At 73.1% G+C, this 57671-nt stretch carries 46 protein-coding genes (1 of these 46 running past the window's edge); 21 read left to right on the plus strand and 25 right to left on the minus strand.

The genetic code is table 11. From position 1 onward, the window contains the following. Window positions 1–92 precede the first annotated feature (92 nt). Entirely contained in the window at window positions 93–1538 is a 1446-nt protein-coding gene (locus ACO03V_RS00005; RefSeq protein WP_367733074.1) for a cation:dicarboxylate symporter family transporter, read from the minus strand. 137 nt (window positions 1539–1675) lie between these two features. On the opposite strand from ACO03V_RS00005, the gene ACO03V_RS00010 reads away from it, so the two are divergent. Both ACO03V_RS00010 and ACO03V_RS00015 read left to right on the plus strand, forming a co-directional pair. After that, entirely contained in the window at window positions 1676–3295 is a 1620-nt protein-coding gene (locus ACO03V_RS00010; protein ID WP_367733072.1) for a sensor histidine kinase, read from the plus strand. Next, window positions 3292–3969, plus strand: a complete 678-nt coding sequence (locus ACO03V_RS00015; RefSeq protein WP_367733070.1) for a response regulator — start codon at window positions 3292–3294, stop codon at window positions 3967–3969. The genes ACO03V_RS00010 and ACO03V_RS00015 overlap by 4 nt, the downstream gene beginning before the upstream one ends. Window positions 3970–4160: 191 nt before the next feature. Here the strand turns inward: ACO03V_RS00015 and ald are convergent, their stop codons facing one another. Then, a complete protein-coding gene (ald, locus tag ACO03V_RS00020) occupies window positions 4161–5246 on the minus strand; it encodes an alanine dehydrogenase (protein ID WP_423136129.1) in 1086 nt (361 codons plus the stop codon). Window positions 5247–5398: 152 nt separating this feature from the next. On the opposite strand from ald, the gene ACO03V_RS00025 reads away from it, so the two are divergent. Beyond that, window positions 5399–5872, plus strand: a complete 474-nt coding sequence (locus ACO03V_RS00025) for an Lrp/AsnC family transcriptional regulator (RefSeq protein WP_367733068.1) — start codon at window positions 5399–5401, stop codon at window positions 5870–5872. 11 nt (window positions 5873–5883) lie between these two features. Here the strand turns inward: ACO03V_RS00025 and mmuM are convergent, their stop codons facing one another. From mmuM to ACO03V_RS00040, 3 genes are all read right to left on the minus strand, one after another. Beyond that, the gene (mmuM, locus tag ACO03V_RS00030) at window positions 5884–6747 is read right to left on the minus strand and encodes a homocysteine S-methyltransferase (protein ID WP_423136130.1); all 864 of its coding nucleotides are present in this window, start codon (window positions 6745–6747) and stop codon (window positions 5884–5886) included. Continuing rightward, a complete protein-coding gene (locus tag ACO03V_RS00035) occupies window positions 6744–7250 on the minus strand; it encodes a MarR family winged helix-turn-helix transcriptional regulator (protein ID WP_367733064.1) in 507 nt (168 codons plus the stop codon). The genes mmuM and ACO03V_RS00035 overlap by 4 nt, the downstream gene beginning before the upstream one ends. Window positions 7251–7542: 292 nt before the next feature. Then, the gene (locus tag ACO03V_RS00040) at window positions 7543–8541 is read right to left on the minus strand and encodes a LacI family DNA-binding transcriptional regulator (RefSeq protein ID WP_423136131.1); all 999 of its coding nucleotides are present in this window, start codon (window positions 8539–8541) and stop codon (window positions 7543–7545) included. 178 nt (window positions 8542–8719) lie between these two features. On the opposite strand from ACO03V_RS00040, the gene ACO03V_RS00045 reads away from it, so the two are divergent. From ACO03V_RS00045 to ACO03V_RS00070, 6 genes are all read left to right on the plus strand, one after another. Next, window positions 8720–10000 carry an extracellular solute-binding protein gene (locus ACO03V_RS00045; protein WP_367733060.1) on the plus strand — a complete coding sequence of 427 codons (1281 nt, stop codon included), beginning with the start codon at window positions 8720–8722 and terminating at the stop codon, window positions 9998–10000. Between the two features lie 67 nt (window positions 10001–10067). Beyond that, entirely contained in the window at window positions 10068–10985 is a 918-nt protein-coding gene (locus ACO03V_RS00050) for a carbohydrate ABC transporter permease (RefSeq protein WP_423136132.1), read from the plus strand. After that, complete coding sequence (locus ACO03V_RS00055) at window positions 10982–11866, plus strand: carbohydrate ABC transporter permease (protein ID WP_367733056.1); 885 nt, start codon at window positions 10982–10984, stop codon at window positions 11864–11866. The genes ACO03V_RS00050 and ACO03V_RS00055 overlap by 4 nt, the downstream gene beginning before the upstream one ends. A 6-nt stretch (window positions 11867–11872) precedes the next feature. Then, window positions 11873–14194: a glycoside hydrolase family 3 N-terminal domain-containing protein gene (locus tag ACO03V_RS00060; RefSeq protein WP_367733054.1), complete on the plus strand. Its 2322-nt coding sequence runs from the start codon at window positions 11873–11875 to the stop codon at window positions 14192–14194. Window positions 14195–14840: 646 nt separating this feature from the next. Next, window positions 14841–16376, plus strand: a complete 1536-nt coding sequence (locus ACO03V_RS00065) for a deoxyguanosinetriphosphate triphosphohydrolase family protein (protein WP_367733052.1) — start codon at window positions 14841–14843, stop codon at window positions 16374–16376. An 827-nt stretch (window positions 16377–17203) separates the two neighbouring features. Further along, window positions 17204–20089, plus strand: coding sequence for an immunoglobulin-like domain-containing protein (locus ACO03V_RS00070; RefSeq protein ID WP_423136133.1), 2886 nt, complete (start codon window positions 17204–17206; stop codon window positions 20087–20089). 371 nt (window positions 20090–20460) lie between these two features. Here ACO03V_RS00070 and araA read toward each other — a convergent pair whose 3' ends face one another. The 11 genes from araA to ACO03V_RS00125 all read right to left on the minus strand — a co-directional run bounded on the left by araA (window position 20461) and on the right by ACO03V_RS00125 (window position 32889). Further along, window positions 20461–21972, minus strand: a complete 1512-nt coding sequence (gene araA, locus ACO03V_RS00075; protein WP_367733048.1) for an L-arabinose isomerase — start codon at window positions 21970–21972, stop codon at window positions 20461–20463. Window positions 21973–22014: 42 nt separating this feature from the next. Next, a complete protein-coding gene (locus ACO03V_RS00080) occupies window positions 22015–23622 on the minus strand; it encodes a xylulokinase (protein WP_423136134.1) in 1608 nt (535 codons plus the stop codon). Beyond that, a complete protein-coding gene (locus tag ACO03V_RS00085; protein WP_423136135.1) occupies window positions 23619–24380 on the minus strand; it encodes an L-ribulose-5-phosphate 4-epimerase in 762 nt (253 codons plus the stop codon). The genes ACO03V_RS00080 and ACO03V_RS00085 overlap by 4 nt, the downstream gene beginning before the upstream one ends. Further along, complete coding sequence (locus ACO03V_RS00090) at window positions 24377–25429, minus strand: ABC transporter permease (protein WP_423136136.1); 1053 nt, start codon at window positions 25427–25429, stop codon at window positions 24377–24379. Before ACO03V_RS00090 ends, ACO03V_RS00085 begins: the two co-directional genes overlap by 4 nt. Continuing rightward, window positions 25426–26463: an ABC transporter permease gene (locus ACO03V_RS00095; protein WP_367733036.1), complete on the minus strand. Its 1038-nt coding sequence runs from the start codon at window positions 26461–26463 to the stop codon at window positions 25426–25428. Before ACO03V_RS00095 ends, ACO03V_RS00090 begins: the two co-directional genes overlap by 4 nt. Further along, window positions 26463–28034, minus strand: a complete 1572-nt coding sequence (locus ACO03V_RS00100) for a sugar ABC transporter ATP-binding protein (RefSeq protein WP_367733033.1) — start codon at window positions 28032–28034, stop codon at window positions 26463–26465. Before ACO03V_RS00100 ends, ACO03V_RS00095 begins: the two co-directional genes overlap by 1 nt. 110 nt (window positions 28035–28144) lie before the next feature. Further along, complete coding sequence (locus ACO03V_RS00105; protein ID WP_367733031.1) at window positions 28145–29149, minus strand: substrate-binding domain-containing protein; 1005 nt, start codon at window positions 29147–29149, stop codon at window positions 28145–28147. A gap of 203 nt (window positions 29150–29352) precedes the next feature. Then, entirely contained in the window at window positions 29353–30375 is a 1023-nt protein-coding gene (locus tag ACO03V_RS00110; RefSeq protein ID WP_423136137.1) for a LacI family DNA-binding transcriptional regulator, read from the minus strand. A 262-nt stretch (window positions 30376–30637) separates the two neighbouring features. Beyond that, on the minus strand, window positions 30638–30961 hold the full coding sequence (locus tag ACO03V_RS00115) for a hypothetical protein (protein WP_367733027.1): 324 nt from the start codon (window positions 30959–30961) through the stop codon (window positions 30638–30640). Then, window positions 30961–32103: a WxL protein peptidoglycan domain-containing protein gene (locus ACO03V_RS00120; protein WP_367733025.1), complete on the minus strand. Its 1143-nt coding sequence runs from the start codon at window positions 32101–32103 to the stop codon at window positions 30961–30963. The genes ACO03V_RS00115 and ACO03V_RS00120 overlap by 1 nt, the downstream gene beginning before the upstream one ends. 126 nt (window positions 32104–32229) lie before the next feature. Continuing rightward, entirely contained in the window at window positions 32230–32889 is a 660-nt protein-coding gene (locus ACO03V_RS00125) for a hypothetical protein (RefSeq protein ID WP_423136138.1), read from the minus strand. Between the two features lie 411 nt (window positions 32890–33300). Here ACO03V_RS00125 and ACO03V_RS00130 point away from each other — a divergent pair, with 411 nt between their 5' ends. Continuing rightward, window positions 33301–34089, plus strand: coding sequence for a hypothetical protein (locus ACO03V_RS00130; RefSeq protein WP_423136139.1), 789 nt, complete (start codon window positions 33301–33303; stop codon window positions 34087–34089). Window positions 34090–34105: 16 nt separating this feature from the next. Here the strand turns inward: ACO03V_RS00130 and ACO03V_RS00135 are convergent, their stop codons facing one another. The 4 genes from ACO03V_RS00135 to ACO03V_RS00150 form a co-directional block, all read right to left on the minus strand. After that, window positions 34106–34255 carry a hypothetical protein gene (locus ACO03V_RS00135; RefSeq protein WP_367733019.1) on the minus strand — a complete coding sequence of 50 codons (150 nt, stop codon included), beginning with the start codon at window positions 34253–34255 and terminating at the stop codon, window positions 34106–34108. Between the two features lie 56 nt (window positions 34256–34311). Then, on the minus strand, window positions 34312–35703 hold the full coding sequence (xylB, locus tag ACO03V_RS00140; protein ID WP_423136140.1) for a xylulokinase: 1392 nt from the start codon (window positions 35701–35703) through the stop codon (window positions 34312–34314). A gap of 118 nt (window positions 35704–35821) precedes the next feature. Continuing rightward, entirely contained in the window at window positions 35822–37009 is a 1188-nt protein-coding gene (gene xylA / locus ACO03V_RS00145; RefSeq protein ID WP_387052739.1) for a xylose isomerase, read from the minus strand. A gap of 196 nt (window positions 37010–37205) precedes the next feature. Then, on the minus strand, window positions 37206–37691 hold the full coding sequence (locus ACO03V_RS00150) for a glutathione peroxidase (protein ID WP_423136141.1): 486 nt from the start codon (window positions 37689–37691) through the stop codon (window positions 37206–37208). 85 nt (window positions 37692–37776) lie between these two features. Between ACO03V_RS00150 and ACO03V_RS00155 the strand changes: the two genes are divergently transcribed. Next, window positions 37777–38937 (plus strand): ROK family transcriptional regulator, encoded by a 1161-nt coding sequence (locus tag ACO03V_RS00155; protein WP_423136142.1) that lies wholly within the window; start codon window positions 37777–37779, stop codon window positions 38935–38937. Between the two features lie 324 nt (window positions 38938–39261). Next, window positions 39262–40509: a D-arabinono-1,4-lactone oxidase gene (locus ACO03V_RS00160; RefSeq protein WP_423136143.1), complete on the plus strand. Its 1248-nt coding sequence runs from the start codon at window positions 39262–39264 to the stop codon at window positions 40507–40509. A 39-nt stretch (window positions 40510–40548) separates the two neighbouring features. Here ACO03V_RS00160 and ACO03V_RS00165 read toward each other — a convergent pair whose 3' ends face one another. Next, a complete protein-coding gene (locus tag ACO03V_RS00165; RefSeq protein WP_423136144.1) occupies window positions 40549–42207 on the minus strand; it encodes an alpha-amylase family protein in 1659 nt (552 codons plus the stop codon). A 277-nt stretch (window positions 42208–42484) separates the two neighbouring features. On the opposite strand from ACO03V_RS00165, the gene ACO03V_RS00170 reads away from it, so the two are divergent. From ACO03V_RS00170 to ACO03V_RS00185, 4 genes are all read left to right on the plus strand, one after another. After that, window positions 42485–43387 (plus strand): SDR family oxidoreductase, encoded by a 903-nt coding sequence (locus ACO03V_RS00170; protein WP_423136145.1) that lies wholly within the window; start codon window positions 42485–42487, stop codon window positions 43385–43387. 635 nt (window positions 43388–44022) lie between these two features. Next, complete coding sequence (locus ACO03V_RS00175) at window positions 44023–45438, plus strand: alpha/beta fold hydrolase (protein ID WP_423136146.1); 1416 nt, start codon at window positions 44023–44025, stop codon at window positions 45436–45438. Further along, complete coding sequence (locus ACO03V_RS00180) at window positions 45435–46982, plus strand: GMC family oxidoreductase (RefSeq protein ID WP_423136147.1); 1548 nt, start codon at window positions 45435–45437, stop codon at window positions 46980–46982. The genes ACO03V_RS00175 and ACO03V_RS00180 overlap by 4 nt, the downstream gene beginning before the upstream one ends. 110 nt (window positions 46983–47092) lie before the next feature. Then, window positions 47093–47437, plus strand: a complete 345-nt coding sequence (locus ACO03V_RS00185) for a LysR family transcriptional regulator (protein WP_367732998.1) — start codon at window positions 47093–47095, stop codon at window positions 47435–47437. A gap of 76 nt (window positions 47438–47513) precedes the next feature. On the opposite strand, the gene ACO03V_RS00190 is transcribed toward ACO03V_RS00185, so the two are convergent. The 4 genes from ACO03V_RS00190 to ACO03V_RS00205 form a co-directional block, all read right to left on the minus strand. Next, window positions 47514–49154 carry an ABC-F family ATP-binding cassette domain-containing protein gene (locus ACO03V_RS00190; protein WP_423136148.1) on the minus strand — a complete coding sequence of 547 codons (1641 nt, stop codon included), beginning with the start codon at window positions 49152–49154 and terminating at the stop codon, window positions 47514–47516. A gap of 164 nt (window positions 49155–49318) precedes the next feature. After that, window positions 49319–50680, minus strand: coding sequence for a glycosyltransferase family 2 protein (locus ACO03V_RS00195; RefSeq protein WP_423136149.1), 1362 nt, complete (start codon window positions 50678–50680; stop codon window positions 49319–49321). Further along, window positions 50677–51690, minus strand: a complete 1014-nt coding sequence (locus ACO03V_RS00200; protein ID WP_423136150.1) for a glycosyltransferase — start codon at window positions 51688–51690, stop codon at window positions 50677–50679. The genes ACO03V_RS00195 and ACO03V_RS00200 overlap by 4 nt, the downstream gene beginning before the upstream one ends. After that, window positions 51687–52748 (minus strand): WcbI family polysaccharide biosynthesis putative acetyltransferase, encoded by a 1062-nt coding sequence (locus ACO03V_RS00205; RefSeq protein ID WP_423136151.1) that lies wholly within the window; start codon window positions 52746–52748, stop codon window positions 51687–51689. The genes ACO03V_RS00200 and ACO03V_RS00205 overlap by 4 nt, the downstream gene beginning before the upstream one ends. 59 nt (window positions 52749–52807) lie before the next feature. Between ACO03V_RS00205 and ACO03V_RS00210 the strand changes: the two genes are divergently transcribed. The 5 genes from ACO03V_RS00210 to ACO03V_RS00230 all read left to right on the plus strand — a co-directional run. Next, window positions 52808–53827 (plus strand): glycosyltransferase, encoded by a 1020-nt coding sequence (locus ACO03V_RS00210; RefSeq protein WP_423136152.1) that lies wholly within the window; start codon window positions 52808–52810, stop codon window positions 53825–53827. Continuing rightward, complete coding sequence (locus tag ACO03V_RS00215) at window positions 53824–54963, plus strand: glycosyltransferase (protein ID WP_423136153.1); 1140 nt, start codon at window positions 53824–53826, stop codon at window positions 54961–54963. The genes ACO03V_RS00210 and ACO03V_RS00215 overlap by 4 nt, the downstream gene beginning before the upstream one ends. After that, complete coding sequence (locus tag ACO03V_RS00220) at window positions 54960–55964, plus strand: glycosyltransferase (RefSeq protein WP_367732978.1); 1005 nt, start codon at window positions 54960–54962, stop codon at window positions 55962–55964. The genes ACO03V_RS00215 and ACO03V_RS00220 overlap by 4 nt, the downstream gene beginning before the upstream one ends. Continuing rightward, window positions 55961–56791, plus strand: a complete 831-nt coding sequence (locus ACO03V_RS00225) for a glycosyltransferase family 2 protein (protein ID WP_423136154.1) — start codon at window positions 55961–55963, stop codon at window positions 56789–56791. Before ACO03V_RS00220 ends, ACO03V_RS00225 begins: the two co-directional genes overlap by 4 nt. A 217-nt stretch (window positions 56792–57008) precedes the next feature. Continuing rightward, window positions 57009–57671, plus strand: the 5' portion of a protein-coding gene (locus ACO03V_RS00230; protein WP_423136155.1) for an alpha-amylase family protein. Its footprint extends 639 nt past the window's final position; only the first 663 of its 1302 coding nucleotides appear in the window; the start codon lies at window positions 57009–57011; the stop codon falls past the right edge of the window.

Genomic DNA, 57671 nt, shown 5'->3' on the forward strand with positions numbered 1-57671 from the left:
TCGCACGCAGGGCGGGCGCTCCTGCCCGGACCCGGCACCGGGGCGTCGTACGCACGCCTCGCGCTCCGCCCCCGCCGGGGTGTGGAGCAGACTCACGAACGGCTCCGCGTGATGGCCTCCGCCTCGGCCTGGGCGCGGAAGGTGTTCAGCGCACGGGTGTCGACGGGACCGGCGCCGACCTCGGCGGACGCCTCCTCCTTGGCATCCGCGGCCGTGTTGACCGAGCCGTGGTCGTCGCCGCCCAGGGTGCTCTCGTCGAACGGCACGGTGCCGGCGAGCACCTGGCGGACGCGCTCGGCGTCGTACTCCTTGGTCCAGACGCCGATCAGCATGGTCGCCACCGCGTTGCCGGTGAAGTTGGTGACGGCGCGGGCCTCGGACATGAAGCGGTCGATGCCGACGATGACGCCGACGCCGTCCAGCAGGTCGGGGCGGTAGGCCGACAGGCCGCCCGCGAGGGTCGCCAGGCCCGCACCGGTGACACCGGCAGCGCCCTTCGAGGCGATGATCATGAAGATCATGAGGCCGATCTGCTCGCCGATCGACATGGGCGAGCCCATGGCGGTGGCGATGAAGAGGGAGGCCATCGTGAGGTAGATCGCGGTGCCGTCGAGGTTGAAGGAGTAGCCGGTCGGGACGGTGATGCCGACGACGGGCTTCGAGACGCCGAGGTGCTCCATCTTCGCGATCAGGCGGGGCAGCGCGGCCTCGGACGACGAGGTGCCGACGATGAGGAGGTACTCGCGGCCGAGGTACTTCATGAGGGTGAAGATGTTGACGCGCGTCACGGCGAACAGCAGCACGCCCAGCACCACGGCGATGAAGAGGAAGCACGTGATGTAGAACGCGCCCATCAGGATGCCGAGGCTGATGACGGCCTGGAAGCCGGTCTTGCCGACGACGGCGGCGATGGCGCCGAACGCACCGATCGGCGCGAGCCACAGGATCATGCCGAGGATGCGGAAGACCAGCACCTGGAAGTTGCGGATGCCCTCGACCATGCGCGCACCGCGCTCGCCCATACGCTGCAGCGCGAAGCCGACGAGCAGGGCGATGAACAGCACCTGGAGGATGCTGCCGCCGGTGAAGGCGGAGAAGAACGTGGTGGGGATGATGCCGAGGATGAAGTCCTGGGTGGTGGTCGGCTCGGCGGGCGCCTCGTAGGTGGCCCCCGCGATGTTCAGGCCCTCACCCGGGTGGATGATGTTGCCGACGACGAGGCCGATGATCAGGGCGAACGACGACATGACGAGGAAGTACGCCATCGCCAGGCCGCCGATCTTGCCGACCGTGGATGCCTTGGCGATCGAGCCGATGCCGACGACGATCGTGCAGAAGATGACCGGGGCGATCATCATCTTGATGAGGTTGACGAAGCCCTTGCCGATCGGCTCGAGGGCGGTGGCGAAGGCCGGGGCCACGAGGCCGACGACGATGCCGGCGACGACGGCCACGATGACCAGGATGTAGAGCCAGTGATTGCGGTCGATCTTCTTGCGGGGCCGACCGTCGCGAGTGGTGCGGAGTGAGAGAGCCATCAGCGCCTTTCCCCTCTTCCTAACGTCTTCGTTGAGTCCGGCGGGGCCGCCGGGCGATGTGACGACTGTGGCCGAGGGCGAGCCCCCCGGCGATTTGTGGTCGTATTGTTCACGGCAGGCGCAGAGAGGCGGGTGACGTGCGACTGAGTGTGGGTGGGCGACTGGCTCTGGTGTCGCTGGGCGTCGTCGTGCTGGTCGCCGGCGTGCTCGCGGCGCTCCTGTCGCTGCAGCTGAGCGACTCCGGTCAGCGCCAGGCCGAGACCGTGACCCGGTCCGTCGCCGAGACCCTCGCGCACGAGCCCGACGTGGCCCTGCTCGTCGAGGCGGGCGACTCCGACGCCCTGCAGCCGATGGTCGAGTACATCCTCGCCGACGCGGGGCTGTCGTTCGTGACGATCATGACGCCCGACGGCATCCGGCTCACCCACCGCAACCGCTCCGAGATCGGCGAGCAGTACCTCGGCTCCCGGGAGGAGGCGCTGGCGGGCGAGACGTTCACCGAGACCTATCGCGGCACGCTCGGCCTCTCCGTACGCACGATCGCGCCGATCCGCGCCGACGGGGTCGAGGACGGGCCCATCGTCGGACTGGTGTCGGTGGGCGTGACCCTGGGCGCCGTGCAGCAGGACCTCGCCGCCCGGGTGCCGCTCATCGTCGCGGCATCCACCGCCATCGTCGGGTTCGGGGTGCTGGGCGCCGTCTACGTCCGTCGGAGCGCCCGCCGGGTGACCGGGTCGTACACGCCCGCCGAGCTGGCGCGGCTCGTGCAGAGCTACGAGACGGTGCTGCACTCGCTGCGCGAAGGGCTCGTCGTGACCGACGGGGCGGGGCGCATCGTGCTCTACAACGACGAGGCGGCCGACCTGCTCGGCCTGCCCCCCGCGACCGCCGGGCAGGTGCCGCTGGACCCGTCGGAGGTGGGGATGGACGCCTCGCTCGCCGAGGCCATCTCGGCGGGACGCCGCATGGTCGAGGAGACCGTCGTCAACGGGGACCGGGTCCTGCTGGTGAACCAGGAGGAGGCCCGGGACCTGGAGGGACGCCGCGCGCCCCAGCGCGGACACGTGATGACGCTGCGCGACCGGTCCGAGCTGCAGGCCCTCCTCGGCGAGCTGGAGGGGGTCCGCACGCTCAGCGAGACGCTCCGCTCCCAGACCCACGAGCACGGCAACCGCCTGCACGCCATCTGGGCGCTCATCGAGCTCGGACGTCTCGACGACGCGCGGCGTCTCATCGAGGCGTCCACCGGCGAGCGCCAGGGCCTCGCCGACCGGCTCGTGTCCGACGACGAGGACGCGGTGGTCGTCGCGCTGCTGCTCGGCAAGCTCGACGAGGCCGCCGAGCGCGGCGTGCGGCTCGACCTCGACGTCGCCGAGCCGACCCCCGCGCTGCCCCTCGCGGCGGCGGAAGCGGTGACGGTCGTCGGCAACCTCGTGGACAACGCCCTCGACGCCGCAGCGGCCGGGCCGACCCCCCGGTGGGTGCGAGTGGCGCTCCGCGCCGGCGGCGGCGACGTGGCGCTCGAGGTGAGCGACAGCGGCGGCGGCTTCGACCCGTCCCTGGAGGACCCGTTCGCGTTCGGCGCGTCGACCAAGGCCGGGCACACCCCCGGGGGTCGCGGGGTGGGCCTCGCCCTCGTCCGCGACATCGTCACCGCGCACGGCGGGACGCTGCGCATCGACGCCGACCCCACGACGGTGCGGGTGTTCCTGCCGGAGGTGGCCGCCGTCGCCGCCGGCGAGGAGGTGCGGCCATGATCCGTGTGCTTGTCGTCGACGACGACGCCCTCGCGCTCGAGCTGCACACCGCGTACGTCGGTCGGGTGCCCGGGTTCGAGGTCGTCGGCCAGGCGTCGGGTGCCCGGGCGGCGCTGACCGCCATCGCCGACCCCGAGCGGGCGATCGACCTCGTCCTGCTCGACATGACGATGCCCGACGGGGCCGGGCTCGACGTCGCGCGCCGTGCGCGGGCGATGGGTGCCGGGGCGGACATCATCGCCGTCACGGCCGTGCGCGACGCCGCGACGGTCCGTGCCGCCGTCTCGACCGGGGTCGTGCACTACCTCATCAAGCCGTTCACGTTCACCGCGTTCCGCGAGAAGCTCGAGGCCTACCGCACCTACGTCGACGGCCTGCATCGCGCGCAGGGCGACGCGACGCAGTCCGAGGTCGACGCCCTCTTCGGCTCGCTGCGGACGGTGGCCCCCGCGCTGCCCAAGGGACTGAGCGACGAGACGCTGCAGGCGGTCGCCGAGCGGGTCCGGACCGCGGCCGGGGCGGTGTCGTCGACCGAGGTCGGGGAGACGCAGGGCATGTCCCGCGTCACCGCCCGCCGGTACCTCGAGCACCTCGCCGACGTCGGCCGCGTGCGCCGGGAGCCCCGCTACGGCGGTCCCGGGCGCCCAGAGATCACCTACGCCTGGGTGCGCTGAGCCCCGCCGCTCGTGGGGCTCTCCCCCCTGCCGGGCTCTCTCCCCTGCCGGACTCCCCCCCTGCCGGGCTCTCCCACGTGCCGTGACGTGGCGCAGATGCACGCCCCCAGGGCCCCACGGCGTACATCTGCGACCAGTCAGCGCCCGAGGGGTCTCGCGGAGGAGACGGGGCGCGGCATCCCGAGCCTGCCTCAGAGGCCGAAGGCCGCCTGCACGCCCTCGTTGACGACGACGCCCGCACGGACGTTGAGCCCCTTGGCGAGGGCGGGATCGACGGATGCCGCGCGCTCCCAGCCGGCGTCCGCGATACGCGCGATGTAGGGCAGGGTCGCGTTGGACAGCGCCCGGGTCGAGGTGTGCGGAACGGCACCCGGCATGTTCGCCACGCAGTAGTACAGCGCGTCGTGGACGCGGAAGGTCGGCGCGTCATGGGTGGTGGGGCGCGAGTGCTCGAAGCAGCCGCCCTGGTCGATGGCGATGTCGACGAGGACCGAGCCGGGGCGCATCGCCGCGACCATGTCGCCGGTGACGAGCTTCGGGGCGGCCGCGCCCGGGATGAGGACCGAGCCGATGACGAGGTCGGCGTCGGCGACCTGCTCGGCGATCTCGAGGCGGGTCGACGCGCGGGTCTCGATCGCGCCGCCGAAACGCTCCTCGAGCTGCCGGAGCTTGGGCAGCGAGATGTCCACCACGGTCACGCGGGCGCCGAGGCCGAGGGCGTTCGCCGCAGCGTGCTCGCCCGCGACACCGCCGCCGATGACGACGACCTTCGCCTTGGGCGTCCCGGGCACGCCGCCGGGGAGCAGACCGCGCCCGCCCGACGCGCGCAGCAGGTGGTGCGCGCCCTCGACGATCGAGAGGCGTCCGGCGACCTCGCTCATGGGCGCGAGCAGCGGCAGCGCGCGGTCGGGGGTCTGCACGGTCTCGTAGGCGACGGCGGTGGTGCCGGCGGCCCTGAGGGCGTCGGTGAGCGGGCGGTCCGCGGCCAGGTGCAGGTAGGTGAAGAGGGTGAGGTCGTCGCGGAGGTGACCGTACTCGGCCGCGATGGGCTCCTTGACCTTCACGAGCAGCTCGGCGCGGGCCCAGGTCTCGTCGGCGGTCGCCACGATCTCCGCGCCGGCCGCACGGTACTGCGCGTCGGCGAAGCCGCTGCCCTCGCCGGCCCCCGCCTGCACGAGCACCTCGTGGCCGCGGGCGACGAGCGCGTCGACGCCGGCGGGCGTCATCGCGACGCGGTTCTCGTTGTTCTTGATCTCTGCGGGGACGGAGACGCGCATCATTCCTCCTGCGTGGGCGGCGTTGCCGGAAGAATCGCAGAATGGAGTGTTTCCTCGGCGTTACACCGAAGATCCTTCGACAGGATGCCGCCGGTCAGGCGTATCGTCGGATCCCAACACCTCCCGCGCCCGCTCCGACCGAAGGATCTGCGATGGCCGACGACGACCTGCATCCGCACGACGAGCGGATCATCGCGATGCTCTCCGCCGACGCCCGGATGACGAACGCCGCTCTGGCCGAGGCCCTCGGCGTGGCCCCGTCGACCGCGCACGCGCGGGTGCGTTCGCTGGTCGAGCGCGGGCTCATCACCGGCTTCCACGCCGCCGTGGACCAGAGCCGGCTCGGCCGCGGACTGCAGGCCATCGTCGGCGTCACCCTGCGGCCCGGACAGCGCCAGGAGAGCATCCGCGCCTTCGCGCACGAGATCCGCCGGCATCCCGACGTCATCCAGCTGTTCTTCCTCGGCGGCGCCGACGACTTCCTCGTGCACATCGCCGTCGACGACTCCTCCGCGGTGCGCCGGTTCGTCGTCGACCACCTCTCGGCGCGGCACAGCGTCGCCTCCACGCGGACGAGCATCATCTTCGAGTACCACCGCAACGCGCTCGCAGCCGATTTCGACTGAGCGCGCGCCGGTCAGGCGCGGACGGCCGCGGCGAGCGCCGCGATGTCCGCCGGGGTCGTCCGGCAGCAGCCGCCGACCAGGCGCGCGCCGGCGCCCACCCACTCCGCCGCCGTCGCCGCGACGGCCCCGCCGTCTCCGTGCCAGAAGCGGGTGGCGGCATCCCATCGCTCCCCGCTGTTCGGGTAGGCGACGAGCGGGATGCCGCCCGGTGCGGCACGCAGGGCGGGGGCGACGCTCGCGGGGGCGCAGCAGTTGACCCCGACCGCCACGACGCCGTCTCCCGACGCCGCGGTGCGGAGGGCCGCCCCCAGCGCACCCGGGGCGCCGAAGCCGGTGCTGTCGGCCGACAGGCTGAGGAAGGACGGCACGCCGAGCCCGTCCAGCTCCGCGACCACCGCCTCGACCTCGAGCGGCGAGGGCAGGGTCTCGATCGCGAGGACGTCGGCCCCGGCGTCGGCCAGGACGTGCAGGCGGCGACGGTGGCGACGGCGGAGTTCGTCGACGTCGAGCCCGTAGTCCCCCGTGTACTCGCTGCCGTCCGCGCGGAGGGCGCCGAGGGGACCGACCGATGCCGCGACCCACGGCGTTCCGGACTCGCGGGCGAGGGTCACCGACCGGACGAGGAGCTGCTCGACGGCGTCATCCGGGATCGCCCCGTCGAAGCCGAGCTGGTAGGAGGACGTGATGGCCACCTCGGCACCCGCGTCGACGAAGGCCGCGTGGGCGGAGCGGATCTCGTCGGGGTCGTCGCGCAGGACGCGTGCGGACCACAGCGACGAGGACACGTCGTTGCCGCGCGCGGCGAGCAGCGTGCCGAGTCCCCCGTCGAGGACGACGGGGCGCACGGCCAGGGCGCGGGAGAGGTCGCCGCTCATACCTCGTGCGTCTCGCCGGCGGCGAGGACGCGAAGGGTGCGGGCCAGGAGCGCCTGGTCGGCGCGGCTGATGTCGCGCAGGGCGTCGGCCTCGAGCCGGACGAGCTCGGTCATGGCCGCGTCGACCCGCTCGATGCCCTCGGGGGTGATCGCGACGAGGATGGCGCGGCCGTCCGACGGGTTGGGGCGGCGGTGGACGAGCCCGCGGTCCGCGAGCTTGTCGAGGCGGTTCGTCATGGCTGCGCTGCCGATCATCGTCGCCGCGATGAGGCGGGTGGCGCTGAGCTCCGTCCCGGAGCGGCGCAGGGCGGCGAGGACGTCGAACTCCCACACGGCGATGTCGGCGGCGGCGAAGGCCTTCGCGCGGAGCTTCGCCAGGTGCCACGACGCGCGCCGCAGGCGGGACATCACGTCGAGCGGGGTGAGGTCGACATCGGGCAGCAGCTGCGACCACGCGTCGATGAGGAGATCGACCTCGTCGTCCTTCCCACTGGTACTCGGCATGGCATCGACGCTACCGGAGCCGCCGGGGGTCGAGGACCATGCGGGGCCGTGGTGGCGCGGGTGTGGGGCGGCGCTGACTTGGCGCAGATGCACGCCGCGGGGCCTCCCTCGCGTGCGTTTGCGCCAAGTCAGCGCCAGGCGGGCAGCGGCGGGGCCGTGAGTTGGCGCAGATGTACGCGGCGGGGCCTCCCGCGCGTACATGTGCGCCAAGTCAGCGCCGGTGGGAGGCGGGGGAGGCAGGAGGGGGGGGAGGCAGGAGGGGGGGGGAGGCAGGAGGGGGGAGGGGGCGGGGTCAGCGCGCGGGCGGCGGCGCGGTCGTGCCGCGCGCGACGAGCCGGGTGGGCAGCTGGATGTGCGTCTCGTCCAGCTCCTCCCCCGCCAGCAGCGCCAGCACCATCCGGACGGCCTCGCCGCCCAGCCGCTGCATGGGCTGCCGCACGGTCGTCAGCCCCGGCTGGGCGCGCGCGGCCTCGGGGACGTCGTCGAAACCGACGACCGACAGGTCCTCGGGCACGCGCAGCCCGCGTTCGGCGGCGACCTGCACGATGCTGAGGGCCGACAGGTCGTTCGCCGCGAACACCGCGGTGGGCGGGTCGGCGAGCGAGAGCATCGCGTGCGCGGCCTCGCGGGCGACGTCCTTCTCGTAGCGGCCGACTCCCACGAGCGCGGGGTCGAAGGGGATGCCGGCGGCGGCGAGCGCCTCCCGGTACCCGGACGCGCGGGCGACGGCCGAACGCAGGTCGGGGCGGCCCGCGATGAACCCGATGCGGCGATGGCCGAGCTGCGCGAGGTAGTGCACCGCCTGCTGCGCGCCGGTGAAGCTGTCGGACTCGACGGTGGGCACGTCGCCGCGGCCGGTGTGCGGGTCGATCGCGACGATGGGCACCTCCCCGGCGATGTTGACCACCGTCGGGGTGACGATGATCGCCGCGTCGATGAGCGTCCCGCTCAAGCGGCTGAGCGAGCGCCGCTCCCACCCCTCGCCCTCGCGGCGGGACGCGGTGTAGGCGAGCAGGTCGTACCCGGTGTCCGACAGCGCCGCGCCGACCCCCTTGAGGATCTCCGCCGAGAACGGCTCGATGTCGGCGACGAGCACGCCCACCACGCCGGTGCGGCGCGAGCGCATGCTGCTCGCGACGAGGCTGGACTCGTAGCCGAGCTCGCGGACGACGTCCAATACCCGTCCCACGGTCTCGGGCGACACCCCGTAGCGCCCGTTGACGGCTTTGGACACCGTGGCCACCGAGACACCGGCAGCCGCGGCGACGTCGTGGATGGTGGCTCGCCTCATGGCATCCGACCCTAGCGTGGAAATCATTTTCGAAAACGTTTGACGACCCACCCGCGCCGGGTCACACTGCTCAGACCCGGACCACAGCAGAGCCGGGTCAGTGAACGGACGGCAGAGCAGCCGACACCACCGGAGCGTCCCTCGCGGACGCACCTCGACGAAGAGAGACGGGAATCACATGAACACCAGGAAGACCCTCGCCGGCGCGGCCCTCGCGGCCGTCGGCGTGCTGGCCCTCGGCGGATGCGCCGGCACGGGCGGCGACAGCGGCGACGGCTCGACGCTGACCCTGTGGCACAACTCCACGACCGGCGACGGCAAGAAGTACTGGGAGGACACCGCGGCGGCGTTCGAGGCCGCGAATCCCGGTGTGACGATCGAGATCCAGGCGATCCAGAACGAGGAGATGGACGGCAAGCTGCAGACCGCCCTCAACTCCGGCGACGCCCCCGACATCTTCATGGCCCGCGGCGGCGGCAAGCTCGCCGACATCGTCGAGGCGGGACAGGCCATGGACCTGACCGACAAGATCTCCGACGAGGCGTCCTCCGCCCTCGGCAGCTCGCTCGGCGCGTTCGAGGTCGACGGCAAGAACTACGGGATGCCGGTGGCCGTGCTCCCCTCGGGCATCTTCTACTCGCAGGACCTCCTCACCGCCGCCGGCGTGACCGCCCCTCCCACGAGCATCGAGGAGCTGGAGGCCGCCGACGAGCAGCTGCGCGCCAGCGGCGTCGCCCCGATCGCGGTCGGCGCGAAGGACGCGTGGCCCGCCGCGCACTGGTACTACAACTTCGCGCTCCGCGCCTGCTCGCAGGACGTGCTCGACGCGGCGGCGGAGAGCCGCAGCTTCGACGACGAGTGCTGGCTGGAGGCGGGCGAGAACCTGCAGTCCTTCCTCGAGACGCAGCCGTTCAACGAGGGCTTCCTCACCACGGCCGCGCAGCAGGGCGCCGGATCCTCCGCCGGCCTGCTGGCGAACAAGCAGGCCGCGATGGAGCTCATGGGCGCCTGGAACCCCGGCGTGATCGCGTCGCTGACGCCCGACGAGCAGCCCCTCCCCGACCTCGGCTGGTTCCCCTTCCCCGAGGTGGACGGCGGCGACGGCGAGCCCGGCGCGATCATGGGCGGCGTCGACGGCTACTCCTGCTGGGTCAATGCCCCCGAGGCCTGCCCCGACTTCCTGAACTTCCTCGTCGAGCAGGAGAACCAGGAGCGGTACGCCGACGCGTTCCAGACGCTGCCCGCCTCCAGCGAGGCGACCGGCGCGGTCACCACCCCCGCGCTGCAGTCCGTGCTCGAGGCCTACACCGACGCCCCCTACGTCGTCGTCTGGCTCGACACCCTCTACGGCCAGAACGTCGGCAACGCGCTGAACGTCGCCGTGGTCGACATGTTCGCCGGCAAGAGCGGTCCCCAGGACATCGTCGACGCCGTCAACGCGGCCGCCGCGCGCTCCTGAGGAGAACGACCATGACCAGCGTGCGCCCACCGCTCGCCCCCGCCCCGGACGCCGCCGGTCGCCGCCCGTGCGTCATCGACGCGAGAACTGGCGGATCCGCGGCGAGCTCGCGATCCTGCTCGGCCCCGCGCTGGTGGTGTTCGTCTCGTTCGTCATCCTGCCGGTCGCCCTCGCCGCCTACTACGGCTTCTACAGCTGGTCGGGCTTCGGCACCCCCGTCGACTTCGTCGGCATCCGCAACTACGTCACGATCCTCACGGACCCGGCCTTCCACGAGGCGCTCGGCCACAACGGCTTCATCGTCGTCGGTTCTCTCGTCCTGCAGGGTCCCCTCGCGCTCGGTCTCGCGCTGCTGCTGAACCGCAAGATGCGGGCGCAGTCGCTCATCCGCGTGCTGATCTTCGTGCCCTACGTCATCTCCGAGGTCGTCGTCGGCCTCGGCTGGGGACTGATGCTGCAGTCGGGCGGGGCGCTCAACGGCGCCCTCGAGAACATCGGCCTCGGCTCCCTCCGCGCCGACTGGATCTCCGACCCGGCCCTGGCCATCTGGACCCTGCTCATCATCATCACGTGGAAGTACATCGGCTTCGCCGTGATCCTCTTCCTCGCGGGCCTGCAGGGCATCCCGGAGGAGCTGCCGGAGGCCGCCGCCATCGACGGAGCGTCCTACTGGCAGATCCAGCGGCACATCGTGCTCCCGCTGATGGGACCGACGATCCGCATCTGGGCCTTCCTCTCCATCATCGGATCGCTGCAGCTGTTCGACCTCGTCTGGATCATCTGGGGCCAGTACGTCGCGTCGACCGCGGGCACCTCGACGATGGCCACCTACATGGTCGCCAACGGCCGCAACGCCGGCAGCTTCGGCTACGGCAGCGCCGTGGCGGTCGTCATGTTCCTCATCTCGCTCGCCGTCGCCCTCGTCTACCAGCGCTTCGTCCTGCGCCGCGACACGGCCGGCGCCCTCACGGGAGGCACCAAGTGACCGCCACCGCCACCCTCGTCGCCCCCAAGGCGCCCCGGTCCGTCCGGCGCGCCCCGGCCGGCCGCCGCCGCTCCACCTCCGTCGTCGTGGGCTTCGTCGCCCTGGTGCTGATCGGGCTGATGCTCGCCCCCGTGGCGTTCATCATCCTCGGCGGGTTCCGGTCGAACGCCGAGATCACGGTCGACCCGGCCGGGTTCCCGACCCGGTGGAACTGGGAGAACTACGTCGACGTCCTCGCCAGCAGCGCGTTCTGGGGCCAGGTCGCCAACTCCACCATCGCGGCCGTCGCCACGACGGTGTTCGTCGTCGCCCTCGGTCTGATGGCCGCCTACGCCCTCGCCCGCTACCGCTTCCGCGGGCGGGGCGCCGTGTACGCGCTGTTCACCGCGGGGCTGATGTTCCCGATGACCGTGGCCATCACGCCGCTCTACATCCTCGTGCGCAACCTGGGACTGACGAACTCCCTCGTCGGCGTCATCGTGCCGCAGATCGCCTTCGCCCTGCCCATCACGGTGATCATCCTGTCGCCGTTCCTCGCCGCGATCCCGAAGGAGCTGCAGGAGGCCGCGTCCATCGACGGGCTCGGCCGGCTGGGCTTCTTCTGGCGCATGGTGCTGCCGCTGGCCGTCCCGGCGATCGTGACCGTCGGCATCCTCGCCTTCGTCAACAGCTGGAACTCGTACATGCTCCCGCTGTTCATCCTCAACAACGAGGCCGCCTACACCCTGCCGCTCGGCACGCAGGCGTTCGCCTCGCAGTACTCCGTCGACACCGCACGCGTGCTCGCGTTCACCTCGCTGTCGATGATCCCCGCTCTGGTGTTCTTCAGCCTGTTCGAGCGTCGGATCGTCGGCGGTCTCACCGGCGCCGTGAAGGGCTGACCCGCCATGACCATCCACACCACCGACGTCGGCGCTGCCCTCGGCCCGGGGACCTCCGACCGCGTGCGAGCGCTCCTCGCCGACATGACCCTCGACGAGAAGCTCGCGCAGCTCGTCGGCTACTGGGTCGATCAGGGCGACGAGGTCGTCGCGCCGCTGGCCGGCGAGAAGGTCACCACCACGGCCTACGCGGACGCGACCGTGCACGGGCTGGGCCACCTCACCCGCGTCTACGGCACCCGCCCCGTCGACCCGGTCGAGCGCGCCGCCTGGCTGTGGGGCGAGCAGCGGCGGCTCGTCACCGAGACGCGCCTGGGCATCCCCGCGCTCGTCCACGAGGAGTGCCTCACCGGCTTCGCCGCGTGGCAGGCCGCCACCTTCCCCACCCCGCTCGCCTGGGGCGCGTCGTTCGACCCGGATGCCGTCGAGCTCATGGCATCCACGATCGGGCGCTCCATGCGCGAGCTCGGGGTCCATCAGGGCCTCGCGCCCGTGCTCGACGTGATCCGCGACCCCCGCTGGGGACGCGTCGACGAGTGCATCGCCGAGGACCCGTACGTCGTCGGCACGATCGGCACGGCCTACGTCCGCGGACTGCAGGCGGCCGGCGTGCACGCCACCCTCAAGCACTTCGTGGGCTACTCGGCCTCGCGCGCCGGGCGCAACCACGCCCCGGTCAGCGCCGGACCGCGCGAGCTGCAGGACGTGTTCCTGCCGCCGTTCGAGATGGCCGTCCGCGACGGCGGCGTCCGCAGCGTCATGAACTCGTACACCGAGATCGACGGCGTCCCCGTCGCCTCGTCCGGGGACCTCCTCACCGACCTGCTCCGGCGCCGCTGGGGCTTCGACGGGACCGTCGTGTCCGACTACTACGCGGTCGAGTTCCTGCGCTCCATGCACGGCGTCGCCGGCTCGCTCGGCGAGGCCGCGCAGCTCGCCCTCGAGGCCGGCATCGACGTCGAGCTCCCCGGCGCTGACGCCTACCCGCACCTCGTCGAGCGGGTGGCATCCGGCGCCCTCCCGGAGGCCGTCGTCGACCGGGCCGTCGCCCGCGTGCTGGCCGAGAAGGAGGACCTGGGACTCCTGGATGCCGCCTTCGACGACGCCCCGACCACCGTCGACCTCGACGACCCCGAGCACCGGGCCCTCGCGCGGCGGATCGCGGAGGAGTCCGTCGTCCTGCTCCGCAACGACGGCGACCTACTCCCCCTCGCCCCGTCGACGCGGATCGCCGTCATCGGCCCGAACGCCGACAGCGCCGAGGCGCTGATGGGCTGCTACTCCTTCGCGAACCACGTGCTCGCGCACCACCCCGGCACCCCGCTCGGCTTCGACATCCCGACGGTGCGGGCGGCGCTGTCCGCCCGCTTCGCGGACACCGCGTTCGCGGAGGGATGCGGAGTGGAGGGGACGGATGCCACGGGCATCGACGCCGCGGCATCCCTCGCCCGTGACGCCGACGTCGCGATCGTCGTCGTCGGCGACCGGGCCGGCCTCTTCGGCCGCGGCACCGTCGGCGAGGGGAACGACGCCGACTCGCTCGAGCTGCCCGGCGTGCAGCGGCAGCTCGTCGAGGCCGTCGTCGCCACCGGCACCCCGGTGGTGCTCGTGCTGCTGACCGGACGCCCGTACGCGCTCGGCTGGGCGCTCGACGGCGCGGAGGGTCCCGCCGCGGTGCTGCAGGCGTTCTTCCCCGGCGAGGAGGGCGGGCCGGCTCTCGCCGCCCTCGTGACCGGGGATGCCACCCCCTCCGGGCGTCTGCCCGTCTCGCTGCCGCGCGCGGCCGGGGCTCAGCCGTACTCGTACCTCCACCCGATCCTCGGCGGACCGTCCGGCGTGACGAGCACCGACCCGACGCCGGTGCGGCCGTTCGGGTTCGGCCTGTCGTACACGACGTTCGCGCGCGCGGGCTTGGCGGTCGACGGGGTTCCCGCCGGGACGGACGCCGAGGTGCGGGCGGGCGACGCGTTCGCCGTGTCCGCCCGGGTGACCAACACGGGTGCCGTGCGCGGCGCGGACGTCGTGCAGGTGTACGCGCACCGCCCGGTCGCGAGCGTCACCCGGCCCGTCGTGCAGCTGCTGGCCTACGCCCGCGTCGAGCTCGACCCGGGTGAGAGCGCGGAGGTGCGGTTCACCGTGCCCGCGTCGCGCCTGGCCTACAGCGACCGTTCGCTCCGCCGGGTCGTGGAGCCCGGCGAGGTGGAGGTGCGCGTCGGCGCCTCGTGCGCCGACGTCGATGCCGCCGCGACGCTGCGCATCACCGGCCCGACGTACGAGCTGACCGCCGACGATGCGCGCGTCGTCGACGTGGAGGTGCGGCGGGGCTGAGGCGGCGGCCCGGGCCTCGGTCCGGGCCTCCGGGGCGGGCCGCCGGTCCGGGCCTCGGTCCGGGCCTCGTCGAACTCCGGAGTTCTGCCGGGGCGGCGTGCCTCGGTCCGGGCCTCGGTCCGGGCCTCGGTCCGGGCCTCGCCGAACTCCGGAGTTCTGCCGGGGCGGCGTGCTCCGGTCCGGGCCTCGCCGGGGCGGGCCGCCGGTCCGGGCCTCGCCGAACTCCGGAATTCTGCCGGGCCCGGTGTGCCGGGCTCCGGAGGAACAGCGGCGACGCCTGCCACGGCAGCCCTTCTGGTCGCGGCGAGCGCGGGTTCTCCGGAGTTCGGCCCGCCGTGACCCCGTGGCCCCCTCCCCCGGGCCATACCCCGCAGATCTCAGGAGTTCGGCGAGGGCGCCCGCGGGCTGCAGCCCCGGCCGCCGACGCCGGACGTCGCAGAACTCAGGAGTTCGGCGAGGGCGCCTGCGGGCTGCAGCCCCGGCCGCCGACGCCGGACGTCGCAGATCTCAGGAGCTCGGCGAGCGGGCCCACGGCCGCCGGCGACTGCGCGCGGCGTCCCGCGGAGACGCGCCCCGGCACGGAGCACCGGCCGGAACCCGCGGGCGGGTTAGCGTGGTCCGACACCACCGCCGCGAGAGGACCGGGATGACCCTGCACCACGAGACATCGCCCTCGACGGAGCCGCGGGAGGGCGGCATCCCGGATCCCGCCGCCGCCCGCGTCTACGAGGACCGCGACGACGTCCCGGGAGACCCGTGGTCGATCGATCTGGAGCGCATCCAGTTCTCTCCCTACTTCTCGCGGCTGTCGGCCGTGACGCAGGTGGTGTCACCGTCCATCTCGGGCGCGCCCGTGCACAACCGCCTCACGCACACCCTCAAGGTCAGCGCGATCGCCCGCGTCGTGGCCCTGCAGCTGAACACGCGGGCACGCGACGCGGGCGCGGCGGACGTCTGCAACGCCACCGTGGTCGAAGCGGCGGCCTACGCCCACGACCTCGGTCACCCGCCGTTCGGCCATCTGGGCGAGATGACGCTGAACCGTCTCGCCCGCACCGAGCTGGGCCTCGCGGACGGCTTCGAGGGCAACGCGCAGACCTACCGCATCCTCACCGCCCTCGACGTCATCGAGACCGCGCCCCGCGGGCTGAACCTCACCGCGGCCGTGCGGGCGGCGTCGGCGAAGTACCCCTGGGCGCCGTCGGCGTCGGCGAGCGAGATCGAGCGGAACGGGCCACCCCGTGGCATCCGTCGTGAGCCCGACGGCGCCTACCGGGTGCACAAGTACTCCGCCTACGACCTCGACCTCGAGGACCTCGACGCCGCCCGGGGAGGAGTGGATGCCGAGCCCCTGCGCCAGAGCATCGAGGGCGCCGTGATGGACCTGGCCGACGACATCGCGTACTCGGTGCACGACGTCGACGACTTCTATCGGGCCGGCATCCTGGATCACGCCCCCATCGCGGCGGAGTTCCGCGGGTGGCTCGACGACGTGCTCGAGTGGCGGGAGCGCGACGACGCCGAGGTGCGCGCCGAGCTCGCGCCGGGCGCCGGATTGGAGCGCCTCCGCCGCAAGATGCGCCGCGACGACCCATGGATCGCCGACGACGAGGCCTTCCTCGCCGCGGTGAGCGACGTGGATGCCGAGATGGTGACCGACCTGCTCGCCCGGCCGTTCGACGGCTCGCTCACCGCCGAGCGCCGGCTCGCCGCCTTCACCGACCGGTGGATCCGCCGCTTCCAGGAGTCCGCGCGGCTGCGGCCGGTCGACACCCCGCGGGCGGGTCCGGTCGTTCTGTCGCCGTGGGCGTGGCATCACGTCGAGGTCCTGAAGTTCGTCCACAAGCGGTTCGTGCTCAGCCGTCCCGACCTCGCGGTCCAGCAGCGCGGGATGAGCCGGATCCTCGCGCGGTCGGTGCGCGCGCTCGGCGAGTGGCTCGACGACGACCTCGACCGCGCCCGCACCCCGCGGCGCCTGCGGGAGCTCATCGCGCTCGCCCGCGAGCAGTACGCCACGCTGCCGGCCGAGCGGCGCCCCACCGACGGGGAGGCCGACGCGCTCGCCCGGTCGCGCGGGATCGTCGACTACGTCGCGTCGCTGACCGACGCGCAGGCGTTCGCGCTGTCCGAGGCGATCTCGGGCCGCGCGGACCGGCTGTGGGCGCTGGGGCAGCGGCTGTAGGGGGCGTGGGCGCGCGGGGTGGTTCGCCGTTCGCGTCGTCGCGTCGACGTGAGTGGCCCCGGGGCCACACAGCGCGCCCCGGGGCCACGCACGGTCGACCGCTCAACGCCGCGGGCCGGGCCGCGTGCGTCGCCGGGGTGCGTCGCCGTTCGCGTCGCCGCTTTCATGTAAACGGCCCCGGGGCCACACAGCGCGCCCCGGGGCCACGCACGGTCGACGGCTCGACGCCGCGGGCCGGGCCGCGTGCGTCGCCGGGGTGCGTCGCCGTTCGCGTCGCCGCTTCGACGCCGCACCGAACGCGGGCTCGGGGCGCGAGTGGGGCGCGTCATGTGCAGCGGGGCGAGCACCGACCGCCCCGGTGCACGGCAGGCGCCCCGATCCCGCCGGGCCGCGGCCGGTGCACGGCAAGCGCCCCGATCCCGGCGGGCCGCGGCCGGTGCACGGCAAGCGCCCCCCATCCCGCCGGGCCGCCCCGGTGCACGGCGAGCGCCCCGATCCCGGCGCCCCGCAGCCGGTGCACGGCCGCCGCCCCGTGCCCCGCGACCACCCCGCGGGGGCCCGCGCAGCGCGCTGCGTTTTCCGTCCGGACCAGGTCCGCTCGTCCTTGACACGTCCCTCGCGCGCGCCCTACCGTGAAGTCACCGGTTGTTCCCGGTAACAACACAGCCCCTCGACCGCAGCCGCGGTCACCGAAGACCGCGATGACGCGTGTTCTCCGGCGCTCGAGACGTCGCCGTCCGGGCGCGAAGATGCCGCATCGCGTCGACCGAGAGCAAGGACGCCCGCCAATGCGCACGCGCACACGTTCACCCCTGTGGAGAAGAGGTGTGGCCGCTGCGGCCGCGCTGACGCTCACGATGACCGGCCTGGGAGCGGCGACCACCGCCGCACAGGCCGCGACCGGCCCGCAGCCCCTCCTCCACTACTCCTTCGACGCCATCGCCGGCGCCACGGTCTCCGACGTCAGCGGCAACGGCTACAACGCCACCCTCCGGCAGAACGGCGGCTCCGTCACCGGCGGCAGCCTGTCGCTCCCGGGCGGCGCGGCGAACACCGCGGCCTACCTCGACATCCCCACTGCGGGCCTCGTCGGCAAGAAGGACCTCACCATCTCGACGTGGCTGTCCCCCCGTTCGGGCAACGGCAACGTCGCCGCGGCCTTCATCGGTGCACCCGTGGCATCCGGCGCCTCCTTCTCGTCCGGCTACTGGCTGCTCAACCCCGCCAACCCCAGCGGCTACGTCAAGTCCGTCGTCACGAACAGCGTCAACGCGGGTGCCCCGTGGGGCACCGAGGTCGGCCCGGGCGCGACGAACACCGCCACCGCCGGCGCCCGCACCCCCGCCGGCCTGAGTCTCTACACGACCGTCATCAGCGGCACCACCGGCCAGCTGAGCGTCTACATCAACGGCACGCGCATCGCGCAGAACGCCATCAGCCGCGACGTCGCCTCCTTCGGTCAGAGCCTGGTCTCGTACCTCGGACGCTCCACCTACAACGACCCCGGCTGGAACGGCCTCGTCGACGACTTCGCCATCTATTCGTCGGCCCTCACCGAGAGCGACGTGAAGGCCCTCTACAACGCCCAGGCGCTCGACCGCGCCGTGGCCGGCGTGACCGTCCCGACGAACGCGACGGCGAACTTCACCGTCCCGACGACCAGCGCCGGGGCCACCGTCTCGTGGGCGTCCGACAACGCGGCGATCTCCGTCAACGGCAGCACCGCCACCGTGACCCGCCCGGCCGCCGGCGCGGGCGACGCCTCGGTCACTCTGACGGCGACGTTCACCGTCGGCTCCGACACCCGCACCCAGACCTACCGCGTGACGGTACCGCAGCAGCTCACCGACGCCGAGAAGGTGTCGCGCGACCTCGCCGCGCTGTCCATCCGCAACCTCGACAACATCCGCGGCAACTTCTCGGTGTCCACCGCGGGCGCGCAGGGTTCCACGATCACCTGGGCGGTCACCGCCGGATCGGCCAACGCCGCGCTGCGCGACGGCGTTCGCGCGGACTCGCGCACCGTCGAGGTCAAGCGTCCGGCCGCGGGCTCCCCCGCCGCCGAGGTGCAGCTGACCGCCACCGCCGTCAACGGCGGCGCGACCTCGAGCCGCACGTTCGCCGCACGCATCCAGCCGATGCCCGGCGCGTCGGATGAGACGGAGGCGTACTTCTGGACGTTCTTCACCGGCGAGGGTCAGGGCGCCGAGCGCGTCAGCATCGCGGCATCCAAGGGCAACGACGCGCTCACGTGGAACACCCTCAACCAGGGCCAGCCGATCTTCACCTCGACCGTCGGCACGCAGGGTCTGCGCGACCCGTTCATCATCCGCGCCCCGCACGGCGACAAGTTCTACATGATCGCCACCGACCTCAAGGTCGACGGTCTGGCGGGCGGCTTCACCACCGCGCAGATCTCCGGCTCGACGTACATCGAGGTGTGGGAGTCGGACGACCTGGTGACCTGGTCCGAGCAGCGGCACGTCAAGGTGTCCTCGGACTTCGCGGGCAACACCTGGGCGCCCGAGGCGTACTGGGACGAGGAGCTCGACACCTTCGTCGTGTTCTGGGCGTCCAACCTGTACCCGACCACGAAGGTGGCCGACCGGACCGGCGTCACCTACAACCGCATGATGTACGCCACGACCGACGACTTCGTGACCTTCTCGGACGCGAAGATCTGGAGCGACGTGCGCCGTGGCAACGGTCTGGGCCTCATCGACTCGACCGTGGCGAAGAAGGACGGCGTCTACCACCGCTTCACCAAGGACGAGGCGAGCATGACGATCCGCCACGAGAAGTCCACGGACCTCACCGCCACCATCACCGGCACCCTGCCCGGCACCACCGGCGCCGCGGACCAGTGGACCCTCGTCGAGGAGCGCGTCGCCAGCGGCCTGCCCAACGGGGAGCCCGGCGGCACGTACTCCAGCGGTGAGGGCGCGAACATCTTCGCGGCCAACGAGGGCGACGTGAACAACCTCGACTGGTTCCTCTTCATCGACCAGCCGAACTACCACGGCGGCCCGAACCACTACGTCCCGTTCGGCACGAACGACCTCGACCGGGCCGGCACGTGGCAGGCGCTCGGCGGCAAGCTCCGTCAGGGCCTGCCGCAGAACGCCGACGGCGGAAAGCCCCGTCACGGCACGGTCATCCCGGTGACCCGCGCCGAGTACCAGAAGGTGCTCGAGGCCTACGCGCCGAACATCGCGGTGAAGACCGTGGATGCCATCGACGTGACCACCGACGCCGGCACCGCCCCGGTGCTCCCCCAGGCTCGCCTGACCAAGGCCGACGGCTCGGTGCAGACCGTCGACGTGGCGTGGGAGGCCGTGGATGCCGCGAAGTACTCCACCGCGGGGACGTTCACGGTCGCCGGTGTCGCGCAGGACGACTCGCGGATGCCGGTGGAGGCCACCGTCACCGTCCGTCCCGTCGTCAAGGTGCAGCTCTCGGCCGAGGCGCGCTGCGTCGCCGGCAAGGCGCAGCTGGTGCTCCGGGCCGTCAACGGCGGCGACACCGCGGCATCCCTGACGCTGTCGACCGCCTACGGCTCGAAGTCGGTCACCGTCGCCGCCGGAGCGACCACCTCGGCCACGTTCACCACGCGCGCCGCCACGGTGCCCGCGGGTGAGGCCAAGGCCGCCGTCACGCAGGGCTCGGCGACGGCGACGGTCACCGCCGCCTACGCCGCCCGCACCTGCGGCTGATCCCGCACCCGCTGCCGTGAGGCGGCGCGAGAGGCCCCGGTGGTCCGCCACCGGGGCCTCTTCGCGCGTTCGCACGCGCACCCGGGTGGCCCCGGGGCGCCGCAGAGGACCCCGGGGCCACTCGGATGCACCGCACCCCGGCACAGCACCCCCGGCACAGCACCAGCGGCACAGCACCACCGGCACCGCACCACCGGCACAGCACCCGGGCACAGCACCCGGGCACAGCACCAGCGGCACAGCACCCCGGCACAGCACCACCGGCGTTCCCCGGCTGCGGCGCCGGAAGGACGAGGCACGCCCCGCCGGACGCAGCAGAACGCCCTCCCCGCGCCGGTGACGGGCGGGGAGGGCGTTCGGGATGCCGCGGGTTACAGGCCCTGGGCGAGGCGGTAGTACGCCTGGTTCCAGCGCAGCTCGCTCTGGAAGCCGCGGACCGTGGTGTCCTCGTCGATGACGACGAGCTCGGTCTTGGCGATCTCGGCGAAGTCGCGGAACACCTCGATGCCCACGGCCGTCGTCATGACGGTGTGGTGGGCGGCACCGGCGGCGAGCCAGCATCCGGCCGAGGTGGCGAAGTCCGGCGCGGGCTTCCACACCGCGCGGCCCACGGGCAGCTTCGGCAGGTCGGGGGCGTCGACGTTCTCGACGACGTTGGCGACGAGGCGGAAGCGGTCGCGCATGTCGCTCATCGCCACGACGAGCGCGGGGCCCGCGTCGGCGGTGAAGACCAGGCGCACGGGGTCGTCCTTGCCGCCGATGCCGAGCTCGTGGATCTCCAGGCGCGGCTTCTTCGAGGTGAGCGACGGGGACACCTCGAGCATGTGGGCGCCGAGGATGCGCTCCTGTCCGGGGACGAGGTCGTAGGTGTAGTCCTCCATCAGGGACGCGCCGCCGGGCAGGCCCGAGCCCATGACGTTCGCCACGCGCACGAGGATCGCGGTCTTCCAGTCACCCTCGGCGCCGAAGCCGTAGCCCTCGGCCATCAGGCGCTGCACCGCGAGACCGGGCAGCTGCTTCAACGCGCCGAGGTCCTCGAACGACGTGGTGAAGGCGCCGAAGCCGCCCTCCTCGAGGAAGGACCGGAGCCCCAGCTCGATGGCCGCACCGTCGCGCAGCGACTGGTGGCGCGCGCCGCCGGGCAGCAGCTCGTCCACGACGTCGTAGCTGTCGACGTACTCCTGCACGAGCGCGTCGACATCGGCATCCGACGCCTTCTCGACGGCCTCGACGAGCTCGTTGACGCCCCACGTGTTGACCTGCACGCCGAAGCGGAGCTCGGCCTCGGTCTTGTCGCCCTCGGTGACGGCGACGAAGCGCATGTTGTCGCCGAATCGGGCGAGCTTGAGGGTGCGGGCGGCGGTCCAGCCGGCGGCGGCGCGCTCCCAGTCCTCGATCTGCTGACGCACGGCGGGGTTCGACACGTGGCCGACGACGGTCTTCCGCGCCACGCCGAGGCGCGTCTGGATGTACCCGAACTCGCGGTCGCCGTGGGCGGCCTGGTTCAGGTTCATGAAGTCGAAGTCGATGTCGTTCCAGGGCAGCTCGACGTTGGCCTGCGTGTGCAGGTGCAGCAGCGGCTTCTGCAGGGCGTCGAGACCGGAGATCCACATCTTCGCGGGGCTGAAGGTGTGCATCCAGGCGATCACGCCGATGACGTCGTCACGGCCGTTGATCTCGAGAGCCATGCGGCGGATGCTGTCGGAGTCCTTCAGCACGGGCTTCCAGACGACCTTCACGGGCAGGCCGTTCAGGCCGTCCACGACGGCCTGCGACTGCTCGGCGACCTGCTTCAGCGTCTCCTCGCCGTAGAGGTTCTGGCTGCCGGTGACGAACCAGACCTCGTAGGCGTCGAGCGACGTGGACAGGGGGGTGCGGGTCATGCGGGTCTTCCTTTTGGGTGTGGGCGAGGCGGCGGGCCCGGGTCAGGGCGTCGCCGAGATGGCGGCGTGCTCGATGGCGAGCCCGGCGCGGTATCGGGTGAGGTAGGCGGCGAAACCGGGGACGTCCTCGGGGTCGGGGTCGATCGAGTCGAACTCCGTCTGCGCGAAGACGCGGTCGGTGAGGAAGCGGTCGATCGACCCCCCGGCCGGGTCCGCGGCGAACGCCGCGAGCACGGCGATCCCCCACGCGCCGCCCTCGGAGGCCGTGGCGGCGACGGCGACGGGGGCGTCCAGCGCCCCGGCGAGGAAGCGCTGAGCGACGCCCGCGGTGCGGAACACGCCGCCGTGGGCGTACATGCGGTCCAGCTCGACGCCCTCCTCGGCGAGCACGCGCATGCCGAGCGCGAGCGTGCCGAAGACGCCGTACAGCTGCGCGCGCATGAAGTTCGCCAGCGTGAGGCGGCTGTCGGGGGTCCGGACGACGAGCGGCCGCCCCTCGGAGAGGCCCGCGATGGGCTCGCCCGCCAGGTGGTTGTAGGCCAGCAGTCCGCCCGCGTCGGGGGAACCGTCCAGCGACTCCACGAACAGCGCCTCGAACACCTCGTCCGGGTGCAGCGTCCCCCCTGCGATGGCGGCGAACCGCTCGAACAGGCCCACCCACGCGGCGAGCTCGCTCGCGCCGTTGTTGCAGTGCACCATGGCGACGAGGTCGCCGGCGGGGGTGGTCACGAGGTCGAGCTCCTCGTGCGCACGGCGGAGCGGCCCCTCGAGCACGACCATCGCGAAGATGCTCGTGCCGGCGCTGACGTTGCCGGTGCGCGGGGCGACGGAGTTCGTCGCGACCATGCCCGTGCCGGCGTCGCCCTCGGGCGGACAGAACAGCACGCCGGGGCGCAGGGTCCCGGACGGGTCCAGCAGCGCCGCACCCTCGGGCGTCAGCTCTCCGGCGGGCTCGCCCGCGACGAGGACGTCGGGGAGCAGGCCGCGCAGCTCCAGGCCCGGTGCCCGCTCGGCCACGAGCCGGTCGAACTTCGCCATCATGTCGGCGTCGTAGTCGCGGGTGGCGACGTCGATGGGGAACATGCCCGAGGCATCCCCGATCCCGAGCACCCGGCGGCCGGTGAGCCTCTCGTGGACGTAGCCGGCCAGCGTGGTGAAGGAGTGCAGGTCGGGGATGTGGTCCTCTTCGTCCAGCACCGCCTGGTACAGGTGGGCGATCGACCACCGCAGCGGGATGTTCGTGCCGAGCAGCTCCGACAGCACGCCCGCGGCGCGCTCGGTCGAGGTGTTGCGCCACGTGCGGAAGGGCACGAGCAGCTCCCCCTCGGCGTCGAACGCGAGGTAGCCGTGCATCATGGCGGACACGCCCGCCGCGGCCAGCGTCTCGATCGACGTGCCGTGGACGCTGCGCACCTCGGCGGCGAGCGCCGCGTAGGCGGCCTGCACGCCGGCCCAGACGTCCTCGAGCGCGTACGTCCAGTTGCCCTGGCGGTAGCGGTTCTCCCACGCGTGCGACCCGGTCGCGAGCACGCGGGAGGGGTCGTCGGCGTCCACGAGGCACGCCTTGATGCGGGTGGAGCCGAGCTCGATGCCCAGGGCCGCGCGTCCGGTCGCGATGACGTCGGCGGCCGGGAGGATCGCCGCGCTCACCGGCGGGCGTCCGTGTTCTGTCCGTAGACGTTCTGGTAGCGGTTGTAGAGGTGGTCGATCCGGTCCTGCGGGATCGGGATCAGCGGACCCGCCTCCCGCGCCAGGTGCACCGACCGCGCGGCGTCCTCGCACATGACGGCGGCCTTGACGGCGTCTTTCGCCGAGACGCCGATCGTGAACGGGCCGTGGTTCTGCATGAGCACCGCGCGCGAGCGGTGGCCGCGCAGCGTCTCGACGATGCCGCGGCCGATGGAGTCGTCGCCGATCACCGCGAAGGGGCCGATCGGGATCGGCCCGCCGAACTCGTCCGCCATCCCGGTGATGACGCAGGGGATCTCCTCGCCGCGCGCGGCCCACGCGACCGCGTAGGTCGAGTGCGTGTGGACGACGCCGCCGACCTCGGGCATGTTGCGGTACACGTAGGCGTGCGCGGCGGTGTCGCTGGAGGGGCTGCGGTCGCTGCCGGGCGTCCCGGGGACGACCTCGCCGTCCAGGTCGCACAGGATCATGTTCGACGGCGCGAGGTCGTCGTACGAGACCCCCGAGGGCTTGATCACGAACAGGTCCGCCCCGGGCACACGGCCCGAGACGTTCCCGCCGGTCCACACCACCAGGTTGTAGCGCACGAGTTCGGCGTGCAGACGGGCGACGTCCTGGCGGACACGATCGATGGATGCCTCGATCTCGGGCGAGAAGTCAGCAGGGGACGCTGCCACGGTGTTCTCCTTGTGGGGGTGCGGGTCGACGACGATGCTCATTTTCGTCGCCGCGCGGTGAGCACGCGCTGCAACAGGACGAACGCGAGCAGGATACCGCCGGTGATGATGGTCAGGTACTCGGGACGGATGCCGCCGTCCTTGGTGATGATCATGGCCAGGGCCGCCAGGACGAGCGAGCCGACGACCGATCCGAGCACGTAGCCCGCGCCGCCCGTCAGGAGCGTCCCGCCGATGACGACGGCGGCGATGGCATCCAGCTCCCATCCGATGCCGGTGACGTTCTGCGCCTTGCCGCCCACCTCGGCGGTGTAGACGACCGCCGCGAGGCCGGCGAGGGCGCCGCTGAGGATGTAGATCAGCACGCGCGTGCGGGCGACCGGCAGACCCATGAGCTGGGCGGAGTTCTCGGCGCCGCCGATGCCGTAGACGGTGCGGCCGGTACGCGTGCGGTGCAGCAGCACGAAGGCGCCGACGACGACGAGCACGGCGACGAAGAAGCCGGGGGTGAGGACGAAGTCGTTGACCTTCGGTCCGTCGATGATCTTCCAGTCGGTCGCCAGCACGAGGATCGGAGCCCCCTCGGGCGCCTGCACCGGGACGGTCGACAGGATCGACGCCAGACCGCGGGCGAGGAACATCATCGCCAGCGTGGCGATGAACGGCTGCACGTTGAAGTACTGGATCAACACGCCCGAGACGAGGCCGAACAGGGCCCCGAAGCCGAGCATGAGGATGACCGCGACCCAGCCGTTCACGCCGTTGTTCATGAGCATCACGCCCGACACCGAGGTGAAGGCGACGACCGCGCCGACCGAGAGGTCGATGCCGCCCGAGAGGATGACGATGGTCATCCCCACCGCCAGGATGATCGTCGGCGCGAAGCTGACGAGGAGGCTCGAGATCGTGCCGGCGTGGAAGACGCGGCCGTACGCGAGCTCGGCGTAGACGAGCATGGCCACGAGCAGCAGGACCGCGGCGAGGGTCGGGATGACGGACTGGCTGCGACCCCACATGCGCGAGATCGCCAGGCCCCGGACCGGGACCTCGGTGCCGTGCGAGGGCGACGGGGGTGAGACGGTCGTGCTCATGCGACGACCTCCTTCCGGGTACGACGGCGTCCGGCCTGGAGGACGACGGTCCTCACCCGCTCGGACTGCAGCAGGACGAGCAGCACGATGACGATGGCCTTGAAGGCCGGGGTCGCCGCGGCGGAGACCCCCAGGAACAGCACGGTCTTGTTCAGCGTCGCGATCAGCAGTGCGCCGACCGTCGATCCGAGGATGGAGAACTTGCCGCCGGCGAGCGAGGTGCCGCCGATGACGACCGCCAGGATGGCATCCAGCTCCATCTGGTAGCCGGTGCCCGACACGTCCACCGTCATGACCTCCGACACGGTGAACAGACCGCCGCCCGCGGCGAGGACGCCGGAGAGGACGTAGACCGTGATGAGGATGGGGCGGGGACGGATGCCGGCGAGCCGACTCGCGTCCGGGTTCACGCCGATCGACTCGATCATCAGGCCCAGCGCGGTTCGCCGCATGATGACCGTGACGACCACGACGATGGCGATGGCGATCACGAAGCTGATCGGCAGTCCCAGCACCTGTCCGTTGGCGATCTGCTGGAACGGCTGGTTCTGCGAGTTCGTGTTCTGTCCGCCGGTGATGACGCGGGCGATGCCGCGGGCCGCGAGCATCATGACCAGCGTGCTGATGAACGGCTGCAGGCCGACGATCGAGACCAGGAGGCCGTTGACCAGGCCGAGCACGGCGCCGAGGAGCAGGGCCAGGCCGATCGCGGTGAACATGGCGCCGAACGAGCTGGGGGCGTTCAGCGCCCGCAGCAGCTCCATCGCCGCGGCCCCGCCGACGGCCATGATCGAGCCGACGGAGAGATCGATGCCCTTCGTGGCGATGACGAACGTCATCCCGAGGGCGATCATGATGATCGGTGCCGAGACGCGGAGGATGTCGAGCAGGTTGCCGGCGAGCTGGCCCGTCGCCGGGTTGATGCCGACGGCGAGGTAGGTCGGGTCCTTGATGACGTTCAGGGACAGCAGCAGGACGATGCCGATGATGCCCCAGAACCACGGGGTGCGCAGCAGCGACTTCAGAGCGGGCATCAGCGGGTCTCTCCTTCGGCGAGGGCCTCGGCCTGGGCCTCTGCCTCTTCTTCGGACTCGGCCGCGATGATCGACACCACGCGCTCCGCGGTGACGTCGGGGCCGTTGACGACCTCGCCGACCTTCTCGTGGTCCTTCATGATGACGATGCGCTCGGACAGGCGGACGACCTCTTCGAGCTCGGACGAGATGAACACGACGCTCATGCCCGCCTCGGCGAGCTCGGCGACGGTCTCCTGGATGTCGGCCTTCGCGCCGACGTCGATGCCGCGGGTGGGCTCGTCGAGCAGCAGCAGCTCCGGGTCGGTCGCGAGCCAGCGGCCGAGGAGCACCTTCTGCTGGTTGCCGCCGGACAGCAGGCGGATGGGCCGGTCGGGGTCGTTCGGCCGCACGCTGAAGCGCTCCATGTAGGTGGAGACGAGCTGGTCGACCTCGCGCGCCGGGATGCGGCGCAGCCAGCCGCGCTTGGCCTGCAGCGCCAGCATGATGTTCTCGCGGATGCTCAGGTCGCCGATGATGCCGTCGTCGCGGCGATTCTCGGTCGAGTAGGCGATGTGGTTGCCGAGGCCCGACACCGGCGAGGTGACGTTGACCTTCTTGCCCTTGAGGCGCACGGTGCCCGAGTCGGCGCGGTCCGCGCCGGCGATGAGGCGGGCGAGCTCGGTGCGGCCGGAGCCCAGGAGCCCGGCGAACCCGACGACCTCGCCCTTGTGGATCTCGATGTCGGTCGGCGCCAGGGCGCCGGCGCGGCCGAGGCCCTCGGCGGCGTAGACGGGGGTCGCGCTGCGATCGCGCGCGTCGACCTGCCGGTTGGACCCGAGGGCGCGGAGGGCCTCGATGTCCTTGCCGATCATCTTCGAGATGAGCTGGGTGCGGTCGAGGTCGCGCGTGAGGTACTCGCCGACGAAGCCGCCGTTGCGCAGCACCGTGATGCGGTCGCTGATGGCGTACACCTGGTCGAGGAAGTGCGAGACGAACAGGATGGCCACGCCCTGGTCGCGGAGGCGGCGCATGACCGAGAACAGGGTCTCGACCTCGGCGGCATCCAGGCTCGAGGTGGGCTCGTCGAGGATGAGCACCTTCGAGTCGGTGACCATGGCGCGGCTGATGGCGACGAGCTGCTGCAGGGCGATCGAGATCGACGAGAGCGGGGCGCGGGTGTCGAGGTGGCCGAGGCCCATGCGGGCGAGGGCGTCCTGGGCGCGGGAGTGGGTGGCGCGCCAGTTGATGCCGAGGGGGCCGCGCACCTCGTGGCCGAGCATGACGTTCTCACCGATGGTTAGGTTGGTGCAGAGGTTGACCTCCTGGTACACCGTCGAGATGCCGGCGGCCTGGGCGGAGGCGGTACCGGTGAGGCGCTTCTCCTCGCCGAAGATGAGGATCGAGCCGGAGTCGATCTGGTAGACGCCGGTCAGGGCCTTGATCAGGGTGGACTTGCCCGCCCCGTTCTCGCCCATGAGCGTGTGGACCTCTCCCGGCAGCAGTCGGAAGTTCACTTCATCGAGGGCTTTGACGCCGGGGAACGTGATCGATGCGCCGCGGACTTCGACGATCGGTAGGGATTCTGTCATCGCTGACGAACTTCCTCGTGTGTGGCGGAGCGGATGGAATGCGGAGCGGGGGCAGCCCGGGCGGGCGGCCCCCACTCCTGAAGTGGTGCGTTCGAACGGGTGGTCCGGGCTTAGAAGCCCAGGCCCTCCGACAGCGCGGTCTCGGCCGCCTCGGGCGAGTCGAAGGTGGCGCTGTCGACGATGATCGTCGACTCGACCGACTCGCCGGCGATGGCCTTCTCGACCGCGTCGACGGCGACGTCGCCGAAGAAGGGGTTGTACTGAGCGACGAAGCTCAGCTGACCCGCGGCGAGGGCCTCGAGGGCGCCGGTGGTGCCGTCGATCGTGGCGATCTTGACGTCGGTGCCGGGGGTCAGACCCGCGGCCGACACGGCCTGCGCCGCACCGATGCCCATCTCGTCGTTCTGGGCGAAGATGAACTGGATGTCGTTGTTGTTCGCCTTCAGGACGGTCTCGATGACGGACTTGCCCTCGTCGGTCTTCCAGTTGGCGGTCTGAGCGCCGACCTTGGTGAAGCCGGTCGCGCCGTCCACCTCGGAGTCGAAGCCCTCGTTGCGCTCGTTCACGACCGAGAGGCCGGGGACGCCCTCGAGGACGAAGTACTTGGCGCCGGACGGGAAGGTGTCGACGGCCCACGAGCCGACCGAGGCCGCGACCTGCGTGTTGTCGGGCGCGATGCGGGTGACGTAGAGGTCCTCGGGGGCGTCGACGCCGCGGTCGAGCAGGACGACGGGGATCTCGGCCTCCTTGGCGAGCTCCAGCGAGTCCTCCCAGCCGGACGCCTCGGTGGCGGTGAGCAGGATCACGTCGACCTCGTCGTTGACGAAGGTGGCGAAGGCGTCCAGCTGCGACTTCTGGTCGCTGGGGCTCGCGGCGGGAGCGTACTTGAGGTCGAAGCCGGCCTCCTGCGTGAACGCGTCCTTGATGGCCTGCTCGTTGGCGTTGCGCCAGCCGCCCTCGGGGCCGACGGCGACGAAGCCGACGGTGGTGAGGTCGCCCTCGGCGCCACCCTCGCTCCCCGCACCGGAGCCACCGGCGCAACCGGCCAGGGACAGGGCGACGGCGCCCGCCCCGATCAGTCCGACGACGCCGCGCATGCGCTTCGAAATAGACATTGGTTCTCCTCCTTGAGATCTCTCCAGCGTTCGGGTTGGAGAGGGATGTCGTGCAGCTGTGTGACGCAGCACTCCTGATGTGGTCCAGTGTGCGCGCTAACAATCCGGAGCGCAAGTCGAATCCCGGACAATTTCGGCCCCGGAGATCACAAGTCCATCACGGGGCTTGGACACGCCCAATCGTGCGGGACGAAGCGCGGATACTACTCCCGGTCGAGCGCTCTCGTCGACTCCCGGATGACGAGATTCGGCTCGATCATGTCGTGCGTCGGCTCGAGGTCCCCCTCGATCGCGGCGATGAGCTGCTGGAGGGCGAGCTCGCCGAGGGCGGCGAAGTCCTGGCGGACCGTCGTCAGCGGCGGCAGGAAGTGCCGGGCGTCCGCGAGGTCGTCGAAGCCAATGACGCTGATGTCGTCGGGGACGCGGAGGCCGCGCACGCTCAGCCCGTGCACGACGCCGAGCGCGATCTGGTCGTTGGCGGCGAACACCGCGGTGGTGTCGCCGAGGTCCGCCGAACGGCCGTACTCGTATCCGAAGTCCGACGTCCACTCGCCGATGACGTGCGGCCCCTCGGACAGGCCCGCCTCGGCGAGGCTCTCGCGCCAGCCCTGTGCGCGCTCGAGGGCGTCGAACCAGTCCTGCGGACCGGCGAGGTGGGCGATGGTGCGGTGGCCGAGCCCGATCAGGTGGTCCACGGCCAGACGTGCGCCGGCGCGCTGGTCCACGCCGACCGTGTGCCACGAGGCATCCGCCTCCGCCTTGATGACGATCGTGGGCAGGCCGGTGCTCTGCTGGCGGAGCAGATCGAGGGAGGACTTGCGCGGGGCGATGACGCACAGGGCGTCGATGCCCTGGGTGACCAGCTCCACGACGCCCGAGTCCATCTGGGAGGAGTCGTCGTCGCCGATCGAGAACGCGCTCACGGCATACCCCACGTGGCGGGCGGCGTCCTCGAGGGCGCGCAGGGTGTTGTTCGGGCCGTTCTGGACCGGACCGTCGATGAGCACGCCGATACGGCGCGCTCGCCGCGTCGCCAGAGCACGGGCGATCGAGCTCGGCGTGTAGTTCATCTCCTCGATCGCCTGCAGCACGCGTGAGCGCGTGGCCTCGCGGATGTTGGGGTGCCCGTTCAGCACGCGCGAGACGGTCATGTGCGAGACGCCCGCCCGGCGGGCGACGTCGTAGATACTGGGCCGCTGCCACCCGCGACTGGAGGACTGGGGCATGGTTTCTCTTCCGATCCGCACATCATGATCACGGTGCCTTTCGGACTGTCCGAGGCACGCGGCAGATCACGGACCACGCCGAGAGAAATGCCGATCACAGCGATGTTACGCGCCCACCCCGCCGGGATTGTTGTGCCACCCCCGGAATTTCCCCCCTCGCTGCCGTCGCACGTCCCGAACGACGACGAGACCGCCCCCGGGCGGGCGGCGCCGTCAGGACGCCGTCGCCGCCGGGAGGCGGTCTCGTGTGCGGGTGGGGAGGTCAGGAGCGGACGCGACGGCGACGCGCGACGATGAGCGCGACGCCGACGGCGACCAGCACCAGCGCGGCGCCGATCAGCAGCCAGGCGGGCTCGGCGCCGGTGCCGGCGAGCCATCCGAGATCGGGCGTGCTCGAGGGCGAGGGCGCGGGCGCCCCGCCCGCGGGCGGGGTCGGCAGCACGGTCGGCGACGGCGAGCCGCCGACGGGCGGTGTCGGCACGATCGTGGGCGAGGGGGTCGGCGTGAGCGTGGGCAGGGGGGTGATGTCGACGTCGACGGTGACGGCATCGTCGGGCAGGGGGGCTACCGCGGCAAAGAGGGGCATCACGATCTTTCTGTGGTGGGGGCGGTGGAGCGGGTCCGACGGAAGCGGCGGGTCTCCGCTCCCGTCGATGTGGGCGATCCCGACGAGGGGGCGACGGGGGCGCCGACGGCGGTGGCGGCGGACGGGCCGGCCGCCGAGGCTCGGCCTTCTTCGCGCGCCCGGTCGAGGGCGGCCGCGAACCGGCGCCGCCTCCAGAACAGGGCGAGGACGATGAGGACGAGGCCGAGGAGGACGAGCAGCTGCGACACGGGAACGGCCCAGAAGCCGGCGTCCGCGGACTGCGGCGCGACGTCCACGGGCTCGCCGCCCAGGTCGCTGGCCGTGGGGGCGAGATCGATCGAGCCCGGCACGAACACCGTCGGCCAGACGTCCGCGATGGGCACCGTGATGCGACGGGACTCGCCCGGGAGGAGGGTCGGTCGCTGCTCGCCCTCGACGGGGACCGTCGTCGATCCCGTCCCGGCGCCGACCACCCCCTCGAAGAGCAAGGTCGCGTTGCCGGTGTTCTCGACCGTGAAGGAGGTCTCCGCCGCGCCCGGCCGGAACGGGTTCCACGACAACTCGTAGGAGGACTGCACCCCGCTGATCGCGTAAGAGGGGACGATCTCCCCCGTCACACGTGTCGTCACACGGAATCCCACACGACTTTCGACCCCGACCGCTGCGCCGCCGTCATCCGTGCCGGCGGATCGGACGGATGCCGCGATTCCGGCGGCGTGATCGCCGGGGACCGCGTCATCGGGCACGGTCGTGGTGAACGGCACCACCGCGGTGCCGCCCGCGGCGACCGTCACCGTCTCCGGCAGATCGATCCACTGGCCGGCGTCGACGGACTCGCGATCGGACGGCAGCATGTTGAACCGCCCGTTCTCGTTGTAGTAGCCGTCGGCGGCGCTCAGGGCGAAGGTGACCTCGAAGCTGCTGAGGTTCGTGACCGCGAAGAAGTCGTCACGGGACGCGCCGGGGTCGAGCTCCTGCTGGATAACACCGCGTGTGTCGGGTCCCGACTCGTCCGCCGGGGTGACCGACCACGTGACGTCGGTGTCCGCCGACGCGTGCGCGGCGGGCACGACGGCCGCCGAACCGAGCAGCGTCGCGGCGAGAACACCGAGGCTCGCGACGAGCGTGCGTGTTGTGAACATGGGATGGCACCGTCCCGGATCGTCGTCGATCTGTCTCGACGGGGGTGGCTCGAGCGAGGAGGAGGGGCGGGTTCACGGGGAACCCGCCCCTCGGCTCGCAACGAGCTTACTCCTGGGGCTCCTGGCTTACTCGATGTCCTCGAACAGCGAGAGCGTCAGGATGGAGGAGTATTCGCCCGGCGCGACATCGCGGTCGGCCTTCAGGGTCAGAGAGGCGTCGGCCGTCCAGGAGGACTCTCCCGAGCCGCGGATCTCGGCGGAGGGGGCCAGGCCGTACAGGAGCTCCTGGTCGACGAGACCGACGTTGTTGCCGGGGGCCGCGGGATCGGTGCCGTCGTCCTGCGAGGTCGCGACGGGCTGACCCTCGTTCACGAGGCCGGTGTCGCCCTCATCGATGAGCCGGGGGGTCCACCCCAGACGATCCGCGCCGATCAGCGCCTGGCCGGGGCCGACGAAGTCCGACGCCACGCCCACGACGTACCAGTACGCCTCGGCGTTGATCGCTGCGGCGTCGCGCGTATCGGTGACGGTGACGGTGGGGAGCTCGCCGTCGAACTGACGCAGGGTCGGCTCGCCGGCCTCCGCGTTCTCCGTCAGGCTGGTCGAGTCGCCGGCCACCGTGAGGGTCAGCGCACCGTCGCCTTCGACAGCCTCGATGTCGACGCTGACCGTGACGTCATCGCTTCCGACCTCGGCGGCGAACGCGGCGCCGGCCGTTCCGGCCAGCACGAGACCGCCTGCCGCCGCCACCGCGATGCGTGCCGCGACACCCTGAGAGAACTTCATCGTTGTACTCCGTTTCTTCGACCGACACCGACGTCGACCGAGTAGCAAGACCACCGGATGGTCCGGTCGTCGCGAGGGGGGCCCGGGGTAGTTCGCCCTGCGACTTCCTGAATGTTAGCGAGAACACATTTCGATGACAAGAGCGGATCGCACGTGTTTTCCGCGCCCCGCGATCCGCCCGCGCGCGCGGCCGCAGGACCGGTGGGGCGCACGTCGCCCCACGGGGCGGATGCGACCCCCGCGCGCCCCTCCCTCCTGCAGACTGACGGACAGCCCCGCCCCACCCCCGGCTGACTCGGACCGCCCCGAGCGCCCCTCCCTCCCGCGGACCCGCGGACAGCCCCCGGCACGGACGTCCCGCGTCCCGCAACCCCCTCGGCCAAACGCCCGCCCCGCCAATGCGATGGCGGGATGAGCTTCTCCGCCGCCCCGCCGCCCTGGTCCCGCTCCCCCGCCGCACGGGGCCTCGGCGAGCTGCTCGGCGCCGCCTTCCACGTCCTGCAGCGCGCGCGTCACCCCCGCCCCCTCCACCCCCGCGGCGGGATCCTGAGCGGCGAGCTGAGGGGGATCCCGGATGCCGCCCCGGCCGGCATCCGGTGGATCGACGACGCCCCCACCGGGCCGGTCCCGGTCATCGCCCGGGTCTCGCGCTCCCTCGGCCTGCCGGCCCCGCTGCCGGACGTCGCCGGCCTCGCCCTCCGCTTCGAGGCGGACGGCCGCCCAGTGGACGTGGAGCTCGCCTCCACCGGCTGGCTCGTGCCCGCCCGCTTCGCGCTGCTCCCCGTCCGCCGCATCGAGCGGGCCCGGTTCGGGACGCTGCTGCCCTACCGCGGCGAGCGCGGCGCGGTCCTCCTCGGCGCCCGCACGCTCTCGGGGCGCCCGCCGGCGACCGACCCCCGGGAGATCGCGCGAGCCGACCCCGCCGCGGGGTGGACCCTCACCCTGGGGCACGCGCGGGCGTTCGGGCCGTGGCATCCCTTCGCCCGTCTCACCCTGCGCCTCGATCCCGACCAGGACGACCGCGGGCTGCGGTTCGACGCCGTCCGCCGTCCGCTGCCCGGGGCCGGCGTGTACGACGCGGTGCGCGCGGTGCGGCAGCCGTCCTACCTGCGCGTGCAGCCGGCGGACGGCCCCGTGCGCCTGCCGCGCGGGCGGGCGGCGGAGGAGGGGATGCCGCGGACGCGCACGATCACGGAGTGACCGGCCGTCATCCGCCTCAGCCGGAGGCCGCGGGGACGTACCGGGGCAGGCCGTCGGCCTCGCCGTCGCGGGTCCAGGTGAGTCCCTCGGCCTCGAGGAGGTCGGCGGCCTCGTCGACCTCGACGTCCCGGGTGTAGGTGGGTGCCTGCAGGCGGATGGTGGGCATGGGGCGACGCTAGGCCCGCCGACGCGGTCGTGCCGAGGTGGTTGACGCGGGCGGGATCACTCCGCCGCGCGCAGCGCCGCGACGACGTCGTAGCGGGCCCGGATCCCGGCACGGTGATCGGGAGTGACCGCGCGGGTGGTGGCCACCCGCCAGTCCATCGGACCGCCGGCAAGGACCCCCGCGGCCTGCCGCGCCGCGCCGAGCGCGACGTACTCCCCCGCGGCGGGCACGACGATCTCGGCGTCGAAGACCTGCGCGGCGATGCGCGCGACGCCCTCGTTGGCGGCGGCGCCACCGATGAGGAGGATGCGGTGGACCTCGACGCCCTGCGCCTGGATCGCCTCGAGGCCGACGGCGAGACCGCTCAGCATGCCCTCAATCGCGGCGCGCGCGAGATTCGGACGGGTCGTGGACGCCAGCGTGAGACCGGTCAGCGAGGCCTGGGCGTGCGGGAGGTTGGGCGTGCGCTCCCCCTCGAACCACGGCACGAGCACGACGCCGCCGGCGCCGGGCTCCGCCTGGAGGGCGAGCGCCCCGAGCTCGTCATGCGTCACGCCGAGGAGCGACGCGGTTGCATCCAGCACACGGGCGGCGTTGAGGGTCGCGACCAGCGGCAGGAAGCGGCCCGTCGCGTCGGCGAAGCCGGCGACCGTCCCGGTGGTGTCGCGGGTGGGCGCGTCGGCCACGGCGAAGACGGTGCCGGAGGTGCCGAGCGAGACGACGACGTCGCCGACGCCGGCGCCGAGCCCGAGGGCCGCGCCGGCGTTGTCGCCCGCGCCGGGTCCGACGAGGGCGCCGCCCGGGAGGGTGCCCGCGCTCTCCCACGGCGCGAGCACGCGCGGAAGCACGGCGTCATGACCGAGTGCGCGGCGGAAGAGGTCGAGGTCGTAGCCGTCGGCGCCCCAGTACGCGGTGCCCGACGCGTCGGAGCGGTCCGTCACCAGCTCGTCGAGCGCGGGGGCGTCCGGGCCGTAGCCGCGGAGGCGCCAGGTGAGCCAGTCGTGGGGCAGGGCGACCGCGGCGACCCGGGCGGCGTTGCCGGGCTCGGCGTCGCGCAGCCAGCGCAGCTTCGTGCCCGTGAAGGACGCCACCGGGACGGCGCCGGTGCGCTCCGCGTAGCCCTCGGCCCCCACCTCGTCGATGAGGTCGCGCGCGGCCTGCGCCGACCGCGTGTCGTTCCACAGCAGGGCGTCGCGGATGACGCGCCCGTCGGCGTCGAGCACGACCATGCCGTGCTGCTGCCCGGCGATCGACACCGCCGCGACATCGTCGAGGCCGCCGGCCTGCGCGATGGCCTCCTGCAGCGCGATCCACCACGCCTCGGGGTCGACGGAGGTGCCGGAGGGGTGCGAGGCCCGTCCTTCGCGCATCACCTGCCCGGTCTCGGCGTCGACCACGACGACCTTGCACGACTGCGTCGACGAGTCGACTCCCATGACGAGCGCCATGCTCTGCCCTTCTGCCTGCCCCGCGTCCTCGTCGGCGCAGGGTGTCCGTGATTCGTTCGTCTCCCGTCGGGAGGACGGCGCAGGACCCGGATGCCGCGGCATCCGGGTCCTGTCCGCGTCAGCGTGCGCCGAGCAGGTGCTCCGTCGCGAGCTGCTGCAGGCGGACGAAGCCGAAGCCCTTGCCGCCGAGGTACGCGTCCGCGTCGAAGTCCTCGTACGCCGAACGGTCGGCGAGGAAGTCGTCGTAGGTCTCGCCCTCGTTCAGCGTCGGCTGCGACAGCTCGAACACCTTGGCGGCCTCGAGGGCCTCCTGCACCTCGGGGTCGGCGCGGAAGGCCGCGGCCCGCTCCTTGAGCAGCAGGTAGGTGTTCATGTTCGCCGAGACCGAGTCCCAGACACCGGTCTCGTCCTCGGTGCGCGAGGGCTTGTAGTCGAAGTGACGGGGGCCGTCGTACGCGGGGACACCGCCGGGGCCGCCGTTCTCGAGCAGGTCGACGAGGGCGAAGGCGTTGTGGAGGTCGCCGTGGCCGAAGACGAGGTCCTGGTCGTACTTGATGCCGCGCTGGCCGTTCAGGTCGATGTGGAAGAGCTTGCCGTGGTACAGCGCCTGGGCGATGCCGGCGGCGAAGTTCAGGCCCGCCATCTGCTCGTGCCCGACCTCGGGGTTGAGGCCGACGAGCTCGGGGCGCTCGAGCGAGTCGATGAACGCGATCGCGTGGCCGAGCGTCGGCAGCAGGATGTCGCCGCGGGGCTCGTTCGGCTTGGGCTCGATGGCGAAGCGGATGTCGTAGCCCTTGTCGGTGACGTAGTCGCCGAGCAGGTTGACGGCCTCGCGGTAGCGCTCGAGGGCCTGGCGGATGTCCTTCGCGGAGTCGTACTCGGCGCCCTCGCGGCCGCCCCACATGACGAAGGTCTTGGCGCCCAGCTCGGCGGCGAGGTCGAGGTTGCGCAGGACCTTACGGAGGGCGAAGCGACGCACCTGGCGGTCGTTCGAGGTGAAGCCGCCGTCCTTGAAGACCGGGGCCGAGAACAGGTTGGTCGTGACCATCGGGGTGACGATGCCGGTGGCATCCATCGCGCCCTTCAGGCGGTCGATCTGGGTCTGACGCTCGGCGTCGGTCGAGCCGAAGGCGAAGAGGTCGTCGTCGTGGAAGGTGAGCCCGTACGCGCCGAGCTCGGCCAGCTTCTCCACGACGTGCACGACGTCGAGCGGCTTGCGGGTCGGGCCGCCGAAGGGGTCGGTGCCGTTGTAGCCGACGGTCCAGAGTCCGAACGAGAACTTGTCATCGCGGGTGGGGGTGGGCATTCCTGCTCCTTCGCATGGACGCACGCGTGCACCGGGGCGCACATCGGGTTTGTTGGTGTTCACAACATATACCCCGGATGCCGCTGCGTCCAGGCCCCGATTCCCGGTTCCTCCCGCGGTGACTTGGCGCAGATGTTCGCGCCGGGGGCCTCGCCGCGTACATGTGCGCCACGTCAGCGCCCTGGGTGAGCGGCGGTCAGCGCGGGAGGGCGTCCTCGATGGCGGCGACCACCTCGTCGGCGTCCGGCTTGACCCGCGGGCTGAATCGCACGACGCGCCCGTCCGGGCTGACGACGAACTTCTCGAAGTTCCACGAGATGCGCCCGGTCTTGCCCTCGGCATCCGGGACCGAGGTCAGCTCCTTGTACAGCGGATGGGCGTGGCGCCCGTTGACGCGCACGCGCTCGGACATCGGGAAGGTGACCCCCCACGTCGCCGAGCAGTACTCCGCGATCTTGTCCTCGTCGCCCAGCTCCTGCAGGAACTGGTTGCTGGGGAAGCCGATGACCGTGAAGCCGCGGTCGCCGAAGCGCCGGTGGAGCTCCTCGAGCTGCTCGTACTGCCCGACCAGTCCGCAGCGGGAGGCCACGTTCACCACGAGCGCCGCCTTCCCCTCCGTGAGGTCGCCGTAGGTCGTCTGCTCGCCGCGGATGGTCGTGATCGGGATGCCGGAAAGGTCCATCCCCGCATCCTGGCACCGGTTCCTCGGGGCGGGGTGGGAGTTGCGCGGGCCGGCGGGAGCGGACGCGCGTGGCAAGGTGGGACCCATGGTCAGCGTGGGCACCCGGGGCGACGGCATGCGTCGCGCCAACCTGGCCCTCGTGCTGCGGACCGTCCATCAGCAGGGGCCGCGCTCGCGCTCGGCGCTCACGGGGGCCACCGGTCTGAACCGGTCCACGATCGCCGACCTCGTCAACGAGCTGTCGCGCCAGGGCCTCGTCGTCGAACGCGCCGCCGACCCCGACGGCCGCGTCGGCCGCCCCTCCCCCACCGTCGCCCCGCATCCGGACGTCGCCGCCGTCGCCGTGAACCCGGAGGTCGACGCGCTGGAAATCGCCGCGATCGGCCTCGACGGCACGATCCTCGTCCGCGAGCGTCTGCCCCAGGACACGCTGCTCACCCCGGAACGCACCGCCGACCTCGTCGGCGAGCGGCTGACCGCCTGGCGACAGGGACCGCTGCGCTCGACGCGGCTCGTCGGGGCGGGCATCGCCGTGCCGGGGCCCGTCCGCGCGTCCGACGGCATGGTCCGCGAGGCCCCGCACCTGCACTGGACCGACGCCGCGATCGGCGCCCTCGTCAGCCGGTCGACGGGCCTGGACGCCCACGTCGCCAACGACGCGGCCCTCGGCGCACGGGCGGAGCACCTCTTCGGCGCCGCGCGCGGCGTGAACGACGTCGTCTACCTCAACGGCGGCGCGAGCGGCATCGGCGGCGCCGTCATCGCCGGTGGCGCACCCCTCGGCGGAGCCGGCGGCTACGCCGGCGAGTTCGGCCAGAACCGTCCGGGCATCGTCGACGAGGGCGACCGCCGGGTGCCCGGCGGCGTGCTCGAGGACGAGGTCAGCCGCGCGCTGCTCCTGGCCGCCGTCGGCCGGGACCACGGCGACGACGTCGAGCTCGCCGACGCCCTCACCGCGTCCGAGGACCCCCGCGTGCGGGCCGAGACCGCGCGGCAGCTCCGCATCCTCGCGACGGCCCTGGCCAACGCGGCGAACGCCCTCAACCCGGCGGTCATCGTGCTCGGCGGCTTCCTCGCCGTGCTCGCCTCCCTCGACCTCGACGGCCTCGACGCCGCGGTGCGCGCGCAGACGATGCCCGCGTGCGCGGACGACCTGCGCATCGCCGTGGCCGAGCTGGGCGGACGGCGGCTGCTCGTCGGCGCGGCCGAGGCCGTCTTCGAGGCCGCGCTGTTCTCGCCGTTGTGACGGCGGAGGGAGGGGATGCGGCGGAGGGAGGATGCCAGCGGCATCCAGGGTCCTCCGCCCCCGACATCACCTCCGCTGCCCGACGCGCGGTCACCACGGCGGAGGGAGGGGATGCGGCGACGGGAGGATGCCAGAGGCATCCAGGGTCCTCCGCTCCCGACATCACCTCCGCTGCCCGACGCGCGGTCACCACGGCGGAGGGAGGGGATGCGGCGACGGGAGGAGCCGAGCGGCATCCCTCGTCCTCCGCTCCCGACATCACCTCCGCCGCCCCGCGGCGGGGCAGGATGGGGAGTCGGCAAGGATGCACGGAGGAGACCGAAGATGATCCAGACACGAGAGCCGGGCGCGACCTGGTCGGGCAATCACCGGTACGCGGCCGAGAAGGTGCTGCTGCCGAGCGACCTCGACGAGCTCGCCGCGGTGGTGGCATCCACGCCGTCCCTGCGCGTGCAGGCGACCCGTCACACGTTCAACGACATCGCGGACGCCGACACCGCTCTCGTCTCGCTCGAGCGCCTGCCCGTCCGGATCGAGATCGACGGCGACCGTGTGCGCGTCGAGGGGCTGGTCACCTTCGCCGAGCTGGCTCCGGTCCTCGAGGCCGAGGGGCGCGCGCTGCACAACCTCGGCTCGCTGCCGCACATCTCCGTCGTCGGCGCGACCGCGACGGGCACGCACGGCTCCGGCCTGCGCAACGGCAACCTCTCGAGCGCCCTGCGGGCGGTGGAGATCATGGATGCCGCCGGCGGCATACGTCGATTCGAGGCGGGTGAGCCGCTGTTTCCGGCCGCCGCGCTGAGCCTGGGCGCGCTGGGCGTCGTCACCGCTGTCGAGCTGCGGACCGAGCCCACCTACGCGGTGACCCAGGAGGCGTTCACCGGGGTCGCGTGGGACGACATCGTCGGCGACGTCGAGCGGGTGTTCGGCGGGGCGCGCAGCGTCAGCGTCTTCACCACCTGGGGCGAGCCGGCGCACGACCTCGTGTGGGCCAAGAGCGACGACGGCGACCTGTCGTGGGTCGAGGCGCTCGGCGGGCGTCCCGTCGGCGACGACATTCACCTGGGTCGCATCCGCACCGTCGACAACACGACGCCGCGGGGCACGGCGGGACCGTGGCACACGCGTCTGCCGCACTTCCGCGCCGACGCCCTGCCCAGCGACGGGGACGAGATCCAGAGCGAGTACTTCGTCCCGCTCGCCTCCGCCCGCGAAGCGCTGGCGGCCGTCCGCGATCTGGCATCCACCATCGACCCCCACCTGCTGGTCACCGAGCTGCGCACCGTCGCCGCGGACGAGCTGTGGCTGAGCCCGGCCTACCGGCGCGACGTGATGGCGATCCACTTCACCTGGCGGAACGACACCGACGGCGTCCTGTCGGTGCTGCCCGCGATCGAGGAGGCGCTCGCCCCCTTCGACGCGCGACCGCACTGGGGCAAGGCCTTCACGATGCCCGGGGAGCGGATCCGGTCGACGCTCCCGCACGTCGAGGACTTCCTCGCCGCGGCTCGCGAGGCCGACCCGCGCGGGGTCTTCCGCAACGACTACCTGCGGCGGACCCTCGGTCTCTAACGGCGCCGCCGGACCGGGCACGGCGCCGCGGCACGCGCCTCAGGCGATGCGGCGCTCCCCCGGCCGGATGACGCGCCACCAGCGGTGGCCGTAGCCGTCGAGGGCGACGTCGATGCCGCCGTCCGTGATCTCCTCGGTGCCGGCGCCGTCGGAGAGGAGGTCGACGACGCTCCAACCGGTGGCATCCATCCCCTCGATCTCCAGGCGGAACGTGCGCCCGTCGGGGGCGAAGTTGTGCGCCGCGACGAACATGCCGAGCTCGCTCGTGACCGCGTGCGCGAGCACGCAGGAATGCGGCTGGTCCAGGATGGCGAGCTGACCCCACCCGATCTCCGGCGACGCGCGGTAATGCCGGACGAGGTTCTGGACGAACCGCAGCATCGACTCGGGGTCGTGGCGCTGCTGCGCGACGTTGACGTGCTGCGGACCGAAACCGCCGGGCACGACCTGCGCCACGAGGTCGTCGGCGGCGGCCCGTGAGAAGCCGGCGTCGTCGGCGCCGGTCCACTGCATCGGGGTGCGCACCGCCGCGCGACTGCCCTCGATCCGGGGGTTCTCCCCCATGCCGATCTCCTCGCCGTAGTAGAGCACCGGCGCCCCGGGCAGCGAGAAGATCAGGCTGTAGACCATGCGCACCCGGCGCGGGTCGCCCTCCAGCATCGAGGGCAGCCGGCGGGTGATCCCGCGGCCGTGGATGCGCTGGCCCTCGTTCGGCGCGAACGCCGCGAACACCTCGTCCCGCTCCCCCGGGCTGAGCTGATCGAGGGTCAGCTCGTCGTGGTTGCGGACGAAGTTCCCCCACTGGTTGCCGATCGCCAGCGCCGGGCGCGAGGCGAGCGCGTCGCGCAGCGGGGCGGCGTCCTGCCGGGCGAGCGCGAGGTAGAGCCGCTGGTTGGCGACGAAGTCGAACTGCATGGTCAGCTCGTCGCCGTCCGCACCGCCGAAGAAGAGCATCTGCTCGTCATAGGGGAGGTTGACCTCGCCGAGCATCATGGCGTGCCCGCTGCGCCGCGAGACGTACCCCCGCAGGGTGCGGAGGAACTCGTGCTCGGGCCCGTCGTCGCCGTCGATGAGATGCGGGACGGCATCCACGCGGAACCCGTCGATGCCGAGCTCGAGCCAGAAGCCGATCGCCTTGGCGATCTCCTCCCGCACCTCGGGGTGGTCGGTCGCCAGGTCGGGCTGATGCCGGTAGAAGGAGTGCTTGTAGTACTGCCCGGCCGTCTCGTCGAAGAACCAGACGCCGTCCTCGACGTCGGGGAACATGCTCGCGGGGGCGTCCTCGGGCACATCGTCGCGCCACTGGTAGAAGTGGCGGTAGCGGCTGTCGCGGCTCGTCCGCGCGTCCTGGAACCACGGATGCTGATCGGACGTGTGGTTCACGACGAGGTCGACGATCACGCGCATGCCGCGGTCGTGCGCCGTGCGCAGCACCTCGACCATGTCGCCGAGCGAGCCGTAGCGCGGGTCGACGCCGTAATAGTCCTCGATGTCGTAGCCGTTGTCGCGCTGCGGCGACGGGTAGAACGGCGCGAGCCACACGCACGTGACGCCGAGCTCGGCGAGGTGGTCCAGCCGCTGGGCGAGGCCCCGGAGGTCGCCGACGCCGTCGTCATCGGCATCCAGGTACGTCTTGACGTCGAGGTTGTAGAAGACCGCGGTCTTCCACCACAGGTCGCTCGTGTCGGTGAGCCTCATGACGCCGTCCCCGTCCGGACGGCGGCGCGGTGCGGGCGGGGCGGGGTGGTCGTCATCGGAGCCCTCTTCTCGGGAGCGGTGGCGGCTGGTCCCTTCCGTGTCTACCCGGGTGAGGTGTCAGGGACGGGCGGCTTGCCCGCGGCCGCGTGCGCGTGCTTCGCTCCGCCGGGGGCGTCGTGTCGCGGAGTCGCCGGGTCGTGAATGGCCGTCGGTCACCGCGGCATCCGGATTCGTCAAGGGCGGGCGACGGATGCCACCGGCTCCCTAGCGTCGAAGGATGAGCAGCGAACGCGACCAGTACACCTTCGACAACCCCGTCACCCGCTACGACCGCGTCGAGCCGCCCGTCCAGCACCAGCCGGAGCCGGGCGTGCAGGCCGACATGACGCCCGTGCCCGACCTCGGCGAGGAGACGTACCGCGGGCTCGGCCGCCTCGTCGGCCGCAAGGCCCTCATCACCGGCGGCGATTCCGGGATCGGCGGCGCCGTCGCCATCGCGTTCGCCCGCGAGGGCGCCGACGTCGCCATCGTGCACCTGCCGGACGAGCAGCGCGACGCCGACCACGTCCTCCAGCACGTGCGCGCCGCCGGTCGCACCGGCGTGTCCATCGCCGCGGACATCTCCGAGCCGGCGGCCTGCCGCGACCTCGTCGCCCGCGCGGTCGAGGAGCTGGGCGGCCTCGACATCCTCGTGAACAACGCCGGCAAGCAGGTCATGGTCGAGAAGGTCGACGACCTCTCCGACGAGCAGTTCGAGCTGACGTTCCGCACGAACGTCTTCGCGCCGTTCTGGATCACGAAGGCGGCGCTCGCGCACCTGCCCGAGGGCGGCACCATCATCAACACCGCGTCCCTCGAGGCGTACAAGCCGGCGCCCGACCGCCTGGACTACGCCGCGACGAAGGCGGCGATCAACAACCTGTCGAAGGGACTCGCTCAGCAGCTGGCACCCCGTGGCATCCGGGTCAACGTCGTCGCCCCCGGGCCCACCTGGTCGGCGCTGCAGGTCAGCCAGGGCGTGTCGGACGAGCAGATGAAGGCGTTCGACGACGAGAGCACCTACCAGCGCGCCGGCCAGCCCGCCGAGATCGCGCCCGCCTTCGTGTTCCTCGCCTCCGCGGAGTCGAGCTACGTATCGGGCGAGACGCTGAACGTGAACGGCGGCATGGTCACGCCGTGAGCGCGACGCCTCGCTCGCCGGTCTGCTGAGATCCAGGGGCGGCGGCGGGGGTCCCTGCCTCGCCGAACTCCTGAGTTGAGCGGCGGGCGGCCCGCCGGGCCCGGGGGCCGCTTACTCGCCGAACTCCTGACGCCCGGCCCCCGGCCCGGGATCCTTCACTCGCCGAACTCCTGAGTTCCGCGGTGCCCGGGCGCGTCGCGCCCGAATTCCCGCGGCAATCCCGCGTCCCCGGCGGCGGATCTCCGGAGTTCGGCGGGCGCCCCACCGCCCCGGGCACGCCCCACCGCGGCCGGGACTCCGGAGTTCGACGAGCGCCCCGCCGCCCCGGGCAGCACCCACCGCGGCCGGAACTCCGGAGTTCGGCGAGCCGCCCGCCGCCCCGGGCACGCCCCACCGCGGCCGGAACTCCGGAGTTCGACGAGCGCCCCGCCGCCCCCGGGGCAGCACCCACCGCGGCCGGAACTCCGGAGTTCGGCGAGCGCCCGCCGCCCCCGGGGCAGCACCCACCGCGGCCGGAATCGAGGAGTCCGGCGAGCGGCCCGCGGCATCCACTCCCGCCGTCACCGGCACTTGCGCAAAACGGCCCGGATTGCAAGCGGCCCATTCCGCTCGATCCGGTGAGCGAGCGTGAGGATATGCCCATCACGAACGACGGCCCCGGCGGGGCGCCCGTCACCCTCTACCTGCTGCACGCGCTCGGCGCGAGCGCCGACTCCTTCGCACGCCTCCGCACGGAGCTCGCCGGCCGCGTCCACGTCGAGGGCATCGACCTCCCGGGCTTCGGGTCGGCCGCGGACGCCGCGGACACCTCCATCGAGGCGACTCTCGAGCACGTGATCGGCGTCCTCGCGGCGCACCGCGGCGGCCGTTGGATGCTCGGCGGCCACAGCATGGGCGGCAAGATCGCCGCGCTCGTGGCCGCGCGCACGATGCGGGGCGAGGCCGGTCTGTTCGGGCTGAGCGGGATGGTACTGATGGCCCCGTCGCCGCCCCGCCCCGAGCCGATGGACGAGGAGCGCCGCGCGCTCATGCTCTCGTGGGTCGCCGAGGGCGGGCTGTCCGACGACGACGCGCAGACCTTCCTCGACCAGAACACCGCGCGTCCGCTCGATCCCGACGCCCACGCGCTCGCGCTGGCCGACCTGCGACGCACGTCCCCGGCGGCGTGGCGCGCCTGGCTCGAGACCGGGAGCCGCGTGGATGCCATCGACGAGGTCGGCCGTCTCGACCTCCCCGTCCTGGTGCTCGCGGGGACGGACGACGCCGATCTCGGCGCCCACGCTCAGCCGGGCCTGCTCGCCGATGTGTACCCCCGCGCGCGGTTCCACCCCCTCGCCGAGACGGGGCACCTCATCCCGCTGGAGCGCGCCCCCGAGGCATCCACCGCCATCGCCCGCTTCGTGGAGGACGAGGTCCTCGTCGGCCCCGTCGTCCCGGACGACTGGGCGCAGCTCATCGCCGGCGACCGCGTCGACGACCGCGTGCGCGGCACCCTCGGCCGCCGCGCCGTTCCCGACGACCGGGGGTACGCCCCGCAGGTGCTGGACGTCGCGCAGCTGACGCTGCTCCGGGAGATCGCCGACCTCGCCGTGCCCCAGGACGGCCCCTCGATCGACCTCGCCGGGCGCGTCGACGCGCAGCTCGCCCGCGGGGAGGGCGACGGCTGGCGCAACGCGACGCTGCCCCCCGACGTCGAGGCCTACCGCGCGGGTCTCGACACCCTCGCGCCGCTCTGGCCGACCGACCCTGCCGCCCGCGCCGACCTCCTGCGGCGTGCGATGGAGGGAGAGGGGGATGCCACCGGCCCCCTCGACCACCAGCAGCTGGCCGCGTGGCTCGAGGACGCCCGCGTCGATCTCGTGCGGCAGTGGCTGGCGCACCCCGCCAGCATGGCCCGCACGGGCTACGACGGCTTCGCCACCGGCGGGACGCGGCCGCTGCGCGGCTTCGTCCAGCTGACGATCGGCCGCCGCGAGGACTGGGAGCCGGCGGGCGTCGGCGGCACCGTCGACGAACAGCAGCACACCACCGGAGAGGCGGTCTCGGCATGAATCTCGACCGGATGCGCACGTACCCGCTCGACGACGTCGTGGACGTCGTCGTCATCGGCACCGGCGCCGGCGGCGCCCCCCTCACCGCTGAGTTCGCGAAGCGCGGACTGTCCGTCGTCGCGCTGGAGGCGGGTCGCCACTTCACGACCGACGACTTCACCCCCGACGAGCCGGAGTCCGTCGAGATCAACTGGATGTCGGACCGTCTCTCCGGCGGCGACGACGCCACCGCCTTCGGCCCGAACAACAGCGGCCGCGGCGTCGGCGGCTCCACCCTGCACTGGGGCGCGTTCACGCCGCGCCCGGACCGTCGCGACCTCGCCCTCCGCACCGAGTCCGGGGTCGGCCGCGACTGGCCGATCGACCCGGACGAGCTGCTGTCGTACGTCGAGCGGGTCGAGGGCGACATCGGCGTCTCGGGACAGACCCCCTACCCGTGGGATCCCGACCGCCGGTACGCGTACCCCGCAGCGGCCCGCAACGCCCCGGCGAACCTCGTCGCCCGCGGGTGCGAGGAGCTCGGCATCCGGTACGCCGACGCCCCCGCCGCCGTCCTGACCCGCGCCCGCCTGCAGGACCACTACGGCGAGCGCGGCGCCTGCATCAACTGCGGCGAGTGCCACCAGGGATGCCGGACGGATGCCAAGGCCTCCACCGCCAACACGTACCTGCCCGTGGCGGTCGATGCCGGCGCCGAGATCCGCGCGAACGCGATGGTGCACGGCATCGAGCGGGACGCGCGCGGGCACGTCGCCGCGGTCGTGTACCGGCAGGACGGTGTCGACAAGCGCCAGCGCACCCGCGCGCTCGTCCTGGCGGCGGGCGGCGTGGAGACGCCGCGTCTGCTGCTGCACACGGGGATCGCGAACGACAACGGTCAGGTGGGGCGGAACTTCCTCGCCCACGGCGCGACCCAGGTGTGGGGCCGGTTCGACGAGCCGGTGCGCGGTCACCGCGGGTACCCCTCGTCGCTCATCACCGAGGACATGATGCGTCCCGCCGACGCGGACTTCGCCGGCGGGTACCTCGTGCAGAGCCTCGGCGTGATGCCGTTGACCTTCGCGACGACGCTCGTGCGCGGCGGCGGCCTGTGGGGGCCGGAGCTGATGCAGCGCCTGGACCAGGCGCGGTTCATGGCGGGCATCGGCATCAACGCGGAGTGCCTGCCGTCGGACGACAACCGGCTGGAGCTGGTCGACGAGGTCGACGAGTACGGCATCCCGCGCGCCAGGGTCACGTTCACGGCGGGCGAGAACGAGAAGGCGATCGACCGTCACGCGACGGCGTTCATGCTGCGGGTGATGGAGGCGGCGGGGGCGCGCGAGACGATGGTCCTGGCCCGCTCGGCGCACACGATCGGCACGGCCCGGATGTCGGTGGACCCCTCCGACGGCGTGGTGGATGCCGACGGCCGCTCGCACGAGATCCCGAACCTGTGGATCTGCGACAACTCGGTCTTCCCGTCGGCGATCGCCGCGAATCCCGCGCTGACGATCATGGCGCTGTCCCTCCGCACGGCGGACCGCTTCCTCGCCGCCGCCTGACCGCCCCCGCCCGCCCGGCCCGCCCTCCCGCCACCGGGACCACGTGATCTCGGCGAGGACCTGCGGGCGGGCGGACGCGGTCCGCGACGAGGCACGGGAGAATGGATGCCATGAAGCTCGCGCACCTGGTCCGGTTCTCCGCCCTCGCCGAGGAGCTGCACTTCCCGCGCGCGGCCGCGAGCCTCGGCATCCCTCTCGCCTCGCTCTACACGACGATCGACAAGCTCGAGGAGGAGGTGGGGCAGCCGCTGGTGACGCGGACGCCGCCGACGCGGCTCACCCCCGCGGGCGAGCTGCTGCTCGAGGAGGCGCACGCGCGCATCGCCGACGCCCCGCCGCAGGCCGTCGCCGCGCCGAAGGTCCAGGGTGGGAAGGCGAAGGCGTCGAAGGGCACGGGCCGCGCGCCCATCGTGAAGGGGCAGCCCAAGCCGTACAAGAAGCGTCAGGGGCGCTGACCTCGCCTGTCAGCCACGCGGCCCCTCGGGGCTCACCCCCGCGCGGGGCTCATCTCCGCGTGCGGCCCCGCGCGGGTCAGACCTCGGAGACGGTTCCGGACTCGACGCGCCAGTGGCGGTCGGTCTGCACCGCCGCGAGCATGCGGCGGTCGTGGGTGACGAGAAGCAGGGTCCCGGTGTAGGACTCCAGCGCCTGCTCGAGCTGCTCGATCGCCGGGAGGTCGAGGTGGTTCGTCGGCTCGTCGAGCACGAGCACGTTGACACCGCGGGCCTGCAGCAGCGCGAGCCCGGCGCGCGTGCGCTCCCCCGGCGACAGACCGTCGACCGGACGCGTCACGTGGTCGGCCTTCAGCCCAAACTTCGCCAGCAGCGTCCGCACGTCGGCGGAGGTCATCTCGGGCACCAGCCCCTCGAACGTCTCGGCGAGGGGTCGCTCGCCCACGAGCAGCGACCGCGCCTGGTCGATCTCGCCGATCGCCACGCTCGAGCCCAGGCTCGCCGTGCCCTCGTCGGGCGTCTGGCGACCCAGGATGCCGCGGAGGAGCGTCGTCTTGCCGGCCCCGTTGGGGCCCGTGATGCCGATCCGCTCGCCGGCGTTCACCTGCAGCGACACGGGACCGAGGGTGAAGCCGCCCTGGCGGAACACCGCGCCCGACAACGTCGAGACGACCGAGCTGGACCGCGGCGCCGTCCCGATCGTGAACTCCAGCTGCCATTCCTTGCGCGGCTCCTCGACCTCCTCCAAGCGCGCGATGCGACTCTCCATCTGCCGGACCTTCTGCGCCTGCTTCTCGCTCGACTCCATCGACGCCTTGCGCCGGATCTTGTCGTTGTCGGGCGCCTTCTTCATCGCGTTGCGGACGCCCTGGCTCGACCACTCCCGCTGCGTCCGGGCGCGGGCGACGAGGTCGGCCTTCTTCTCGGCGAACTCGTCGTACTTCTCGCGGGCGTGCCGGCGGACCGTCGCCCGCTCCTCCAGATACGCGTCGTAGCCGCCGCCGTAGACGCGGTGGGTGTTCTGGGCGAGGTCGAGCTCGAGGACGCGGGTCACCGCTCGGGCCAGGAACTCCCGGTCGTGGCTGACGAGGACGACGCCTCCGCGCAGGCCGCGGACGAACGTTTCGAGGCGCTCGAGTCCGTCCAGATCGAGGTCGTTGGTCGGCTCGTCGAGCAGGGCGATGTCGAAGCGCGACAGCAGCAGCGCGGCGAGGCCGACGCGGGCGGCCTGACCGCCGGACAGTCCCGTCATCAGGGCGTCGGCGCCGACGGAGAGGCCGAGGTCGGCGAGGACGATCGGCATGCGCTCGTCCAGGTCGGCGGCGCCGCTGGCGAGCCAGCGCTCCAACGCCGTGGCGTAGGCGTCGTCGGCCCCGGGCACCGAGGGGTCGCCGAGGGCTGCGGCCGTGGCATCCATCTCCTGCGTCGCCGCGGCGCATCCGGTGCGACGGGCGATGTACGCGGCGACGGTCTCGCCGGGGACGCGCTCGTGCTCCTGCGGGAGCCACCCGACGAAGGCGTCGGCCGGCGCGAGGGAGACGGTGCCGGCCTGCGGGTCGTCGACGCCCGCGAGCAGGCGCAGGAGCGTCGACTTACCGGCCCCGTTGGCCCCGACGACGCCGACGACGTCGCCCGGCGCGACGGTGAGGTCGACCCCCTCGAAGAGCGTGCGGTGTCCGTAGCCCCCGGCGAGGCCCTGTGCGACGAGGGTGGCGGTCATCCCTCGATTCTCGCAGGCCCGTCGCCGCGGCCCTGCGTCCCGGCCTTCGGGCGCTCCCGCCAGTAAACGCTCCCTCGTGGCGGAAACGCCGTGCCACGTCGTGTCCACCGGCGGAGGGCGTTTATTGACCGGAGAACCCCGCGGCGACCGAGGGGCCGCGGACGTCAGATCCAGCGGTCGACGCCGCCCCAGCCGCCGACCCAGGCCTCCAGGTGCGGCTCCTTCCGCAGCACGTGGACACCGGATGCCGTGAGCGTCCCGGTCGTGAACCCCGCGTCGGTCCCCCACCGGGTCGCACGGCGCCGCGCGCGGCGCGAGGTCGCGGCACCGACCGGCGCGCCGTCCGCGGCCCGCAGCTCGAATCCGCCCTCGGACCCCTGCCCCAGCGCGGACAGTCGCGCCGCCAGCTCGTCCGCCCCGTCGATCGCGACGGCCCGGTCCAGCCGCAGGACGACGCGCGCGTCGGGGAGGCCGTCGGCGGCCCGGCGCAGCCGCGGGTCCGCGGCGACGAGCACCCGCGGGTCCGCGGCGAGAGGCGGCGACGGGTCGGCGTCCACCACCACCGTCGCCCGGGGGAAGGCCGCGAGCACGGCATCGACGCACAGGAACGCCGCCGCCGGCGACGGCATCCCCGTCAGGTGCACGACGAGATCGGGCACGGCGGGCATCACCCCGCGCCCGCGCGAGCCGTCGACGGGGATCGCGTCGGCCAGGCGGAGCGTCTGCCGATTGCCCTCGCAGGCCCGGTCCTCGCTCGAACGCCCGGCCCAGTCCGGTCCGTCGTGCCAGGCGACCGCCGCCGGCACGTGCGCGAGCACCGCGCCGGCCTGCCACGCCCGGTGCGCCCACTCCCAGTCCTCGCCGCCGTAGGAGGTGAAGCCCTCGTCGAAGCCGCCGACCTCGTCGAACAGCGGCCGGGAGCAGGCGAGCACGGCGCTGATGACGAAGCGGTAGGAGCGGTCGTCGGCGTGCAGCAGGTCGCCGCTGCGGGCGTAGGCGTCGCGCAGCCAGTCCGGCTCCGGCAGTTCCCGGGCCGGTCCCACCTCCGCGAGCGGCGCGTCCGGCGCGACCCCGCCGAGATCGGCGTGACGGCGGCGACCGACCGTCACGGCCTCGGGCAGGAGCGCGGGCAGGCGGCTCAGGGCGCGCACGTATCCGGGCTCGGGCGCGGTGTCCGCGTCGAGGAAGCACAGCACATCCCCCGTCGCGGCGGCCGCACCGAGGTTCCGCGCGGCGGCGGCCCGGAACCCCCGGTCCTCCTGCCGCACGAGGAGCACGTCGTCGGGCACGACGGGGGCGATCGGGGAGCCGTCGTCCGCGACGACGATCTCGAGCAGATCCCGCGGGTGGTCCTGTCGCCGCAGGGCTGCGAGGGTGCGGGCGAGCTCCTCCGGCTGGTCGTAGTGCGTCACGATGACGCTCACCCGCGGCGGGACCGGCTCGACCCCGGCGACGAGGTCCCAGCGGTTCCCGGGGACCCACGGGTGCCCGGGAACCCACCCCGCGCCGTCGTCCGACCGGTTCACGCGAGACCTTCCGCCCACCAGCGGAGGTACGCGCCCGCGGCGTCCGCGCGCCCGTGCGGGAGCGGATGGATGCCGTGCCACGTGCGTCCCGGCTCGGCGACGGCGCCCCGCACCTCCGACGCGAGGGCGTCGGGCTCGACGGGCCGGAGAGTCCCCGGTCGCAGCTCCGCCATCTCGTCCACGTAGCGGTTCCGGACGGCCAGCGGCGCGCGGCCCCACCCGATCCACGACGCCAACGAGCCGGACGCCGAGACGTGACGGTGGGCGATCACGGGCACGGCGACGGCGCGGGCCCGCGCGGCCATCGCCGCATCGTCGAGCCACCCGGTCACCTCGACGTCCACGCCGGCCGCCGCGGCACGGCGGACGAACGCCTCCAGGTCGCCCGCGTGACCGTCCGACGCGCGTCCGAGCACGCTCACGCGCGGCACGCCCGCGGCGACCGCCGCGGCGAGCGCCTCGTCGTGCCCCTTGCCGGGGTAGAAGTAGCCGAGCACGCCCACCGACCCGTCGGGCGGCGGCGCGGGCAGGGACGGGGTGGCATCCACGGGGAGGGGGACGACCGCGACCAGCCCGTCCCACACGTCCTCCTCGGCGAGCAGCGCCCGCTCGTGCGCGCTGTTGACGGCCACGCCATGGGCGGCCCGGACGACGGACCGGTAGAACGCCCGGCGGCGCGGCCGGTTGCGTTCGCCGTCGGACTCCTGCGGCACGTCGTGCAGAGTGACGGAGAGGGGATGCCGCCGCGCCAGGGCCTCGATGACCGCCGCGGCCTCCTCGGGCGAGGTGCCCCACAGCCGGTCGGTGACGTGGGCGTGCACGGGCGTGCCGGGCGGCAGCGACGCGAGCCCGTCCGGCGCGATCACGCGGGCCCGCGGATCGAGGCCCACCACCTCGGCCGCGATCTCCCGGGCGTACACGGCGACGCCGTGGGGGCCGGGATGCGCCAGGAGGACCGGGGGCGCGAGCTCGGGGAGGACGGACGAACCCGACTCGGCGGTGCCGCTCACGACGCCCTCCATCGGGCGATCAGCGGGGCGAGACGCTCCATCGCGGCGGCGACGAACGCGGGGTGCGCGGCGTACCACTCGAGGTGCGCCGACCGGACGGCCTCGACCGACAGCTCCTCCCCCGCGACGATCCAGTCCGGTCGCGGGGCGTCGTCGAGGTCCCACGCGTCGAGCACCCAGGGCTCCAGGGGCGCCCGCACCCCCGCGAGGATGGGCCGCCCGGGGTCGACGGCCGTACCCGGCGCCCCGAGCGCGGCGACCACGCGGTCGCCCAGCGGCATCCAGATCGCGTTCCCCGGGTGGTTGACGGTGCGGGCGAGGTCCACCACGACCGGAGACAGCAGGTCGGATGCCACGATGTCGATGCCGAGCGCCTCGCGGCGGCGCAGTTCCGCGACGGACGCGGCCGCGACCTCCCGGACGCTGTCGCGGGACAGCTCCCGGGCGACGGGCAGGCCGGCGGCCTCGGCCAGGACGCGCACGTCGTGGTAGGCCACGAGGGGCGGGTCCTCGTCGACGCCCGGCACGCGGATGGCCGCCTGGAACGGGTAGAGGCCCCCGAAGCGGACGATCGGCACGGTGAGCGACCGGGCGTGCGACGGCAGGGCCGCGCGCAGCTGCGCGGTGCCGAGCGGCAGGCCGTGGTAGTCGTCGCGGATGGGCTGCGCGACGAGCCAGGACGCGCCCGCGAGCAGGCGGTGCAGGTGAACGGCGTCCTCGGGGGTCAGCTCGTGGACGGCGGGGACGCGGACGCCGGGGAGGGCATCGGACGACACGACCAGACGCAGCGACTCCGCCTGGCAATTGCCGACGACCAGGCCATATCCCGCAGGAGGCGCCTCGTCGCCGTAGAAGACCGCATAATGCCGGCGTCTCGCTATCACCGCCTCGCCGTGATCCGCAAGGCTTCCCGGCACGGTCCTCTCGCCACCCATGATGTGAACGTAGCCGTCGGCCGTTCCGCGCTCCCAACCGCCCCGTTGCATTGCGAACGCCTCGGCGATGCGGTAGCGCACCGCCGGAGCCAGCATGACGAGGAGGAGAAGAGATCGACGCACCACTCATCCCGCCTGTCCGGGTCGCCGCGGTCCCCGCAGCACACCCGTACGTCCGGGCGGTGACCGACCCTGCGCGTGTCGCGCTGCTGGCCGATCCCCCGCCGCCCGGGGCCGAGCCGGGCCAGTGGTGGCCGCCGCAGGTGCTGCTCCCCTCGTGGCTCGAGGCGCACGCGGCCGGGATCGACCTCGTGCACCTGCACTTCGGTCTCGAGTCGTACTCCCCCGAGGAGCTGTCGGCTGCGGTCGCGACGATGAGACGGCTCGGCCTGCCCCTCGTCTACACGGTGCACGACCTCGAGAACCCGCAGCTGGAGACGCAGGAGGCCCACCGCGCGGCCCTCGACGTCGTGATCGGCGCGGCCGACGAGCTCATCTCCCTCACCCCGACGGTCGACGCCGAGGTGCGACGCGTCTTCCACCGTGCGACCACGGTGCTCCCCCACCCCACGCTGCTCGCCGAGGAGGCCCCGACCGGAACCGCGCGACGCGTGACCCGGATCGGCGTCCACCTCCGCGACCTGCGTCCCAACATCGACGGCGTCGGCACCACCGCGACGCTGGTGCGGGCCATCGCCGACCTGCGCGCGCAGGGAGCCCATGTGGAGGGGGTCGTCCGAATGAACGAGAAGGTGCGCGACGCCGACGCGGCGGCATCCATCGAGCTCCTCGTCGCCGACACGGAGGGGGTCGCCGTCGAACGGGGGCCGCGCCTGGGCGACGCCGAGCTCTCCGCCTGGCTCGCCGACCTCGACGCGTGCCTGCTGCCCTACCGGCACGGGACGCAGTCCGGCTGGGCCGAGCTCTGCTACGACCTCGCCGTGCCGGTCGTCGGGACGCGCGTGGGCCACATGGCCGCGCAGCACCCCGAGGACTACCACGCCTTCGCCGTCGGCGACCCGCTGTCGCTGGAACGCGCGATCATCGACGCGATCGCCCCCGCGTGGTCGACGCCCGGATCGCCGCGGCGCGCCGCCGAGGTGGCCCGGCGCCGCGACGAGCGCCGCGAGGAGCTCGACGCCGTCCGCGACGCGCACGTCGCCCTGTACCGCCGGGCGCTGGCCGCGAAGGACGCCGCATGATCCGCGGCTCGCGGCGCCTCCGCGTCCTCGTCGTCGCCCCCTCGCGATACCCCCTCCGCCAGCCGCACGCGGGCGGGCTGGAGGCGGTCGTGTGGGACCGCGTCCGCTGGCTGCGGGCGCGCGGGCACGAGGTGACGCTGGTGGCGGCGGACGGCTCCGACTTCCTCGGCGACGTGCCGGAGTTCCGGCTGCCCGTGCCGACCTGGGACCGGCGGGCCGACGCCTCCGACACGATGTACCCGCCCGGGTACGGCGACCGGCTGAGCAGCGCCATGGAGGCGGCGCTCCTGCGGCTGCAGGCGGACCGCCACCTCTTCGACGTGGTCGACAACCACAGCCTCCACGGCGAGCCGATCCTGTGGAGCCGCGAGGCCGGCATCCCCGTCGTGACGACGCTCCACACCCCGCCGCTCGAGCCGATGCTGGACGCGGCCGCACGGGTGATCGACCACGCGCACCGGTTCGTCGCCGTCAGCCAGGCGACCGCGCAGGCCTGGTCGGCCGAGGGCGTGGACGCGTTCGTCTTCCCGAACGGGATCGACACGGACCGCTGGACGCGCGGTCCCGGGGGTACCCGCTGGGTGTGGTCCGGGCGCATCGTCCCCGAGAAGGCGCCGCACCTGGCGATCGAGGCCGCCCGGCTGGCCGGGGCCGAGATCGTCGTGGCCGGGCGCATCGGCGACGTCGACTACTACGAGCACATGGTGCGGCCGTTGCTGGACGAGCGCGCGCGCTACGTGGGGGCCCTCCGCCAGCCGGATCTGTGCCGCCTGGTCGGCGAGTCGGCCGTCGCGCTCGTGACGCCCATGTGGGAGGAGCCGTTCGGCCTCGTCATCGCGGAGGCCCTGGCCACCGGCACGCCCGTGGCCGCCTTCGACATCGGCGGCGTCTCCGAGGTGCTCGCCGGCGCCCCGGCCGCGGCCGTGGTGACCCCCGGCGACGTCGGGGGACTGGCCGCCGCAGCCGCCGACCTCGCCCGGCAGGCGCAGCGCGAGCCGCTGACCCGCGTGTGGACGCGCCGCGCCGCCGTGCGCGCGCACTCCCTGGCCGGCCGGTACCGCGAGGTGGAGCGGGTGCTCGCGCACACCGCCACGCAGCCGGTGCCCGTGCGCCGCGCGCCCGCGGTGTCCTGGTGATCGGCTGGTACGTCCACCACCACGGGTACGGACACCTCTCGCGCTTCCTCGCGGTGCAGCCGCACCTGCGCGTCCCCGTCGCGGCGTTCTCGTCCCTGCCGCGGCCGGCCGGTCTCGACGGGTCCGTGCCGTGGACGCAGCTGCCTCCGGACGCGGACGTCGTCGTGCAGCCCGACGGGTCGCTCTGCGACCCCCGCGAGGCCGATCCCACCGCGCGCGGCCACCTGCACTGGGCGCCGCACGGTCACCCCGGCCATCGCGCCCGGCTCGCCCGGATCGCCGACGCGGCCGTCGCCCGCGACCTGCGCGTCCTCGTCGCGGACGTCAGCGCCGAGGTCGCCGTGTTCGCCCGGCTGCTGGGCCTGCGCACGGTCGTGGTGACCCAGCCCGGCGACCGCACCGACGCCCCGCACGCCCTCGCATACGACCTGGCCGACCGCATCCTGGCCCCCTGGGCGCACGGCATCGTGCCGTCCGCAGCCCTGGCCGACCGCGGCGACCGCGTCGTGTGGACCGGCGGCATCTCGCGGTACGACGGGCGGGCGGCATCCCTCCCCCTCCCCGGCCGGTCGGTGCTCTTCCTGGGCCGGACCCTGGAGCCCGAGGTGCGCGCGACCGCCGCCGCCGCGCTGTCCGCCCGGGGCTGGACGGTGGATGCCATCGGGCACGACGCCGCGTCCCGGGTCGACGATCCGTGGCCGCTGCTGTCCTCGCGCACGGTCGTGGTGAGCGCGGCCGGGCAGAACAGCGTGGCCGACCTCGCCGCCGCGGGCGCCCGGGCGGTCGTCATCGCGCAGGAGCGCCCCTTCGACGAGCAGCAGCGGACCGCCGACGCCCTGCGAAGCGCGGGTCTGGCGCGCGTGGCCCCCGCGGACGTGTCGGCCGACGAGCTCGTCGCGCACGTCGAGGGCGCCGCCGGGGACGCCCCGGACTGGTCCCGCTGGCAGGTCGCGGGGGCGGCGCGCCGCTTCGCCGAGGCCGTCGAGGCGATGCTGCCGTGAGCACGACCGCCGTCCTGACCGTCGCCTCCGCCGCGCGCCGCGAGCACCTCGAACGTCAGCGGCGCGTCCTCGCCGAGGTGGCGCCCGAGGCGCTGCGCGTGGAGGTCTGGCTCGACGAGACCCTACCGGACGAGACCCTGCCAGATGAGACCCTGGATGCCGCCGCCCTCACGCTCCACGTCCCGCCCGGCCCCCACGGGCTCCGGGTCGGCGAGGGGCGCAACCGCGCGGCCGCGGCCGCCCTCGCCGCGGGCGCCGACCTCCTCGTGTTCCTCGACGTCGACTGCCTTCCCGGGGCCGACCTGCTGCCGCGCTACCGGGCCGCGGCCGCCGCGGCGCCCGACGCGCTGCTGTCGGGCCCGGTGACGTACCTGACGAGCGTGCAGCGGCCGTCCACGGCCGCCGAGCTGCCCGGCCACACCCGCCCGCACCGCGCCCGTCCCCTGCCCGCGGACGGCGAGGTCCGCGTGGCGACCCCCGACGAGTACGCCTTGTTCTGGTCGCTGTCGTTCGCGGTCACCCCCGCGACCTGGCGCCGCCTCGGCGGCTTCCACGACGGCTACGAGGGCTACGGGGCCGAGGACACCGACCTGGCCTGGACCGCCCGCGCCGCCGGCATCGAGCTGCGCTGGGTGGGCGGGGCCCACGCGTACCACCAGTGGCATCCGGTGTCCTCGCCGCCGTGGCGGCACCTCGACGACATCCTCCGCAACGGCGCCGCGTTCCACCGGCGGTGGGGCGAGTGGCCGATGGGCGGGTGGCTCGACGCGTTCGCCGCCGCCGGGGCGATCGAGCGCCGCGGCGACGGCTGGGCGCGGGTGGCCTGACTCCGCTCGACCCGGCGGGGCCGCGGGACCGACGCAGCCCTGCGTTGTGGCGTTGACTTGCCGCAAATGCACACTGCCGACAGCCCGCGGCGTACATCTGCGCCAAGTCACGGCGAGGGGCCAACGGCAGACGGGCTCGGCGCCGGCGGGCCGCAACCCCCCGCGGCCATGTCGGGGCCGCTCGATAGCGTCGAGAGCCCGAGACGAAGGAGACCCGATGCCCGCTTGGCCCGAGCACGTCATGTGGTGGCACGTGTACCCGTTGGGGTTCGTGGGGGCGCCGATCCGCGACGACGTGGACCCGGATGCCGCTCCCGAGCACCGGCTGGACCGCCTCGAGCCGTGGCTGGACCACGTGATCGGCCTGGGCCTGAACGGCCTCCTGCTCGGCCCCGTGTTCGCCGCCGAGACGCACGGCTACGACACGGTCGACCACTTCCGCATCGACCCCCGCCTGGGCGACGAGGACGATCTGCGCCGTCTCGTCGACGGGGCGCACGCGCGCGGCATCCGGGTCCTGCTCGACGGGGTGTTCAATCACGTCGGACGCGGCCACCCGGCGTTCCGGGCGTTCGCGGACGGCGGCGACGACCCGGGGCTCTTCCGCGCCCGGCGGGTCGACGGCCGCGTCGAGGCCGATGTGTTCGAGGGCCACGACGCGCTCGTCGCGCTCGACCACTCCTCCCCCGCGGTCGTCGACCTCGTCGTCGACGTGATGTGCCACTGGCTCGAACGGGGCGTCGACGGATGGCGATTGGATGCCGCCTACGCGGTGCCCGCGGACTTCTGGGCGCAGGTGCTGCCCCGGGTGCGCGAGCGGTTCCCCGACGCGTGGTTCCTCGGCGAGGTGATCCACGGCGAGGCCGCGGACATCGTGCGC

Origin of the sequence: Microbacterium sp. HMH0099 (assembly GCF_049384025.1) — a bacterium.
GTDB lineage: Bacteria > Actinomycetota > Actinomycetes > Actinomycetales > Microbacteriaceae > Microbacterium.

What these genes read in the sequence shown, in the direction of transcription:
- ACO03V_RS00160 (WP_423136143.1), top strand. Translation starts at nt 39,262, where the DNA reads ATGATCCAGACACGAGAGCCGGGCGCGACCTGGTCGGGCAATCACCGG.
- ACO03V_RS00035 (WP_367733064.1), bottom strand. Translation starts at nt 7,250, where the DNA reads ATGCCGAGTACCAGTGGGAAGGACGACGAGGTCGATCTCCTCATCGAC.
- mmuM (WP_423136130.1), bottom strand. Translation starts at nt 6,747, where the DNA reads ATGAGCGGCGACCTCTCCCGCGCCCTGGCCGTGCGCCCCGTCGTCCTC.
- ACO03V_RS00025 (WP_367733068.1), top strand. Translation starts at nt 5,399, where the DNA reads ATGGCCGACGACGACCTGCATCCGCACGACGAGCGGATCATCGCGATG.
- ACO03V_RS00180 (WP_423136147.1), top strand. Translation starts at nt 45,435, where the DNA reads ATGAATCTCGACCGGATGCGCACGTACCCGCTCGACGACGTCGTGGAC.
- ACO03V_RS00165 (WP_423136144.1), bottom strand. Translation starts at nt 42,207, where the DNA reads ATGAGGCTCACCGACACGAGCGACCTGTGGTGGAAGACCGCGGTCTTC.
- ACO03V_RS00090 (WP_423136136.1), bottom strand. Translation starts at nt 25,429, where the DNA reads ATGAGCACGACCGTCTCACCCCCGTCGCCCTCGCACGGCACCGAGGTC.
- xylA (WP_387052739.1), bottom strand. Translation starts at nt 37,009, where the DNA reads ATGCCCACCCCCACCCGCGATGACAAGTTCTCGTTCGGACTCTGGACC.
- ACO03V_RS00130 (WP_423136139.1), top strand. Translation starts at nt 33,301, where the DNA reads ATGAGCTTCTCCGCCGCCCCGCCGCCCTGGTCCCGCTCCCCCGCCGCA.
- ACO03V_RS00065 (WP_367733052.1), top strand. Translation starts at nt 14,841, where the DNA reads ATGACCCTGCACCACGAGACATCGCCCTCGACGGAGCCGCGGGAGGGC.
- ACO03V_RS00085 (WP_423136135.1), bottom strand. Translation starts at nt 24,380, where the DNA reads ATGAGCATCGTCGTCGACCCGCACCCCCACAAGGAGAACACCGTGGCA.
- ACO03V_RS00150 (WP_423136141.1), bottom strand. Translation starts at nt 37,691, where the DNA reads ATGGACCTTTCCGGCATCCCGATCACGACCATCCGCGGCGAGCAGACG.
- ACO03V_RS00105 (WP_367733031.1), bottom strand. Translation starts at nt 29,149, where the DNA reads ATGTCTATTTCGAAGCGCATGCGCGGCGTCGTCGGACTGATCGGGGCG.
- ACO03V_RS00110 (WP_423136137.1), bottom strand. Translation starts at nt 30,375, where the DNA reads ATGCCCCAGTCCTCCAGTCGCGGGTGGCAGCGGCCCAGTATCTACGAC.
- ACO03V_RS00125 (WP_423136138.1), bottom strand. Translation starts at nt 32,889, where the DNA reads ATGAAGTTCTCTCAGGGTGTCGCGGCACGCATCGCGGTGGCGGCGGCA.
- ACO03V_RS00040 (WP_423136131.1), bottom strand. Translation starts at nt 8,541, where the DNA reads ATGAGGCGAGCCACCATCCACGACGTCGCCGCGGCTGCCGGTGTCTCG.
- ACO03V_RS00045 (WP_367733060.1), top strand. Translation starts at nt 8,720, where the DNA reads ATGAACACCAGGAAGACCCTCGCCGGCGCGGCCCTCGCGGCCGTCGGC.
- ald (WP_423136129.1), bottom strand. Translation starts at nt 5,246, where the DNA reads ATGCGCGTCTCCGTCCCCGCAGAGATCAAGAACAACGAGAACCGCGTC.
- araA (WP_367733048.1), bottom strand. Translation starts at nt 21,972, where the DNA reads ATGACCCGCACCCCCCTGTCCACGTCGCTCGACGCCTACGAGGTCTGG.
- ACO03V_RS00175 (WP_423136146.1), top strand. Translation starts at nt 44,023, where the DNA reads ATGCCCATCACGAACGACGGCCCCGGCGGGGCGCCCGTCACCCTCTAC.
- ACO03V_RS00135 (WP_367733019.1), bottom strand. Translation starts at nt 34,255, where the DNA reads ATGCCCACCATCCGCCTGCAGGCACCCACCTACACCCGGGACGTCGAG.
- ACO03V_RS00155 (WP_423136142.1), top strand. Translation starts at nt 37,777, where the DNA reads ATGGTCAGCGTGGGCACCCGGGGCGACGGCATGCGTCGCGCCAACCTG.
- ACO03V_RS00120 (WP_367733025.1), bottom strand. Translation starts at nt 32,103, where the DNA reads ATGTTCACAACACGCACGCTCGTCGCGAGCCTCGGTGTTCTCGCCGCG.
- ACO03V_RS00060 (WP_367733054.1), top strand. Translation starts at nt 11,873, where the DNA reads ATGACCATCCACACCACCGACGTCGGCGCTGCCCTCGGCCCGGGGACC.
- ACO03V_RS00005 (WP_367733074.1), bottom strand. Translation starts at nt 1,538, where the DNA reads ATGGCTCTCTCACTCCGCACCACTCGCGACGGTCGGCCCCGCAAGAAG.
- xylB (WP_423136140.1), bottom strand. Translation starts at nt 35,703, where the DNA reads ATGGCGCTCGTCATGGGAGTCGACTCGTCGACGCAGTCGTGCAAGGTC.
- ACO03V_RS00170 (WP_423136145.1), top strand. Translation starts at nt 42,485, where the DNA reads ATGAGCAGCGAACGCGACCAGTACACCTTCGACAACCCCGTCACCCGC.
- ACO03V_RS00215 (WP_423136153.1), top strand. Translation starts at nt 53,824, where the DNA reads ATGATCCGCGGCTCGCGGCGCCTCCGCGTCCTCGTCGTCGCCCCCTCG.
- ACO03V_RS00190 (WP_423136148.1), bottom strand. Translation starts at nt 49,154, where the DNA reads ATGACCGCCACCCTCGTCGCACAGGGCCTCGCCGGGGGCTACGGACAC.
- ACO03V_RS00015 (WP_367733070.1), top strand. Translation starts at nt 3,292, where the DNA reads ATGATCCGTGTGCTTGTCGTCGACGACGACGCCCTCGCGCTCGAGCTG.
- ACO03V_RS00115 (WP_367733027.1), bottom strand. Translation starts at nt 30,961, where the DNA reads ATGCCCCTCTTTGCCGCGGTAGCCCCCCTGCCCGACGATGCCGTCACC.
- ACO03V_RS00185 (WP_367732998.1), top strand. Translation starts at nt 47,093, where the DNA reads ATGAAGCTCGCGCACCTGGTCCGGTTCTCCGCCCTCGCCGAGGAGCTG.
- ACO03V_RS00100 (WP_367733033.1), bottom strand. Translation starts at nt 28,034, where the DNA reads ATGACAGAATCCCTACCGATCGTCGAAGTCCGCGGCGCATCGATCACG.
- ACO03V_RS00095 (WP_367733036.1), bottom strand. Translation starts at nt 26,463, where the DNA reads ATGCCCGCTCTGAAGTCGCTGCTGCGCACCCCGTGGTTCTGGGGCATC.